Consider the following 57,671-nt stretch of genomic DNA (forward strand, 5'->3'; position numbering starts at 1 on the left):
TTTCGCCATAAGAAAATCCCCTCCGGCAGTTCAGTGCTTTTGTCCATCTTACCAGATGGACTTTTTTCACTGTCTACCGTATGGGGATAATACCAGAGTAACCGGTCTTTTTATAGTGCGGGTCATGGGCGCTTTCTTGACGAATAAGGATGTACCCTGTGCTGTTGGTCAGCCATAAATGGCGTTGGAACCGTATATTGTTCCTATGTTCAGAAGATAATTAGAGGATTTCCAGTACGATTTGAGCTATCAGCTCGGTGGAAAATTTCCGTCGAGTACCCTGACTTAACTTAGCAACTTGTCCGGTTTTCGTAGACCATTATATTGAGCAGAAAGAGCTGTAAGTCAACGTCGCATAGCGACGTTATTTGTTAAGCCAGATATCACTCTTAGCGAGTGGATATCTCTTTCATTGTTAGTTTAAAATCAATCTCTAAGTCGCTTACTATGGCTTTTAATAATTGATTTCTTGCAATTACCAATCGCCTTTTAGAATCAACAGTTGAATTATTCTGTTCTAACACTTCCGGGTTTGTAAACTCAATGTATAAATCGGAGACTCTTTTTATTTCATTAAATGTTCTATCTGGAATAAATAAGCCATTCATTCGAACTTCATTTTTTAATTTCTCAAATTTATTTTCTGCCTTTTCTTTAATTTCTTCACAATCTCCTTTATCAAATATGAATATCGATGATGAATCAAGCATATATTCCCGTTCCTTCAGTTCATCATCATAATATTTTATCATAATATCCAACAGTTCATCCGCCTCTTTTTTTACACATAAGGTCGCTTCCAATGTTTTTTTGTATACTTCATGCCTGTACATTTGAACACGATTCTTTTTATTGATCCTTAAGTTTATAATTATAGTTATAAATCCAATTGTCATCGTTATTATTGTAGAATACTGACTCCAATTAAATGTATTCAACCAAATTTCCAATTGCCATAAACACCAAGACATTCCTTCAATAGAGTACGAAAACAAAAAATGCAAATTTCCTATTGCTCTCGATATCAATTCCATCCAATTTATCTTTTTGCTTAAAAAAATAAGGCTCATGCATTCGGCTATTGTGATGCAGGTTATAAAAAAGAATATTATTAAGCCTAATCTCTCCCATTGTGATAAATATAAATTACTTTTTTTATGAAATCCCTTTTTAGAGATTCTCAGCGATAAGAAAGACCAGAATATCGCAATCAAAACAATAGGAAATAATAAAACCTGAATAAGTATAGAATTCCATGTTAGATCAAAATATGAAGAAACAATGATTAAACATAGAAGAAATAGCACGCATATGATAGAATAATACAAAGAATAATACATCTTTTTCAAAATAACTCCACCTCGGGTGATCAAAATGAAAAGATTAATCAAAATGACCTCAAATGAACTTAAAGAGCTTTTCAGGAGAGCTAAATTAGGCCCAATCTTGCTGCCACTTTATAAAGACGAAGTTTTCTTGATAACAATTTTTTATTTATTAGTTTATGTATTACACAAAAATAAGCTCTTACCCCCTGAGGTGCCTTTTGTTGTAACTTTTTTCGCCATACCTATATTAATACCTCTAACTTTATGTAGGATTGAAATTGACCATTTGCCATTGTACCGAAAATTAAGATCAGAATTATATGGGCTGATAAAGGCTCGGGAATGGTTGCGAATAGGTCCTATATTCGTGCCTATGGGCAAGGGTATATCAGTTGTAAGCGTAATAAAAGTCATACAATGGTCTCGTTTAAAAGAAGGCCCTCTTCGGAAGTTGAAGTTATTAGAAACCCTTTGTGAAAAGGAACGAACACGAAAAAGAATCAAGATGCAAAAACAAGCCCAAGAAATGATAAATAACCTAATTAAGCATAAACACGACCAACAGGAACAGGATATAAATTCTTCTCTTTAATGTTGAATATAACATAGTGTTTGTCCGTACAGAAGTTATTCCCAAAACATAAGACAAAAAATGTGCCGAAACTTCGGGATGAAAATGTATGATCCGCTGACGGGGGGTTTTTCACACCTGGTCTTTGTTTACGACCATACATACCGACTGGGAAGGAGAAAAGAGGAATGCATATGGTGATTGCACCGGATTCCTTCAAGGGTTCCATGAGCAGCCGGGAAGCGGCGGAGCGGATTCAGGCGGGTCTGGCCCAGGTGTTTCCCGATTGGGAGATGACGGTAGTTCCGATGGCCGACGGGGGGGAGGGGACGGTGGAGGCGATCTTGACGTGGACTGGGGGGAGAAAGCAGACAGCCAGTGTGAAGGATCCCCTCGGCAGGAGCATCGAGGCGGTATGGGGGTATTGTGAAAACAGAGGTCTAGCTGTGATTGAGACGGCAGCGGCTTCGGGATTGGCTCTGTTAGAGGAACCGGATCCCGCCCGAGCTTCTACTTATGGCACGGGGCAGTTATGTAAGGAAGCTTTGGACCACGGTGCGAAGGAAGTGGTGATCGGTCTCGGAGGTAGTGCCACAGTGGATGCAGGAATCGGCTTTTTTGCCGCTCTGGGGGTTCGTTTTTACGATCAACAGAGGGAGTTGTTGGAACCGGTCGGGGGGAATTTGGGGAAGATCGCTCATATCGATAGATCCGGACTGGATCCCCGGTTGCAAAAAGTTAAGATCACCATTGCTTCGGATGTGACGCATCCCTTGTTGGGAACGGAGGGGGCCATCCAGGTCTTCGGTCCACAAAAAGGGATTCCACCGGAAGAACTGGACCGGTTTGAGGAGGGAATGCATCGGTTTGCGGAGTGCCTGGTGCGGGTGACTGGGAGGGATCACCGGTGGACTCCAGGTAGCGGAGCTGCCGGGGGCTTCGGTTTTTCTCTGCTTTCGTTACTCCATGTTGAATGGAAGAGCGGACTGGAATGGATTGCCGCTTGGGGGGATCTGGAGGAGAAGATTCGACAGGCGGATTTGGTGATTACTGGGGAAGGACGGATGGATCGACAGTCCCTGTATGGCAAGGTCCCTGTGGGTATCGCTCGAATCGCCGCTCGGCACCAGGTACCCGTGGTCGCTTTTGCCGGACAGATACAAGGGGACTGGAGTGAAGCGGAAGAAACCGGAATTTCGGTCCTGCTTCCCATCACAGAGGGACCGATCTTGCTGGAGGATGCGATCCGCCAGGGGCCGGATCTCCTGGAGAGAGGGGCTGTTCGTTTGGCTCAGGTCTGGCAGTTGGGGGCACGGCGAGGGGGTGAATAGGAAAACGGCCCGAACCTCTGGGGGTTGGAGCCGTTTTATTGTGAAAAGGCAGGCGTGAGTCATCCCTAATTTCAAATTGTAGTGCCTATGGCGCATCCCTAATTTCAAATTGTAGTGCCCGTGATACAAAGGTCGCTTTGCACCCATAGGGCACAAGTCTCGCCAGGGTCGCTTCCGCTCCTAGGTCTCACTATGGCTGCACAAAACACCCTTCCGCTGCCTATTTTCTGGTTAATCAACAGCCCTGGTGATGGTGAAAAGGTTTTATCCAGGTGTGTCTTTGGCTCATCAGAATTTGGAACCCTCTACTAACCCACCCTACGCTCGGGCCAAGAAGAGATAGTCTGGGGAGCCGCTGAAATGGGGAAGGGTCATCCTCTCCACCTGGAAGAAAGACTCCAGTCGATTCTTAAATGCTTCCGCAGGGGAGGCACTCCAAAAGGTTATGATGCCGTCGGGGGCCAGTAGCCGCTTCAAGTTCTGAAGCCCTTCCACCGTATACAGCCCTTGGTTGGAGTCCACCACGGTCCAATCCGGACCGTTGTCAATATCGAGGCCGATAACATCAAAGCGTTCCTCCGCTTGGCGGATCCATTCTACCAGGTCCGCCTCGATCAGACGCGTCCGGGGATCTTCCAATGCATGGCAGGAGTGTTTGTAGAAGTATTCCTGATACCAACGGATGATCAGCGGTTCGATCTCCACCACTGTCACTTGTTCCACCTGGGGCTCGAGGAGGGCTTCAGCCAAAGAGAAGCCGACCCCCAGTCCGCCGATCAACACCCTGCGCGGTGAGGAATGGTTCTGCAGGGCTGAGCGGATCAGCTCCCGTTCCGAGTCTCCGTTGTAAGTAGCCATGAGAAATGTCCCGTTGCTGATCAATTCAAGATGATGCCCCCGGCGTTGAAGTTGCAATTCGCCCCGCGGGGTCTGCTGTCGTTCGATCACTTCCGGTAGCTCAGTCAATAATATTTCTCCCTTCTTTCATTCTGCAAAATAGGGATTCATGCAGGTGTGTGGATGATCCCTGTTTTAGGCAGGAAATAGGGTTGGGATGTTGTAACGATGAAGAGCCTTTACGCTCTTTGCAAGAGATCGGAGCCGTCCCACCATCCCCGTCTCTAGAAGCATATTTGACGATGTGGGGAAGAGAAAGAGACTGTTGCTTCTATCACCCATTTATCAGTTAGGAAACAGCCTTGAGATTCATAATCTGCCAAATCCTTTTTGGAGTGGACGGAGGAGGGGTGGGTTTCCCATGGAGCGTCTTTGACTGTGGAATGTGAAACCCTATCCCGACCGTCTGCAATGCAGGGTATGCACAACGCCTCTAGAATGAGGCTTCTTGCCGCCAGTGTTCCACATCCCATACTTGATCGGCCCAGCCTTCATGGAAATCGGATTCGTGAGATACGAGGAGAACGGTGCCGGGGTAAGTTCGCAGAGCTTCCCGTAGCACCTCTTTGGCAGCGGCGTCCAGATGGTTGGTAGGCTCATCCAGCACCAGCCAATTGGCCGGGGTGAGCATTAGCTTGCAGAGACGGACCCGGCTTTGTTCTCCTCCGCTCAAGGAGGCGAGGGGCTGGATGAGATGTTCCCCCCGGATTCCGCAACGGGCCAGCGCTTGGCGGATTTCTTTGCGGGTTTGATTCGGGAAAGCGGCCCAAACCTCATCCATCGCGGTATGGAGAGGTGGGGCATGCTCTTCCTGGACAAAGAAAGCGGGTTGGACCCGGTCTCCCAACCGGATTTGTCCGGATAGAGGATGTATTTGCCCAAGCAGCGTGCGCAGGGTGGTCGTTTTGCCCACACCGTTGCGGCCGACCAGGGCCACCTTTTCGCCACGCTTGATTTGCAAATCGACGGCGGTATATAAGGGCTTGCTGTATCCGACGGACAATCCTTTCGCTTCCACCACCGTCGTCACCGGCTCGATGGCGACGGAAAAGGAAAACTTAGGCGGAGGGGAGGAGTGTGGCGGATCAATCCGTTCCATCCGTTCCAGCCGCTTTTCCCGACTTTTCGCTTGCCGGGCTGTAGATGCCCGGGCTTTGTTGCGCCGGATGTAATCCTCCAACCGCTTGACTTCCTCTTGCTGTCGCTGGTATGCCTGATGCACCTGCTGTTTCCGGAGTTCATAGGCGGCCAGAAACTGTGTGTAATCTCCGGGGTAGCGGGTGATTTGACGATGTTCCAGATGAAAGATAATCTCTGCAGTCCGGTTCATAAATTCCTGGTCATGAGAAATGAGTAGAAATGCCCCCGGAGAGTTCTTCAGGGTCTCAGCAAGCCAGTCAATATGAGCCGGATCCAGGTAATTGGTCGGCTCATCTAACAGTAACAAGTCGGGTTGTTGCAACAGTAATTTGGCGAGGAGCAATTTGGTCCGTTGTCCCCCGGATAACCGGCTGACGTCGGTTTCCAACCCGAGGGAGGTCAGCCCCAGACCGGCGGCGGTCTCTTCCACCCGGGAGTCGATCGTGTAAAAATCTCCTTGTTCCATCTGTTCCAATAGCTGGGTGTACCGTTTGCACAGTCGGTCCAACTCTTCTCCTGCGGCTTGCCCCATCTGATGTGTGACCTTCTCCAACTCTGTCTCGGCTTTGTAAAGGTCGGCAAAAGCGGTCTGTAGAAAAGAGCGGATGCTTGCGCCTGGTTTCAGATGCAAATGTTGATCCAAGATCCCCACACGCATTCGCGGGAGACGGTGGATCCGGCCTTCGTCTGGCAACAAGGTTCCCGCCAGAATCTGCAAAAAGGTGGTTTTTCCCACTCCGTTGGGTCCCACCAGCCCGGCATGCTCCCCTGGCAGCAACCGGAATCCCACCCCGTCGAGAAGGGTCCGGTCCCCAAAGCGGTGGGTGAGGTTTTCCACGTGAATTAAGCTCATCTTTGTTCCTCCTTGTAAACCAGCTCACCGGCCGAACCATCTGCCCAAGGTGCAGACTCCCTCCATATAAAAAAGGATCGCGAATCGTCGCGATCCCTTCATGCTCCGGGATGGTGCCGGATGGGTTTGCGACGCTCTGCAAATGGTTGGCCGTATACCTGAAAATGGGCAGACTGCTCCCGTATTAGCCAAAAACCCTTTGCAGAACGGTGGACAAACGCATCAGACTCCTATCCCTCCTTCTTCTTTTACTTTTAACAGTGTATCACATCCTTTCTCCTCTATACAAAAATGACCTTCAGTCCCAAGCAGCCCCTGGGATGTTTGCTCTCACTCGGCGGTCTCCCTGCAAATCCAGACCGGAGTGGACAGAGCCATTTCAGTTCTCTTATAGTGAAGTAAAAGATCTAGCCAACGGATGCGCCAATTCAGGTACCGTGAGTATGGAGAGGCGAATGCCGACTGTACGCATCCTTGGAGAGGGGTTTTTACAGGCGTGTTGATCAGCCATATTTTGGGTGGGGAGATCGTGTTCACCCACGCGACCGTTGCCATCCGGCAAGGAAGTGAAAACTGGCCGCTCCAAATCTGACCATCGGGCAGGGGCAAAGCCTTACGGAAGCAACACAGGGAAGAGGTTGCCCCTAAACGCCCTCCCTCCAGATTCTCCGCTGGGTAGGATGGCAACCCTTATTCTAGAGCTTCAGCTCCTTTAGATTGTAGTGCCTGTGGTGCTACCTTTATTCCAGGGCTTCAGCCCATCGAGATTGTAGTGCCTGTGGCGCAAAGGTCGCTTTGCACCCACAGGGCACAAGTCTCGCCAGGGTCGCTTCCGCTCCCAGGTCTCGCTTTGGCAGCACACGACTCCCTTCCGCCGCCCATTTTCTGGTTAATCAACAGCCCTGGGGTTTTTATTTTATCGGGAAACCCGGCGTTTCCCGTTGAGGGGGGAGAAAGATGGATGTAGATCCGCCACGGATTGTGATTGCTGGTACGGGGAGCGGTGTAGGCAAAACTACGATCACCCTGGGCCTGTTGTCTGCACTGACACGTCGGGGGATTCGGGTTCACCCTTTCAAAACCGGACCGGATTATCTGGATCCGGAGTTGCACCGGTTGGCGACGGGACGTCTCTCTCGTAATTTGGATACCTGGATGCTGGGTACCGATGGGATGCGAGAAGTATTTTGTAAAGGAGCCCAGGGGGCAGATCTCTGTCTAATCGAGGGAATGATGGGTCTTTTTGATGGCGAGGACTCCCGCAGTAATCAAGGAAGCACCGCAGAAATCGCAGTGGAGTTGAAAGCCCCGGTGGTGTTGGTGGTGGATGCAGGGGCCGCCGCCCGGAGTGTGGCGGCGATGGTCCGGGGTTTTCAAGTGTTTGATCCCGCCGTCTCTGTGGGCGGAGTGATTCTGAATCGGGTAGGTAGCGAAGGTCACTATCGCATGTTGAAAGCGGCGATTGAAGAGGCCTGTGGCATGCCTGTACTGGGTGGACTTCCACAAGACTCCTCGTATCAACTCTCCGAAGGGAACCTGGGGCTGCTCCCGATGTTGAGCCCCCAGGAATTTCCGAAATGGCTGGAGCAGTTGGCAGATGAGATGGCTGAAATCATCGATCTGAAGGCCTTGCTCGCTTTGGCCCGGGAGACAAAGGACTCGGTGCAACCGCCGGAATTTGCACGGTTCACTCCTTCTTCCCCTCTCACCTCGGGACCGGTGATTGCTGTAGCTCGGGATGAGGCCTTTTTTCTTTATTACCCGGAAAACCTGGAACTGCTTCAATCCGAGGGGGCCCGTCTCCGCTTCTTCAGCCCTCTGGCTGGAGAGAAGCTCCCGGAAGAAGCAATGGGTTTGTATCTCGGGGGCGGGTTTCCAGAGGCGTTTGCAGAGGAGCTCGCCGGAGCCGAAGAAGTGAAGCGCTCGATTCGGGAAGGGATCGAAAGAGGACTCCCCACTTATGCTGAAGGGGGCGGCTTCATGTATCTGAGTCAATTTCTGGAAGATCGCGAGAGGAGGCAATACCCGATGGTGGGGGTGATCCCGGCCCGGATGGAAATGGGATCCCAGCTGTCTGCCTTTGGCTATCGGGAAGTTCGGGCAACGTCGGACACGTTGCTGTTGGCGAAGGGAGAGACGGCAAGAGGGCATGAGTTTCATTATTCGCGTCTATTGGAGTCGCCCACATGGCAGCCGGCCTGGCAGACGGAGGGAGTGTATGGGACCGGTTGGGAAGGGTTTGCTACGGGAAGCCTGTTAGCCACCTATACGCACCTTCATTTTTTGTCCCATCGGGATCTGGCCCGGCGATGGGTACATGCCTGCATGGAATATCGGCGGAAAAGAAATTCCCTTTGAGCGGGAAGGAGAGAGGGGCTGAAGCGAGTGAAGAGATGTGTAATGTTTCAGGGAACCGGTTCCGATGTGGGGAAAAGCGTCCTGGCCACGGCTTTTTGCCGGATTTTTCGGCGGGAGGGATACGCGGTGGCCCCCTTTAAGGCGCAAAATATGGCCCTCAATTCTTATGTGACCCGCGACGGTGGGGAGATCGGACGGGCCCAGGGAGTGCAGGCGGAAGCCTGTGGGGTGGATGCCACGGTGGATATGAATCCTATCCTGCTCAAACCTACCGGCGAGAGACACTCCCAGATTGTTCTTCGGGGTCAGCCCCACTCTCATATGGATGCCTTCACTTTCCGGGGCGAGTTTCATACATATGCCTGGAAAGTCGTGACTCAATCCTATCGTCGCTTGGAACAAGAGGCGGATCTGATCGTGATCGAAGGGGCGGGTAGCCCGGTAGAGATCAATCTGAAAGAGCGGGAAATCGTCAATATGCGGGTGGCCCGATGGCTGAATGCCCCGGTCATCTTGGTGGCAGATATCGACCGGGGTGGAGTCTTCGCTCAGTTGGTGGGGACGATGGAACTGTTGGAGCCTGCGGAGCGGGAGTTGGTGGCGGGTTTTTTGATCAACAAGTTCCGAGGGGACCCCTCCCTGATGGAGACGGGAATCCGCTGGCTGGAAGAGAGGACGGGCAAGCCCGTGTTGGGGTTGATTCCTTGGTTGCCTGATCTTGGCATTGAGGCAGAAGATTCCGTAGCACTTCAACATCGGACACGAAGGGAAAAGGGGGATGGGGAAATTCTCCGGATCGCGGTGATCCGTCATCCCCGCATCGCCAATTTTACTGATGTGGATCCCTTGGAACGGGAACCGGACGTTTATCTCAACTATGTGGAGAGTCCAGACGCTCTTGCCTCTGCTGATGTGATTATTCTGCCGGACAGCCAGAATGTGATGGAAGACTGGCATCATTGGGAGAAAAGAGGGTTATCCACTGAACTCCGGTGCAGGATGAAGCAAGGTGCGCGGGTGGTGGGAATCTGCGGAGGGTATCAGATGTTGGGGCAGTCGCTTGAATCCACCTCTCAGAGGCTTCCGGGTTTAAATCTTTTCCCTGTGAATACTCTGGTCTCTGCGAAAAAAAGAACTGCTAGAGTAAAGGGAGTGGTGACTTCGGAGCGGCTGGCGGGACTACCTGTGGAAGGAGATCAGATCCAGGCGGGGGGGATGCGACGGATCTCCGGCAGTATGAACCATCCTTTCCTCCAGGTGATCGAGGGGGAATCCCTTTATGACGGAGGGCAGATCACCCCCGATGGCCGTCATTGGGGAGTGGACCTCCATGGGATTTTTGCCAACGATTCCTTTCGCAGAGAATGGCTGAACGACATTCGCCGGGAGAAAGGATGGGAGCCGGTGGAAGGGATCATTTATTACCGAAAGTTGAGGGAAGCCGCTTTGGATCGGCTGGCGGATCATGTTAAAACCTATACCGATATGGACCGGTTGTACCGGATTCTGGGTTGAACCCCATGGAAGGACTTGGACTAGTGCCCCCTCAGAGAATATTGTGTGGAAAATCACAGAAAGGTAAGGATGGTGGGGATTTGATTCGCCTTTGCGCTCTTTGCAAGAGATCGGAGCCGCCCCACCATCCTGCCTCCGCCTTGCTGAAAATCAAAATCAAAGTTGCCTTGAGGGGCACCAGCCAGAACTTTGGTGCCGACATGTGGCCCACCTGGCTTTGGATGGATCAGACACTGGAAGTATTCAGAGGGTTGGGATGGGTTTTCACATTCCACTTTCGTTGTTTTTTTACAATATTTCCAGGAGTGGGCAGAAGAGTCATTAGAAGGAGTACAAAAAAGGCATTTCCATGTGGAAATGCCTTTTTTGAGGTGAGAGGAAATCCGATTCCTTTTAGGTTTCAAGAAATGAATCCTTGCGATGGGCAGGAAGACTCTCACGATCGGTTTGGGAAGGGTTTTTCTTTTCCGATTCGCTGAGGACCCCTTTTAATGTTTGTACCTCTTGATGCAGGTCTCTAATTTCCTGTAGCAACAGTTCATTGAATTTTTCCTTTTTCTTCTCCTGTTCCTCTTCTTCCACTTTTTCTACCTTGTTTACAATCACTCCGATAAACAGATTTAGGATGACGAAGGTACCGATCAGGATAAAGGTGACACAATAGATCCAGGCCCAAGGTTCTTCCTTCATGAGAGGGCGCATCACCACACTGGACCACGAATCGAGGGTGACTCCTTGAAACAAGGTTAGCAATGTAACATGGAGAGAGCCGAAATACTCCGGTGACAACTCACGAAATAAAAAGGTCCCGATGACAGCAAATATGTAAAAAAAGATGCCCAACAACAGCATGATGTTTCCCATCGAAGGAATGGTCACCAACAGGGTCTCTACTAGCCTTCTTAGTGATGGAATCACCGATAGGGCACGTAAGACGCGCAATACCCTCAGTACCCGCAGGACCGTGATAAAGTGGGCGTGGATGAAAAATATACTTCCGGAGATCAATAAAAAATCAAATAGATTCCATGGATCACGAAAAAATCCGGAAATAGAACGACTTCCGAGTATACGCAAAATTAATTCCAGAGTAAAGATCCCGAGTAAGATTTGGTCCAATATCAAAAATAAATCTCCGTATTTCAGCGAAACGGATGGATATGCCTCCAATCCCACCATCGCTGCATTCATGAGGATTAGCCCGATGATGATCTTGTGAAACAGAGGATGTTGAACCAGATCTTCCAACCGGCGGCGCCCCCTGGCGATGCTGTCCTTGATGTTCATGAACCGTAAATCTCCTTTCATCATGAAAAAAACCGCCCTTTGGCGACTTTTTGTTTCTTTCATGGTCAGACATCCGGTGGACGGAGATGCCCCTCTCTTTTTCATGGATCACCTCCAGTAAAAATGAAGTATCCACTTGAATAGTGGGAGGATCGTCAGGAGCGTTGATTAACGGAAAAGGTCTGGGAATCGAGGGATAAGTAATGCAACTTGCGCCCACCGGAGCGAATTATGATACTTAAGATTTAACGTATTTCTTTAAACCTAAATCCGTCTAATCAAAAAGCCCGATCTTTTATACAATATCACAGCGGGGTGGATATGGTATAGTTTTTTTGTCAGGGCTGTTAAGTCAGAGGAAATGGGTGACGGGAAGGGAGAGAGTGGGATCTCCGACATCGAAGGAGGGTGGGGTTTCCAAGGAGGAACTGGGGCTCAGGACCGGCCCTGCACTCAAGCATGTCTGACCATTCCATGAAGAGAAGGAACACGATCTCCCCGCCCAAAAGCTAAGCAACATGACTGGGAGGACAACCCTTCACCTTGCTATAGGAGGCTGACCCATTGAAATTCAAGCTGATTCCATGGATCCCAGTTTTGATCATCAGTTTATTGGTTGCATGCAGTGGAGCCCAGACGGAATCCCATAACGAAGAGACCGAGCTTTATCTATTGGCTGCGGCCAGTCTGACAGATGTGGTTCAGGAAGTAAAAAAGGTATACGAACAGGAACACCGTCATGTGAAATTGGTCCCCAGTTTTGCATCCTCGGGTAAACTGCAACAACAGATTGAACAGGGGGCACCAGCAGATCTGTTTATTTCCGCTGGCGAAAAAGAGATGGATGTTTTGATCCAAGAAGGGCAGATCGTATCAGATCATCACCGATCTTTCTTACATAATGAGTTGGTGCTGATTGTGTCTCGAAATGAGGAAAAAATCAAAGGGTTTGAGGATTTGGCCCAGGCGAGTAAGATTGCTGTCGGCGAACCGAAGACGGTGCCTGCGGGGGAGTACTCCAAACAAACTTTACAGTTCATGAAATTGTGGGACTCGTTGCAATCCCGGATGGTGTTTGCTGGGGATGTACGGCAGGTGTTGACTTACGTGGAGACTGGGAATGTGGATGCTGGTTTGGTATATCGGACCGATGCGCAAACATCGGATCGAGTCACTGTGGCGGCAACAGCACCGGCTGGGAGTCATCGTCCGATCGTGTATCCCATGGGTGTAGTGAAAGGCTCTCCAAACCGGGAGGAGGCCGATCGATTCTATGATTGGCTGGATGGAAAAAAAGCGCGAGCGATTTTCCATAAATACGGGTTTCAGGATGCTGCAGAGAAATGATGGAGTCCGGTTTTTGGTTCCCTGTCCGTCTGTCCTTGGAGGTTGCATCGGTATCCAGTGTCATTGTGTTTATGCTGGCTTTAGGAATAGCCGGGTGGATGAAAGGGCGGACTTTTCCGGGGAAACAGGTATGGGAAACCTTGTGCATGTTGCCGCTGGTGTTACCGCCGTCTGTGGTGGGATTTGGACTTTTGATTCTTTTGGGGCGGAACAGTTGGCTGGGGCAAGTGATCGAATGGGTGTTTTCCCAACCGGTGGTGTTCACTTGGTGGGCCGCTGTGATTGCGGCGATCGTGGTTGCTTTTCCCTTGGTATATCAGATGATTAAAACCGGTTTGGAATCCATCGACCCAGACTTGGAGGATGCGGCTCGCTCCATGGGGGCCGGGGAGGTGCAGGTGTTATGGTTTGTCACCCTCCCCCTTGCGTGGCGTTCTCTGCTTACAGCCTATACGCTAGGGTTTGCTCGTGCGCTTGGAGAATTTGGAGCGACGTTGATGTTTGCCGGCAATATTCCGGGGCAGACACAAACCTTGCCCACAGCGATCTACATTGCCGTGGAGTCAGGAGAGATGGGGATGGCCGTTTATTGGGTGGGAATGATTTTGTTGATTTCTTTTGCCTTGTTGAGTGTGGTCCATAGGATTCAGCAGAAGCCAGAGTGAAAATGGCTTCCCATCGGAGACCCAGAGGCGACCTTCCCATCCAGACGGGAGGGTCGCCTCTTTTTGTAAAGCAGTTTTGGGTCCGATGGATCACGTCGGGAGTCAGGTCTATTTCAGGTAGGAAATCAGGTAGGACGATGAAGAGCCTTTGCACCCATAGGGCACAAGTCTCGCCAGGGTCGCTTTCCGCTCCCGGGTCTCGCTATGCTTTCTTTGCAAGAGATCGTAGCCCTCCCACCATCCCCGTCCCCTTAAGCCATACGATGGGGGCAATGGGAAGAGCGAAAGGGTCGTTTCGTTCCCATCATCCACTTTAGGGTTCATCAACAGCCCGGGTCGGGAGTATCTGGAGTGTGTTGTGATCCTCCCCATCCGAAGAGCGGATGATGATTCTCCTTCGTCTTCTATAAACAAGGAAACGGGTTGGAGGAGACAACGCTACTAACCGTAGGCCTGGGCAGCCACTGCATACAGATGAGGGCGGGTGGGGAGAGCGTCTCCGTTTTTCATCATCACCGGCGGTTTTCGGTCGATTCGGAAACCTGACCTTTCCAATTCTACTGTTAGATGGGGGTCAGGGAACAGATCCACCCGCATCCTGCCTTGATGAGAGGATGCGATGTGATGGATCAGCCGCAAGGCGGACAGAGGCCCGGGGGCGACCACAGGTCCGATCACCAGCATGGCGGGGTTCTGAAAGCTGAGAGCATATCCCGTGATTTCGCCACGATTTGTTTCCAGCTTGAATCCGTGGGCTGATCGTTCCATTCTCAGCTTCAGAAAAGAGCCACGGTCTCCCTTGAAAGCATGTTGGTCTAAGGCGAGAATGCGATCTGCATCCTCCGGTATAATCGGGGTGAGAGTATATCCATCGGCAGGGGCTTCATCCCGAAGATAGGATGAGGTCACCAGTTTGTGCAGTTGACTTACCCTTTGAAAACCCAGCTTTTCATAGAGAGGCTTCCCTTCCTCTGTGGCGACGAGCATCACGGGGGTATTTGCTACAACTTTCAGTGCATGGATGGTCATCTGTCGCCCCAGTCCGATCTTGCGGTACCCCGGATGGACCATCACCATTCCGAGGGAGCAGAGACCGGACCAGGGAAAGATCGCGCTGGTGGCGATGATTTTCCCGTCTTCCTTATGAAATCCGAACAACCGGCCGGTATGTAGGGCCAACTCCAACTCTTTAAGAGAGTAGTCCCAGCCCAGTTTGTCGGACAGGGTGACAACCTCCCTCAGATGTTTCCGGGTTAGTGGGATGATACGTCCGGTCATTCTTTCAGCCCTTTTCGATCCGCTTTTCTCATTTGATTCGGATTCACTTCATAGTGAGCCGATCGTTCACGAACCACCACTTCCATCAGTTCCTTGACAGCTCGCAATTCTTTATTGGCCAATGGGATGTACTCCCAATGAAGGTCTTTGCGGGTGAGGAAATTTTTTAGATTTCCATCGGTGCCAGGAGGATCCGAATCTTGGCGCGGATGGGAGAGGAGCGAAGCTCTGTCACTGCGGCCCAGGAGGAAATCAGCAGAAACCCGGAAGAAATCGGCGATTTCCGTCAACAAGTTTAAAGAGGGTTCCCGTTCTCCCCGTTCATACATTCCGACGGCGCTTTTGCTGATTCCGATTTCCCGGGCCAGATCTTCTTGGCGCATCTTTTTCTCCAATCGCAAGGTGCGAAGCCGTAGTCCCAGTATACGCATGTCGTCCGCCCCCCTCCTTCTTTGTTTAATTTAACACATAACGTGTGAATTTCACAATATGTATTCAAAAGGCACGTATTGTTATTTATAATAGAAGTAGCACAAATTGTGTCATAGGTGGTGGCGATGAATAAAGGCAATATGGTGGACAAGTTGATTTCCCTGCGAGGGCATCGAAGTCGGATGGAGGTGGCTGATGAGATCGGAATTAGTGTGAGCGCATTACAGATGTATGAAAATGGGCAACGGGTTCCCCGGGATGACATCAAGGTGAAACTGGCCCGCTACTATGGGGTTTCCGTTGAATATCTCTTCTATAATGGAGATGATTGATATGGAGAACAACCTTGGAAAACAGCGGGAGGAGCCCTGGTTTCAGGGATTGAGTCCTGTCGAACTGGGAAGGTGGATTCGGCAACAACGTAAAGAACGGGGGCTCCGCCTGGAAGATTTGGCGGGAGCGGGTCTTTCTGTCGCCACGATCAGCAATATTGAAAGGGGAGTTCCCCGGGTTCGTCCGAAGAAATTTGTTCTTCTTCTGAACAAGTTGCAGCTGGGAGAAAAGGATTGGAAGGGGAGATTATCTTCCGTTGAGAGTGGATGGGAGGAGCCCCTCTTGATAGCTGAAATTTTTCTGCGTTCGGGTCATCCGGTGGAAGCACTCCGGGAGTTGGAGCGAACCCGAGGAACGGGAGGGCTGAAAAGTTCCAAATATCATCTGTTAAAGGGAGCATGTTTCTTCAGCGTAGGGAACTTAAACCGGGCGGAGCGTTGTTTTCAGTTGGCGATCCGACTCTCCCAAAGAAAACCCTCTGAATCGGAGGAGTCTATCGAAGCAGCCTCCTACTGCGGATTGGGAGAGATTCAGGGAGAGAAGGGAGAGTGGAAACGTGCACTTCTCTTGACCCAAAGCGCTCTGAAAAAAGTGGATTCCGATACAGGAGAGAGTCGACTCCTGTTCAACCTGTGGCGGAATCGAGCACATTATCTTTTGCAAATGGGACGGCAGTGGGAGGCCCTGTCCACTCTGCGGATCGTATGGACGTCAGTGGACAGAAGCTCCTTTTCAGAGGGCGCTCTTTCCCTCTTTGTGCTTCGGGCCCGGATCCATCTCGAATTGCATCAGTACGGTAAGGCCCTTCAGTTTGCCCAGGAGGGATTGAAGCGGGCAGTGGCTGAAAGTCAAGTGGGCAAAATGTACGAACTGGCTGGGGTTCTGGCGGAAGCTTCTCTCATGAGTGGGGATTCCCAGAGGTCCGAAGGGTACCTTCGTTTGTTGGCGCGGATCGGGGATTCGGTTCCCGCGGCGGCACAGATCCAGGGGTGGACGTTACTCGGGCAGTACCACACCAGGAACCGGGAATGGCGGGAGGCTTCCACATCCTTTAAGAGGGCGCGAAATCTTGGACAGGAAGCGAACAGGCCTGATTTGCTGGCCCGGTTGTATTTGGCTTGGGGGGACAGCGAAAGGGAGCGAAAGAACTTTTCCGGAGCGACCCTCCATTATGAAGAAGGATTACGAATCCTCGGTATCGTCAGTGATCCGAATCTGGAACGGGTACTCCGGCTTCGATTGGCAGAATCCTGGGAAGGCAGGGATGAGAAGGAATTCTTATGTTGCTTGCGGAAGATTTATGAATTTGAGTGTGGACGGAGGGGGGTGAAGTCTGATCCCTGTGATCAGGTTCCGCTTCCGGAGGAGGGGATCCTTGCCCGTTGATGAGTCGAAGCTGTCTGCTGTACCGGATTGAATACAGCAATCTGGCCCTGGTGGAGACCAAGGAAGTGATGCGCTGAATCGCGCAATACTTGGATAATCAGGCGGATCTCGATGTGCCCGTCGGGATTCATATGATGGGATGTCCCCATTCGCGGATATCGGTTTGCAAGGGATCAAGAGGAGGAGACGAAACCGAGGTGTTTCGTCTTTTTTTTGTGCCATGATCGCGTCGGGATTTCGGTCAACCCAATCCCCGCCGACCTGGGGTTTATCCGACACCTTCGTTTGAGGTCATCGACTCGTGTGCTTTCTCCCACAGAGAGCTTCTGCTATAATGGGGGATATTCCATGGGTGGTCTGACCACTGCCACCAGAATCGAAGGGGTTGAAGTCTTTGTCTTCTTTGCGAGAAGAAGCTCTAAAGTTGCACCTGGAACAACAAGGGAAATTGACGGTCCATTCTAAAGTGCCTGTCAGCAATTCCAACGATCTCAGTCTTGCCTATTCACCGGGTGTGGCCGAGCCCTGCAAGGAGATCCATACGGATCCGGGCAAAGTGTTTGATTATACGATGAAGGGGAATCTGGTGGCTGTAGTATCAGATGGTACGGCGGTGCTGGGACTGGGGAATATCGGGCCTCACGCGGCGATGCCTGTGATGGAAGGAAAAGCGGTTCTGTTCAAGGCATTTGCCGGAGTAGATGCTTTTCCCCTCTGTGTCGATACCCAAGAGATCGATAAAATCGTGGAAACGGTAAAATTGCTCGCTCCCACATTTGGAGGGGTGAATCTGGAGGATATTGCCGCTCCCAAATGTTTTGTCATCGAAGAGCGATTGAAAAAAGAAGTAGATATTCCTGTCTTTCACGACGATCAACACGGAACGGCGATCGTGACCCTCGCGGGCCTGATCAATGCGTTGAAAATTGTGGACAAGAAAATGGAAGAGATCCGAGTGGTGGCCAACGGAGCAGGCGCCGCTGGCATGGCGATTGTCAAGCTGTTGCTCTCTCTCGGGGTGAAAGATATCATCATGTGTGATAGCAAGGGTACCCTCTATGAGGGAAGAAGCGAAGGCATGAACAGCGTGAAGGAGAAAATCGCGCAAGAGACCAACCCCAGGGGGATTCGTGGCTCTCTGTCTGATGCGATGAATGGAGCCGATGTCTTTATCGGGGTGTCGGTGGCGGGAGCGGTCACTCCAGAAATGGTGCGATCCATGAACCGGGATTCGATTATCTTCGCTATGGCCAATCCTGTTCCCGAGATTATGCCCGAGGAGGCCTATGCGGCAGGAGCCAAAGTGGTGGGTACGGGGCGTTCCGATTTTCCCAATCAGGTAAATAACGTTCTGGCATTCCCTGGGATTTTCCGGGGGGCCTTGGATGTTCGCGCCCGCAACATCAATGAGGAGATGAAGGTGGCAGCGGCCCGGGCGATCGCTGATCGGATCGATGAGGATCAACTCGCCTTTGACCATGTGATTCCCTTTGCTTTTCAACCGGACGTGGCTCCCAATGTGGCAGCAGAGGTGGCACGAGTGGCGATGGAAACAGGCGTGGCCCGTCTGCAAAGGGATCCAAAGGAGATTTATGAACGGACGATGCAATTGATTCATAATTCCTCCAACACCGATTGATTCTGGGAAAAGGATGTCTGTCAAGCGAGGTGTGATCAAAAGACCGTGGTAATAGAAGCTGGTTCGTCCAAATTTCAATCCATTTTGCTCCGCATCCACGAAGTGATCGATGAGAGCAACTTGAAACCCGGGGATCGAATCCCTTCGGAGCGGGAGCTTGTCTCCCGTCTTCAGGTGGGACGGTCTACGGTGAGGGAAGCCCTACGGGCCTTGGAGTTTTTGGGGATTATCACTACACGGCGTGGACTGGGTACATTTTTACAACCTTATCGGTCACATCGTCTGGTGGATCTGCTCGCTTATTACATCCTCCGGGATGGGACCACTCAGAACAATTTGTTGGAGATGAGAATCCTTTTGGAGACAGGGGCCGTCCGGCTGGCGGCTCTCCGAGCCCGTGAAGAGGACCTATCGGCTCTGGAAGGGATCTGGTCTGACATGGAGAAAAAAGTAATGGCAGGGGAAGTGCCGGTGGAAGAGGATTATGAATTTCACCGGCTTATGATGCAGTCCTCCTGTAACCATCTTTTACTTCGGGTTTGGTATCCGTTGATTCAATATGGGCAGACCGTAGGGGAAAACTCTCTCCATCACAGGGGTGGCCTGCAACAAGCCCTCCAAGAACACCGGGATATTTTGGACGCGATCCGGGAAGGGAACCCTCGCAAAGCGGAACGGAGCCTAGAAATGCATCTGTCCGTGGCGGGTTTTTTTCGTGTGGAGGGTCAGAGTTATCAGGATCTGTAGTCGTCGTCCCATAGCGGGCGTCTCATTGCTATCATGTTTTGTTCTGTGCTATGATGACTCCGGTACACGAGGATGAATTTTTGCGCCGCCGGGGAGCCCCGGTCCCCGGGAGGGGAAAGGTTCGGATTTAGACACGGATGAGGTGTTTGAGCGTGTTCAAAGATCTGTTTCGCAAACAGAAACGATATGCAACCATCCCTTCGGAGCAGGCGAAGAAGGAGATTCCGGAGGGAATCATGCAGAAATGTCCCAACTGCGGACATATCATGATTGCCAAAGAACTGGAAAAGAATTTGAAGGTCTGCGGAAACTGTGACCATCACTACTCACTGTCCGTTCCCGAGAGGATTCGGATGATCGTGGATGAAGGCCATTTTTTTGAATATGATACGGATCTGATTTCCGAGGATCCCCTCTCCTTTCCAAATTATGCCGAAAAGTTAGAGGCAGATCGGAAAAAGACTGAGCTGAACGAGGCTGTGGTGACTGGAGAAGGGACGATCGGCGGGTATCCCTCTGTTGTCGGTGTGATGGATTCTCGCTTTCGCATGGGGAGCATGGGTTCTGTCGTGGGAGAGAAAATCGCCCGTGCCGCCGATCAGGCTGCCACGAAAGGGTATCCTTTCATCCTGTTCTCCGCATCCGGTGGCGCCCGCATGCAGGAAGGGGTCCTCTCGCTGATGCAGATGGCCAAAACGAGTGTCGCATTGGAACGGATGCACAGAGAGCGGGTCTTATTCGTCTCGGTCCTGACCCATCCCACCACTGGAGGGGTTTCTGCCAGCTTTTCTTCTTTGGGGGATATCAATCTGGCAGAACCCCGTGCTCTGATCGGATTTGCCGGACGGCGGGTGATCGAGCAGACCGTTCGTCAAAAATTGCCCGAAGACTTCCAGACCTCCGAGTTTCTTTTGAAACATGGGCAACTGGATGAGGTGGTTCACCGGTGGGAGTTGCGGGAGACGCTCATCCGGATTTTGGATTTCCACAGCGGGAGGGATCAAGATGGGAATCACTAACGGACCACTCCCTTTTGAGAAGCCATTGGTGGAACTGAGAGAGAAAATTGAGGAGTTGCAGAAGTTTACGCAAGAGAAATCGATCGATCTCTCCAAAGAAATCTCGACATTGGAAGAGAAGGCCCGTCGGTTGGAAGAGGAAATCTATGGGAATTTGACGACCTGGCAGAAGGTGCAGATTGCTCGCCATCCTTCCCGCCCGACAACCACCGATTATATCCGTTTCATCTTCACCGATTTTATGGAGCTTCACGGAGACCGGCTCTATGGGGACGATCCTGCGATCATCGGGGGGATCGCCAAGCTGGATGGGCGACCGGTGACGGTGATCGGTCATGAGCGGGGCAAAGATACCAAAGATAAAATCGCCCGCAATTTTGGACTTCCTCATCCAGAAGGTTATCGCAAGGCCCTTCGTCTGATGCAACAGGCGGATAAATTTGGACGTCCCATTATCACTTTTGTCGATACTCAAGGGGCCCACCCTGGGGTGGAGGCAGAAGAGCGAGGACAAAGTGAAGCGATTGCAAGAAATCTCAGGGAGATGGCGGGTTTCCGTGTTCCTATCCTCTGTGTAGTCACCGGAGAGGGCGGCAGTGGTGGAGCCTTGGCGATCAGCGTGGGCAACCGTCTGCTGATGCTGGAGCATGCCTATTATTCGGTGATCTCACCTGAAGGGGCGGCGGCGATCCTGTGGAGGGATGCGGCCAAGGCACAGGAAGCGGCAGCTGCCCTCAAAATCACTGCTCAAGATTTGGAGAAACTGGGTGTGGTTGAAAGGGTGATCCCGGAACCCAAGGGAGGCGCCCATAAAGATCCTGCCAACCAAGCCAGACAAATTAAAGAAGCGTTGCTGGAATCTTTGTATCCCTTGCTCGAAATGGATGAGGATCAGCTGGTTTTGGATCGGCACCGGAAATTTGAGAAAATTGGTGTATACCGTACCGTGGATTAATGCGCTTGCCACGGTTTCTCTTTTGTCTCGCTGGGACTCATGTTGTCCCGGAGGGGTGGGAGAAGAATTGAAAAACGAGGTGAACAGGGATGAAACGCATCGCGGTTCTTACCAGTGGGGGAGACTCCCCAGGAATGAATGCAGCCATTCGTGCCGTCGTACGTAAAGGTCATCACCACGGCTTGGAAGTGGTGGGAGTCCAACGTGGTTACGCCGGCTTGATTCAAGGAGATTTTAAATCGATGAATCTGGGCTCCGTTGGGGATATTATTCACCGAGGAGGCACGATTCTGCACACGGCCCGGAGTGAAGAGTTCAAAACTCCGGAGGGACAGGCCCAAGCTCTGGAGAACCTGAGCAAACAAGGGGTGGAAGGCCTAGTGGTGATCGGCGGGGATGGAAGCTTCCGGGGAGCTCAGCAATTGGCTGCCAAAGGGTTGACGACGGTGGGAGTTCCGGGAACTATCGACAACGACATTCCAGGGACCGATTTTACCATTGGCTTTGATACAGCCATTAATACAGTGATCCAGTGTATTGACCGCATCCGGGATACCGCCACTTCCCATGAACGGACCTATGTGGTGGAAGTGATGGGACGCAATGCTGGGGATATCGCTGTGTGGGCGGGATTAGCCGACGGGGCGGAATCGATTCTGATCCCGGAGGCCGAGTTCAATCTGGATGAGATTGTGGAGCGGTTGGAGCGGGGAAACCGACGGGGCAAGCGACACAGCATCATTATCGTCGCTGAAGGAGTGGGCAGTGGGGTGGACATCGGGCACCAAATCAAGGAGAAGACCGGACGTGAAACCCGTGTCACCGTGCTGGGCCATATTCAACGAGGGGGTTCTCCGACCGCCTCGGACCGTGTCTTGGCGAGCCGGATGGGTGCCAAAGCGGTGGATCTTTTGCTGGAAGGCACGAGCCATCATATGGTGGCGATGCAGAATAATCGGGTGGTGGGACTCGATTTTCAAGAGGTTTTTGCCATGAAGCACAAACCAGATGTGTCTATTTACGAGTTAGCGGGGATTTTGGCTATATAGAAAGGGAGGCTTTGGATGCGCAGGACGAAGATCGTATGTACTATCGGACCGGCCAGTGAACAACCGGAGACACTTCGAAAATTGGTTCAAGCCGGAATGAATGTGGCCCGGCTCAATTTTTCCCACGGAAATCATGAGGAACACCTCCGTCGGATTGAACGGATTCGCCAAGTGGAGAAGGAGCTGGGTCAAACTGTTGCCATTCTCCTCGATACCAAGGGACCGGAGATTCGCACCGGTGTCCTCAGAGAGGAACAGGTGGAACTGAAGACCGGGGAGCAGATCATCCTGACCACGGAGGAGGTAGAGGGGGATGCTTCCCGGGTGTCGATCTCCTATAAGAGGATGACAGAGGATGTTCAACCCGGCTCCATCATATTGGTAGATGATGGCTTGATCAGCCTTCAGGTGGAGAAGGTGGAAGGAACCGAAATCACCTGCCGTATTGAGAACGGAGGTCCACTCAAGGATCGAAAAGGAGTCAACCTGCCCGGGGTTTCCCTTCAATTGCCGGGAATCACCGAGAAAGATGCGGAGGATATTCGGTTCGGGGTCCAACACGGGGTAGATTTCATTGCGGCTTCCTTTGTTCGAAAACCCAACGATGTGCTGGAGATCCGAGAAATCCTGGAGGAACACAATGCCGATATCCATATTATCTCTAAGATCGAAAATGAGGAAGGCGTCAACAATCTGGATGGGATCTTGAATGTCTCCGATGGAATCATGGTGGCCCGGGGGGATCTGGGAGTGGAGATTCCCGCAGAGGAAGTTCCAGTGCTACAAAAAGAGATGATCTGCAAATGCAATCACCAGGGAAAACCGGTGATCACTGCCACCCAAATGCTGGACTCCATGCAGCGTAACCCGCGCCCGACCCGAGCAGAAGCCAGCGATGTGGCTAACGCCATTTTTGACGGAACCGATGCGGTGATGCTCTCCGGGGAGACCGCCAGTGGGAAATATCCGGTAGAAGCGGTGGAGACCATGGCGATCATCTCTTCCCGGGCGGAGGAGTCTCTTCAATACGCGGATTTGTTCCAAGAGCGGATTCGGGCACTGGACATGAGCATACCCGATTCGATCAGCCAAGCTGTGGTACATACAGCTGACACTCTGAAAGCATCGGCGATTATCACATCCACTGAAAGTGGAAAAACCGCCCGCATGGTCTCTAAGTATCGTCCCCGGGCTCCGATCGTAGCTGTTACCCGGAATCAGCAGGTGATGCGACACCTGGCTTTGGTCTGGGGGATTGTCTCCGTCGAAGGGGAGAAGGTGGAAACCACAGATGAGATGTTGGGGACAGCGATTCAATCCACGATTCAGTCCGGCTATGTTCACCATGGGGAACTTGTAGTCATTACGGCGGGGGTTCCTGTGGCAAAATCAGGTACTACCAATCTGATGAAAGTCCATGTGGTCGGTGATATCCTGGCCAAAGGGCAAGGAATCGGAAAAAAGGTGCTCACCGGTGAAGTGGTTTCCGGTGTGACTGCCCAAGAGTTGCGTTCCAAGATGAAGGACGATGCCATTTTAGTCACCCGGAACACAGATAAGGATATGATGGACTCCTTTAAGCGGGCGGCGGCCGTCATTGTGGAACAGGGAGGCCTTACCTCTCATGCGGCGGTGGTGGGTCTCAGTCTGGGCATTCCGGTGGTGGTGGGAGTCTCAGGTGCTACCGGATTATTTGAAGACGGAATGGAAATCACGGTGGATGCAGAGCGAGGGCATATTTATTCGGGTCGGGCCAATGTCCTCTAACCGCAAAAAGCGCTGGATTTCCAGCGCTTTTTGGCTCACAAACGGTATCCCTTTGAATGAAGGAGGACGGTTTCAACTTGTACGCAGACGGGGATAAATCCACCAACGAAGCTTTTTGCGCCGCTTCTTGCGCCGTCGCAGTTTCACTTCAGATCCCCCCTTTCCCCATGTCGGCCATACTTCCTCATCGGTTTGTCTATGATTATTCTATATAGAACCAACGGGTTTGGTTATTCACATTATGTGTTTTCAGGTGCGAATTTATGTAATGCCCATGAAATCGGAGGTGTAACGAAAACGTAATGAAACCCCGTCGGGATCAAAGTCAATTTCGTGTACGCTATCAGGAGACGGATCAGATGGGAGTGGCTCACCACAGCAATTACGCGACTTGGTTTGAGGTGGGCCGTACCGATTGGATTCGGAAAGTGGGTCTCTCATACGGCGAATTAGAAAAGCGGGGATTGCTGTTGCCGGTTGTCGATCTCCACTGCCGGTATATCTCCCCTGCACAGTATGATGACACTTTGTCTATACGGACGTGGGTCGGGGAGATGCGGGGACCGAAGATCACATTTTGTTACGAAGTGTACCGGATGGATGATGAGCTCTTGCTGGCCCGGGGAGAGACTATCCATTTTTGGACGGATCGGAACTTGAAGCGGTTGAATCTGGAGAGGAAGGAGCCCCAGCTGTTCCGGTTATTGTCCGAACGTATTTCCGGGCAAACGGAGGAATGACCTGTGTTTCGTATGTTGATTTTGTTCATGATTATCGTGCCTGCTGTGGAGATTTGGGGCTTGGTCACTGCAGGCAAGTGGATCGGGGCGACCCCGACAGTTCTCTTGGTCATCGCCACGGGCTTGGCTGGTTGGTACTTTGCCCGCAGGCAGGGTCTGCAGACTTTGCGGCTGGCTCAGATTCAGCTTTCCCAGAATGAATTGCCAGGGGATGCCCTGTTAGATGGCATCTGTATCCTGGCGGGAGGCTTGCTTCTTGTTGTGCCAGGATTTTTCACCGATATTCTGGGGATTTTGCTCTTGATCCCTTATGTCCGGGGAATGGTCAAGCTGTTGCTCCAACGAAAACTGATGCAATGGATGAACGAAGGACGCATCCGTTGGTACCTTCGTCGTTAGAATGAAGGATGGGTTCCTACCCACTTCCTTCTGAGGTGATTTTATTGCAGCATATTTAGTGTTTCCTGCGGCCACATGGCCGCATTTTTTTTGAGTTGGATATTGAACAAATACAAGCGTTCGATCTCTCTGTGAAGATGTTGATAGGAGTTTTTTTCGACAAAGAGAATACAACATATAGGGTAAACTTTGTATTTCACAAACAATTATAAGAACGAATTGACAGGGGAGTGAGTTTTTTGATCGAGATGTTCCTGAGAAAAGGGTTCGTATCTATAATTGCCAGCTTATTGACGATGCTCGGTTATTACCTTTTTACTGAAGCGCATTGGGCCATGGTGCTATCGATATTTATAGTGTTCTATTTTTGCGGGTCTGTTGTTCTGTGATCGCAGAGAAAATCACTCATAGAAAATTTTGGCCCTATCTCCTGTTCCACCTTTTTGGGGGGATTTCATTACCTTTTTTATATGCTTGGATAAATGCAACTTATTTATCTACTACGTTAAGATTTGAAGATTACAGTGGGTCACTATTTCTTGGCCTCAAATGCTCATTTTTATTCTGGGTGATTGACATTATCGTTTTGAAAATATTAAAGACCCGGAGCCGTGGTTATTACCTTTAATAGGATTCAGGCTGATGTCTATTTTCTGTTATCAACAGCTTCACTGAGATGGGGCCGTGTCATCACGAGTCTGTTTTTATAGTAGACTTCACCTCCCCCCATGCTGATGTATGTTCCATTTCCCATTTGTTTTTTATTGTTCGGTCTCACTTCCAGGTGTGGATAGTTTGGATTTACCATGGACGATATAGTTCCAAAGGTCGTGGAATACACCGACGCGATAGAGGACAAGCAGGAGAACGGTGATGACAGGACCCAGTATCAGGCCGAATACCCCGAACAGCTTCAAACCGATAAACAGGGCTACCAGTGTGAGGAGTGGACTGATACCTATATTGGTGGCGACCAATTTGGGTTCCAGCGTTTGGCGAACGACCAGGATGACCACATACAAGACGGCGATGCCCAAACCGAGGCGAAAGTTGCCGGTCAGCATCAGATAGGCGACCCAGGGTACCATCACGGTGCCCACCCCGAGGTAGGGGAGGAGGTCGAGAGCACCGGTGATCAAGGCCAGGGTGAGGGCATACTCCACTCCCAGCAAACTGAGTCCGATCCAGACGATAACCCCGGTGATGCTGATCAGTGTCAATTGAGCACGAAGGAACCCAAACAGGGCTTTTTTGAGATCCCGGATCACCAAGTGACCCGTCTGGCTGACCCGTCCAGGGATCAGGGGGAGAAATCTTCCCTTGAGACGAGGCCAATCGATCCCGATGAAGAAGGCGGCGAGAATAATGAAGATAAGAACCGTCGCATAATAAGGGAGATTTCCTAGAAAGGATCCGATCCCTGCCAGGATATCTGTGATGAACTGAGTTCCTTTATTGGCGACCAAGCTCAGATTTTCCCGAATACTGGTCAGGATTTCCGAACTTTGCTGGGGGTTGTTCTCCATATAATTTTGAATGGTGTGGATCATTTCAATCAGTTCACCGTTGTCCCGGATGAAGGTATCTAACAAATACTGATTCATCTGGTTGAAAAACTGGGGAAGATATTCCGCCAAGTTTGTTAATTCCATCACAATCCTGGAAACGAGGTAGATCAGCAAACTGAGGGACCCGCCCACCAGTATAATCAAGGACAGGGTGACTCCTGCCCACCGAGGGAACCGGGCCCGGTTCTCCAGCCAGCGAACCGCCGGTTCCACAGTCATGGCGATCAGCCCACCGATCAGAAACGGATATGTAAGCGGGAAGACCAGTACACATAAGTAATATGCGGAGACCATCGCCGCAATTGCCAACAATGTTCGCAGCAGGATGCCTGTCACCGCTTCGCGGTTCAAATCGATCCCCTCCATTGCTCGATTTCCCTTCTATTGTATTCATATTACCCTTTAGGAAAGGGGCCTAAGCCACGCTTACAATGAATACTAATTATAACAGATACATGGGAAATGAGACTCTGGTTTCAGGTTGGATCGATGGATTCCTTTGGGAGTCTGTGGGGCCTTTATCATGTTTTATGCAGGTGGACTGTGATGATAACGTATTTTTTTTATGGTAAACTGAAGGAGGCGTATCAGGGCACCGAAGGCAGAAAACCATTTGGGTAGATGAACCGGTCGGCCCATATAGATCGGGCGGTTCTTTGTTTTTTCATGGGGAAAAGTGCTATGTTTTATCTTTGTGGTGATAAAAGTAGGAAATCCCTTGCCCTGCGAGGGGGGTTCAGCCTAGTGAGGTGCCCGAAGCACCATTTTCAGCAAAGGAGCGAAATGCCATGTCGGTTGCAAAAGGATTGGAGGGTGTCGTAGCCCTCACATCCGGAATCAGCTCAATTGTGGACGGTGTACTAACCTACCGCGGGATCAACATCGACGATTTGGCGGAGAAAGCCAATTACGAAGAAGTGATTTTCCTGCTGTGGAAGGGACATCTGCCCAATCAGGAGGAATTGACTGGCCTGGGCAAACAATTGAAAGCAGAAGCGGCTTTGCCGGAAACGGTTTTAGAACAGTTGAAAGCATATCCGAAGGAGACCCATCCGATGGCTGCCCTGCGGACGGCGGTATCCGCTCTCGGTATGTATGACCCCGAGGCGAATGACAACGGTCAGGAAGCTAACGAGCGGAAAGCGATCCGTCTGGCGGCCAAGATGCCGACGATTGTGGCGGCTCTGTTCCGGATCGGTCAAGGTCTGGAACCAGTAGCCCCAGATCCGTCCTATGGCTATGCCGAAAACTTCGTGTACATGCTCCACGGAGAAAAACCGGAAGCGACGGCGGTGGAGGCGATTGAGAAGGCACTCATTCTGCATGCCGACCATGAACTGAACGCTTCCACCTTTGCGGCTCGGGTGACGACAGCGACACTCTCAGACATGTATTCCGCGATCACTTCGGCCATTGGAACCTTGAAAGGACCCCTCCACGGGGGCGCCAATGAACGGGTGATGGCGATGCTAGAGGAGATCGGGTCTCCTGACCAGGTGGAAACTGCGATCCGGACCAAATTGGATAACAAAGAGAAGATTATGGGCTTTGGTCACAGGGTATACAAAGATGGGGATCCCCGGGCCAAACATCTGCGAGAGATGTCCCGGCAACTGAGTGAGTTGACAGGTGATAAAAAATGGTACGAGATGTCATTAAAGATCGATGAGTTGGTAGTGAGGGAAAAAGGGTTGAAACCCAACGTGGATTTCTATTCCGCTTCCACTTATCATTATTTAGGCATCCCTCGGAATCTGTTCACTCCGATTTTTGCCATCAGCCGCGTTTCCGGTTGGACGGCTCATGTGCTGGAGCAGTATGCGGACAATCGTCTGATTCGTCCTCGTGCTGAATATACGGGACCGGTCCATCAGTCTTATATCCCCCTGGAGAACAGATAAAGGGTTCTATACCCATAAAAGCAGGAAAAGGAGTGTTTGTATGGCACGGTACGAGGCTCCACAAACCGGAGATAAGATTACTCTCGAAAACGGGGAACTTCGTGTTCCAGATCATCCGATTATCCCTTTTATCGAAGGAGACGGTACCGGCCCGGACATCTGGGCGGCGGCCCGACGTGTCTTGGACGCGGCGGTAGAAAAATCTTACGGATCCAAACGAAAAATCGAATGGTTCGAGATTTATGCAGGTGAGAAGGCATACAATCAATTTGGTGAGTGGTTACCGGAAGAGACATTAAAGGCCATCCGAGAGTATACTGTGGCGATCAAAGGTCCTCTGACCACGCCGGTGGGCGGCGGGATCCGTTCCCTCAATGTGGCTTTGCGCCAGGAATTGGATCTGTTCGTCTGCCTGCGTCCGGTCCGTTATTTCAGTGGAGTACCGTCACCGGTGAAAAAACCGGAACAGGTGGACATGGTGATCTTCCGGGAAAACTCTGAGGATATCTATGCCGGGATCGAGTGGGAAGCCGAGTCTGAAGAAGCACAAAAAGTGATCCGTTTCTTCCGCGAAGAGATGGGAGTCAAAAAGATTCGTTTCCCTGAGACTTCCGGGATCGGGATTAAGCCGGTTTCCCGGGAGGGAACGGAGCGCTTGGTGCGGGCGGCGATCGACTATGCCCTCGAACACGGTCGCAAGAGTCTCACCCTCGTCCACAAGGGAAATATCATGAAGTTCACCGAAGGGGCATTCAAAAGCTGGGGCTATGAGTTGGCGGAACGGGAATACGGTGACAAGGTATTCACCTGGTCTCAGTATGATCGAATCAAAGAAGAGAAAGGTCTGGATGCGGCGAACCAAGCCCAATCCGAGGCGGAAGCTGCTGGCAAGCTGATTGTGAAAGATTCCATTGCGGATGCCTTCTTGCAACAGATCCTGACCCGTCCAGCAGAATACGATGTGATCGCCACTCTGAACCTGAATGGGGATTACATTTCTGACGCCCTAGCCGCCCAAGTGGGGGGCATCGGGATTGCACCGGGAGCCAATATCAACTTTGAATCAGGCCATGCCATCTTTGAAGCGACTCACGGTACCGCTCCCAAATATGCCGGCATGGACAAAGTGAATCCCGGGTCTCTCCTTCTCTCCGGGGTCCTGATGTTGGAACACATGGGTTGGCAGGAAGCAGCAGATCGGATCTACCGTGCCATGGATCAGACGATCACCCAGAAAACCGTCACTTACGATTTCGCCCGCCTGATGGAGGGTGCAACGGAACTGAAGTGTTCGGAATTTGCCACCCAACTGATCGAGAACTTATAAAGACTCTGAAACGGAGGAAATGTCATGACCATCCGCAGAAACAAAATTTCCGTCATCGGCAGCGGATTCACCGGGGCGACGACGGCTCTGATGCTGGCCCAGAAAGAACTTGGTGATGTAGTATTGGTGGATATCCCCAATGCGGAGGAGCCGACCAAAGGAAAAGCACTGGATATGTTGGAATCCACCCCGGTGCAAGGGGTGGATGCTCGCATCACCGGGACTGCCGACTATGCTGAAACCCAGGATTCAGATGTGGTCATCATTACCGCCGGGGTTGCTCGCAAACCGGGTATGAGCCGTGACGACTTGGTGAATACCAATGCCAAAGTGATGCGTTCGGTTACGGAGCAAGTGGTGAAATATTCGCCGAACTGCATCATCCTCGTGTTGACCAATCCGGTGGATGCCATGACCTATGAAGTGTACCGCACCTCTGGTTTTCCGAAAAACCGGGTGATCGGACAATCCGGCGTCCTGGACACCGCTCGTTTCCGCACTTTTATCGCTCAGGAACTGAACGTTTCCGTGGAAGATGTGACTGGCTTTGTATTGGGCGGACACGGGGATGACATGGTTCCCTTGGTTCGCTACTCCTATGCAGGTGGCGTTCCTCTGGAAAAATGGCTGCCCAAGGATCGGCTGGAGGCCATTGTGGAACGAACCCGCAAAGGGGGCGGTGAGATCGTCGGTCTTCTCGGCAACGGTAGCGCATACTATGCTCCGGCCGCCTCCCTCGTTCAAATGGCGGAGGCGATTCTCAAGGACAAACGGCGCATCCTGCCGGCTATCGCCTATCTGGAGGGCGAATACGGCTATCAAGACCTGTATCTGGGCGTTCCGGTGATTCTCGGTGCCAATGGCTTGGAGAAAATTATTGAATTGGATCTTACTGAGGAAGAAAAACAAGCGCTGGATCAGTCCGTCGATTCCGTGCAGAAAGTGATGAAGGTATTGAACTGAATACTGTAAGGAGCCCGGGATTCCTTTCCCGGGCTTTTTCTTATGGAAGAATTCGGGTGCTTTCCTTATGCATCCGGCCCTTTACTCCCGTGACGGATTGTGTACGATGGACTTGAATGGAGCCATGACAGTGAGAGAGAATATTAAAGACCCTTATTCCTTTTTGCAGATCGTCCAAGTATGGGAGAATTGATGAAGCGGAGGCTAGATGATGAGCAAACAAAAAGTGCTGGTGGTTGACGATGAACCCTCCATCGTGAAATTGGTTCAATTCAACCTAGAAAAGGAAGGGTTTGCCGTGGAGGTGGCTTCCGATGGACCCTCCGCCTTGGCGAAGGTGGTAGAAGGATTATTCGACCTGATCGTGCTGGATCTGATGCTTCCCCAAATGGATGGATTGGAAGTTTGCAAGGAAATCCGCAAGAAAAATAGCCATCTTCCGATTCTGATGTTGACTGCCAAGAATGAAGAATTTGATAAAGTACTCGGACTGGAACTGGGAGCTGATGATTATATGACCAAACCTTTCAGCCCCCGGGAACTGGTAGCACGGGTGAAAGCGATCCTCCGTCGTATGGGAGCCTTGCGGGAACAGGGAATCCAGGAGGATCGAAAGTACCTGCGAGTGGGGGAGCTGGAAATGGACACGGAAGGGTATGAAGTACGGAAAAACGGAGATCCCGTGGATCTGACCCCCAAGGAATTTGAGTTGTTGATCCATCTAGCTTCTCACCGTGGAAAAGTATTATCCAGGGATCAGTTGTTGAATGCGGTTTGGGATTATGACTATATCGGAGACACCCGAATTGTGGATGTTCATGTGAGTCATCTGCGAGAAAAAGTGGAGGAGGATTCGCGTAACCCGATCTATATCAAGACGGTGCGTGGGATCGGATATAAATTTGAGGGACCGAAGGAGTCATGAAATCCCTCCACAACCGCTTGACGGTCATGTTCCTATCCATGATCGGAATTTCGGTGCTGGGCACCGGTATTTTTGTGGCGCTTCTCCTGAAGGCATCCACCATCGATTCGTTGAAGGAACGTCTCGAAAAGGAAGGACAGTTGCTGGCAGAGGCGGCCAATCAGGAGGAGTTATGGGAAGAGCCGGCTGAGCTCCAGCGACAGGCAGATCGATTCGCTGATTCTCTGGATACCCAAGTGACATGGATCGATAAAAAGGGGGAGGTGCTGGGCGATTCGGCCCGATCGCCCCAGAAAACCGAGAATATGAAAGAACATCCAGAAGTGTCCCGTGCCCTCCGCCTAGATTCCAAGGGGAAGGCCCAGAGCAGCCGGGAAGATGAACACCTCCAGGTGTTCCTTCCCGTGGTCGGTAGCAAAGGAGGCGAAGAGGTGTTGGGGGTGGTCCGGTTGTCGATGGATCTAGAGGCGATCGACCAACGCCTCAGCCAGGTCTGGGTCTCACTTGCGGGAGGGCTGCTGTTCTCCATTGTGCTGGCTTCGATGATCAGCTCCCGGCTGGCCCGCAAGATCACCCGGCCCATCGAAGAGATGACTCAGGTGGCCGTGGATATCGCCCGCAATAAATACCATCGCCGGATTCCGGTGACCAAGCGGGATGAGATCGGTCGCCTCGCTACCGCCATCAATCGGATGGCGGCAGGATTGCGGTATCAGTTGGAGACGATCCGCAAAAGTGAGCGCCGATTGACTGGAGTGATCGAGACGATGGACAGCGGTCTGATCATGGTGGATTCCAAGAAAAAAATCACACTGGCGAATCGGGCCTTCCATCGGTTCTTCAACCTGAAACCACGGCAACTGCTACATAAGTCACTCCCGGAAGGGGCGCTTTTTCATGATCTGCACCGATTGATTCGGAAATGTATGGAATCTGGGGAAAGAGTTCAGGATGAGGTACATCTCTATTTTCCCGAAGAGCGCATCCTGGAAATCCGTCTGACTCCCATCTGGGAGGAAAGAGGGGGAACGGGTGTGATGGCGGTGATTCACGAGATTACCGCCATCCGGAGACTAGAGAAGATGCGGACCGAATTTGTTGCCAATGTCTCCCATGAGTTGAAAACCCCGGTCACTTCCTTGCGGGGATTTGCAGAAACCTTGTTGGATGGGGCTGCCGAGGACCCCGAAATGCGCAAGGAATTTTTGGAGATCATCCAGGCGGAGAGTCTCCGTTTGGAAAGACTGATCGCAGACCTTTTGGATTTGTCCAAAATCGAATCCCGCAATATGCCCTTGAACATTGAGACGATCGGTATTGGCGAACTGTTCCGCTCCACGGCGAAAACCGTGGAGGAACAGATGCGGAAGCGGCAACTTACATTCCAGGTGAAGATGGAAGAGGAATTTCCAGTACCGGTGGATCCGGACCGATTTCAGCAGATTTTGCTCAACCTGTTGTCCAACGCCATGGCTTATACTCCTGCCGGAGGCGAAGTGACCCTGTCAGCGGGAAGAGGGGAAACCGACTGGTGGATCCAGGTGACAGATACGGGGATCGGGATCCCTGAGGAGGATCTGCCACGGATCTTTGAGCGCTTTTATCGGGTGGACAAAGCCCGTTCCCGGGAATCCGGGGGAACCGGCTTGGGCTTGGCGATCGTCAAACACCTGGTGGAAGCCCATCGGGGAGAGATCGAAGTGATGAGCCAGGCAGGAAAAGGGACGGAAATCACTTTAACCTTTCCTCACCAGCTACATCGGGGTGGACAGGGGGCTTAGAAGATTTTTATCGGCTTCCAGCCTCGCGATGGGTTTTGGAGAGGTAGCCATGGATGAAGGGAAAGAGGCCACTCATTCGGTGTCCTCTTTCCCCTTATCCGTTTTACGGAGTTTTTTTTCGTTCAGCATGGAACGCAGTTCCTGAATATCCTCTTCAGTTAAGGAATCTTCCTGGATAAACTGAACCAACATCGATTTTAACGTGCCACCATAAATTCGCTTCAGAAAAGATTCTGCCTCGGCGTGCTGACAATCTTTTTGTGAGTATAGCGGATAAAAAGTATAGACTTTTTGCTCCCGATTGACTCCCACCACATTTTTTTGCACCAGACGATCCAATAGAGTGCGGATGGTTTTAGGTTTCCAATCGGAGTGCTCCTGCAAGGAGCGGATCACTTCACTGGCAGTTTGTGGGGATTGATCCCAGAGTATATTCATAACTTCCCATTCTGCTTCTGAGATACTGGGTACTTTTTTAGCCAATTTTGTCCTCCTTCCATACCTGGACCAAGCCGGTCGGGATGTAGCTTAGAATGGACCTGCCACACTCGCAAGGGACCTTGACGAGACTTATGCTCCCTAGATACAAAGAAGAGGCAAGTCCCACTCTTCCGCTCGGGGGCCAGTCGGACCTAATATATGCCCTTCCCCTTCAAAATCGATAAGGTGATCTTGGCTGCGCGACTTCCCTGGGCATGGTCGTCATCTCGAATATTTGTTGCGAAGAAATAAGTGTTCTCGCCGGTCTCTACATAGCCAATGAACCAACCGTTGATATTTTTGTGATTTACCGCTCCTGTACCTGTTTTCCCAGAAAGCTGTTTGCCAGCCTTCTCTTCTAAGCGGATAGTATCTTTGACGGTCTGAATATTCTTCTCGCTAAATCCGAATTGGTTGGTATAAAAAGCTTGGAGCAATTGCACCTGTTCTACAGGGGATATTTTCAATGAAGAGGATTCCAGCCAATACTGGCCGTTTCCCCCGGAAAAATCGGTATTGCCGTAGCGGATCTGTTTTAGAAAGGCTTGCAGATCCTTTCGTTGGCTTTTTTTATCTAAATCCTCAAAGTACCAGTTTACTGAATTACTCATAGCTGTGTATAAATCCTGATCCTGGTTCCAAGCTTGATAAGGGTACGTTTTTCCGTTCCATTTCAGGGTGGAATTTTCTTGTGTGATGATCTTGGATTCCAATGCATACAATGCGCTGAAAATCTTGTAAGTTGAATCCGGGGAAACTCTCAGGGTGCTGTGATTTTCGTTGTATATATGATACCGATCCGCCTGCATATCATATAAGACGAAGCCTCCATCCAGCCCTGTAAAGTATTTGCTTAAATCCTCGTGAACCGTCCGCTCATTTTTAAAATCGTAACGAGTATGATCCTTAGCCATCGCGGAAATGAAGGGAATCTGGCTGGCAACGAAGATCCCCACCAGCATAAAAATAGCGAAGCTCTTGCGTTTTAACAACTTGGATTCTGCTGTGAAGTTTGCGATCTTTTCAATCCGTTTTTTGAGTTGCTTCTTGGAGCCGTTCAGCTGATTGGCCAAAACGAAATTCTCAGGCTGTGATACTTTGTCTGCCACATGGATCATCGTATTTCCATATTCAACATAATCCTGGGGGACCAATGTATTTAAAACCGCATGATCACAGGCTATTTCCCGATCCAATCTCATCTCCCTGAAAGCGATCCAAACCAGCGGATTGAACCAGTATAAGATTTGAAAAATAGCAAGCAGATCGTTCGTCAAAATATCTTTGTTTTTATAGTGATGGAGTTCATGCAAAAAAATGTACTTGAGCTCTTTCATGGACAGCCAGTCTTCAAAATGAGTCGGTAGCACCACATAGGTCTTAAAAAGTCCAAATGTCATGGCCGATTTGACAAGGGGAGATTTCCCTACATAAATATTTCTCGATAGGTTTAAATCCAGCTTACACTGTTCAAATAAGAGTAGAACCTCTTCATTTTTGATCTTAGAAGTACTCTTGCGAATCTTCCTGATCTTGAGACAAGCTTTGACTGTCAGGACAGACACCACTACGATTCCTGCCATCCATATGCCAGCGATCACAATATGCAGGAAGTCCGGTAGGAGAGGGTTGACAGAGATCGTAAAATCCTGCGACCAATCCTTCTGGCCCCCATGATCTCCAGTAGTGTTAGCAGGCAGTTCCCATGGATTGCCTTGATTTCTCTCGAAGAAGGGAAGATGATTTCCAAAATTTAATAAATGGCTGGGTAGCAAAGGCAACGACAGTGCAATCAACAAGAAGAACCAGAGATGATATTGCCATTTGGCCGATAGTTGCTTTTGGAACACTTTTTTGATCAGTAGGATCACAGCAATGGTTAGAGAAGAGATGATCCAACCGATTACCAAGCGAGTTATGATGACGTGACTTATCTCCATCACTCCACCCTTTCTATGCAATCGGGTACAGATCGATTGTACATCAGAATATGAAGAAAGCCTCTGTTTTAGAGGCTTTTGGCTTGAGTTTACACCGGTCTCCCGTGTCATTCAAGACATGGGAAGATCTGTACAAGACTGTTTGCAAACAAAAACAGGGAATCGCCTGAAAATCATAAAAGCGCAAGAGGATGTTTGTGATTTTTAGCTTACTTTAGGGCATCGATTGCGATTTTAGTCGCTTGCTCGATCAGTTGATCATCATATTCGGCATCCTTCTGGTCCTTGCTGGAAAGTACTGCGAGGACAATCGGATCGCCTTTCGATGGCCAAATGATGGCGATATCGTTTCGCGTTCCGTAGAGTCCGGCCCCACTTTTATCTGCCACTTCCCAATCCTTAGGTACACCAGCACGAATGAGTGTATCGCCTGTGGTGCTTCGCTTCATCCAGTCCATTAACTGTTCACTTTTTTCCACAGGAAGTACGTCATTTCCCAGTGTGAAAGCCTGGAGGCTGGTGACAAGTGCCTTAGGTGTGCTCGTATCCCGAGTGTCGCCGGGTTTTACATCGTTCAGCTCGGGTTCGATCCGCGCCGGTTGGGTCACATCATCTCCGATCTTGCGGAGCGCTTTTTTAAATCCACTGGGTCCGCCGATCTGTTCCAGTATGAGATTTCCCGCAGTGTTGTCACTGTATCGAAGGGAAGCATCGGCAAGCTCTTTCAAGGTCATTCCGGTATCTACATGCTTCTCTGTGATCGGATTGTAGTTTACGAGGTCCTCACGGGTGTATTTGATTTTTTGGTCCAGGTCTTTGATGGACTTTTTTTGTAACAAGGCGCCTACAGCCAAAGCTTTGTGAGTTGATGTATAAGCAAAGCGTTGATCCGCTTGATAACTTACGGTCTGTTTAGTGCCGGTATCCAGTGCATAGACGCCCAGTTTGGCATCAAATTGATCCTCCAGTTTAGCAAAAGCATCTTTCGTTGTGGTTTCCTGCTTTTCTGGTTGGGGTTGGGCGGCTTGATTTTCAGCACAACCCATCAGCGCTACAGATGTGAACAGGAATACAGGAACCATTTTGCTGATCATCGGTTTCCAAGATTTCATGAGAGTTGAACCCCTTTTCTTGGGTAGGTTTTTAAAAATTATTCGTGCTTTCGATATGGGGAAAATTCCTCCTTTTTAACCAGATTACATCCGTAATACTATCCTACACATGTAATCCGTAAGTGTCAATCTCTAAGATCGAATCAGTAGGTGCCGTACTAAAAGGATGGATTTCGGCTAAAGATCGGTTTTCCAACCAGGATAGGGGCAGGTCTGGGTGAGAATTCACATAGCGGAACCTAAGTTCTGAGAAGCCAAAGTCACTCCATGTGAAACCCACTCTCCCTGTGAAGGGTTGTTTCACAACGTTTTTAGGGGGTATCCTCTTGAATGGTTGCCGTTGGTGACTGGAATGTGGGCAACACGACCGACCCACCTGAAATATGGCGACACAGGCGTGTTGATTAACCATATTTTAGAAAGGAAATAAGGTCGGGATGGTGAAGCGCCTTTGCACCCATAGGGCACAAGTCTCGCCAGGGTCGCTTTCCGCTCCCGGGTCTCGCTATGCGTTCTTTGCACGAGATCGAAGCCGTCCCACCATTCCCGTCCCCTCAAGCAATAAACGATAGGGTAATGTAAGGATCGTTTCGTTCCCATCATCCACTTTAGGGTTCATCAACAGGCCTGATGGGGACAATAACACGCTTGCCAGGTGGGGTGAGGCTGGAAGGGGAAATCCATTTCCCTCTCCAGCTTTTTTTATGCCTGTTTTTCAATCAGTCTGCTCCTCTTAACAAAACCTTTACAATGGGTTCATTTAAGACTAAAAGTCTATCTTTATAGTTAGCGGTGAGGAAAGCAATGAAGCGACCACTCATTAGGGGGTACCAGCTTATGTTCAAGAAATCTATCGTTCTTGGCAGTGCCTTTGCACTTGCATTCGGGGTTATCGGATGCAGTCAAAGCAACAGTGGTAGCGCGGATCAGGAGAGTCAATTAAAAGGTTCCTTGACCGCTGTCGGTTCCACCGCCATGCAACCTTTGGTAGAGGAGGCGGCTAACCAATTCACCGCCAAAAACCCCGGCGTCCAAGTGAACGTCCAGGGGGGCGGGAGCGGTACCGGGCTGAGTTCGGCCGTGGATGGTTCCGCTGATATTGGAAACTCCGATGTCTTTGCCGAAGAGAAAGATGGCATCGACGCTGCCAAGATCGAAGACCATAAAGTGTTCGTCGTCGGGATGGGACCGGTCGTTAACCCGAAAACCGGGGTGGAGGATCTGACCCAAAAACAGCTGATCGACATCTTCACTGGCAAGGTGAAGAACTGGAAGGAAGTCGGCGGTAAGGATCAGGAGATTGTGCTGGTCAATCGGCCGGAGAGCTCCGGCACTCGTTCTACTTTTCAAACCTTCGCTCTCAATGGGCAGGATGAACATCGGGCCAAGGGAGGAATTGAGGAAGACTCCTCCGGCACAGTGAAGAAAATCGTCAGTGAAACCCCTGGCGCTATCGGCTACCTGGCCTTCTCTTACTTTGATGATTCTGTGAAGCCCGTGAAGCTGGAGGGTGTGGAACCCAAGAACGAGAACGTCCACACCGGCAAATGGAAAGTTTGGGCGTATCAACACATGTATACCCCCAAGGAAAGTGAAAACCAAGAGCTAGCCAAGGCGTTCATCGACTATATCTTGTCCGATGAAATCCAAAACGATTTGATCCCGCAATTGGGATATATCCCAGTGACTCAGATGAAGGTAGAACGGGATGCTTCTGGCAAAGTAACCGAGAAATAAAGGACCGCTTGAAACATATAATCACCGGCAGTTCAGGGGGAAGATACCTGTGTATCGTTCCCCTGATTGCCGTCGGGAAAGGGGCGAGATCATGGAAACCACAGAAAGGATTCCTCCGATCAATGGGGAGGGCGTTTCCAAACCCGGCAGCTTGGGGGACCGTCTGAGGCAACCCGCCCGGAAACAGCTCCGGATCGAGAGGCGGGGACGCCTTCTCACCTGGTTCAGTGCTACGGTGATGATGGGGATCCTGCTGGCACTCCTCTTTTTCATCACTTCCAAGGGGCTTTCCACCTTTATCAAAGACGGGGTGAGCTTGTCCAGTTTTTTTTCCAACCAATGGGCTCCCTCTGAGGGACAATTCGGCGCACTTCCTTTTATTACTGGTTCCTTCGCGGTGACGGTGCTGGCAGCTCTGATCAGTGCGCCCCTGGGGATTGGGGCAGCGGTCTTCATGACGGAGATCGCTCCCGCTTGGGGACGAAAAGTGTTGCAGCCGGTTATTGAATTGTTGGTCGGCATCCCCTCTGTGGTGTATGGATTTATCGGTCTGACTCTGTTAGTTCCTTATATCCGCAATATCCACGGGGGATCGGGTTTCAGTCTGTTGGCAGGGGTGATTGTGCTTTCGATCATGATCCTGCCCACGATCACTTCGATTGCGGTGGACACCTTACAAAATGTTCCCCGCAAGATTCGGGAAGCTTCCTATGCCTTGGGAGCCACCCGCTGGCAAACGATTCGTCGGGTGTTGCTCCGCACTTCCCTCTCTGGATTGATGACAGGGGTGGTGCTGGGGATGGCCCGGGCTTTTGGTGAGGCTCTCGCTGTTCAGATGGTGATCGGCAACTCAGGCCAGATTCCAACGGGTCTTTTCGATCCGATCAGCACGCTGACCAGTGTGATTACCCTGCACATGGGCAACACCGTTCAAGGTTCCGCCTATAACGACGCATTGTGGTCGATGGCGTTGATTCTACTCCTGATGACGCTTTTCTTCATTGTCGTCATCCGCCTGATCACGAGAAGGAGGGAGTCCTGATGAAGGCCAAAGTGACCGATCGCATCGCCACCGTCGTTTTTTATCTGATTGCCTTTGCCATTATCGGGGTGTTGGCGGGTTTACTCGGATGGATCTTGGTCCGAGGTGTCCAGGTGATCGATGGCTCATTTTTGACTACGCCCCCCTCCACGGTGATAGCCGGTGGCGGGATTGCTCCCCAACTGTTTAATTCTTTCTACCTCTTGTTCCTCACGATGTTGATTACCCTTCCCCTCGGTTTAGGGGGTGGGATCTACATGGCGGAATATGCTAAGCCTGGTCGGTGGACTCGTTTCATCCGGCTCAGCATCGAGGTCTTGTCCTCTTTGCCTTCCATCGTGGTCGGATTGTTCGGGATGCTTCTCTTTGTTCAGTACACCGGCTGGGGTTTTTCCCTCGCCGCCGGTGCACTGGCGTTGACGGTATTTAACCTGCCGTTGATGGTGCGGGTGGTGGAACAGGCGATCACTTCCGTGCCTTTGGAACAGAAAGAGGCCAGCCTCGCCCTGGGGGTGACCCATTGGCAAACCATCACCCAAGTGATCCTCCCGGCGGCGCTACCTGGCATCTTGACGGGGACGATCCTGGCTGCCGGCCGGGTGTTTGGCGAGGCGGCGGCCCTGATGTTTACTGCGGGTATGAGTTCGCCGCCGCTGGACTTTGGCAACTGGGATCCCACCTCACCCACCTCTCCTCTTCATCCTTTCCGTCCAGCCTCCACACTGGCTGTGCACATCTGGAAAATCAACTCCGAGGGGATCATCCCCGATGCCGGGGAAGTGGCGGCGGGTGCGTCAGCAGTGTTAGTGATTGCCGTTCTCCTTTTCAATCTGTCTGCCCGCTGGGTGGGGCGATGGATCCACCGGAAAATGACATCCAGCTGAAATGGAGATGATCGATCGTGAATAGGCTTCTCTTGCAAACAGAACTCCCTTCCGTGGAAGAGATGGAGATCGGTCTGGGAAAGACTCTGCTACAAACCGAAGCACTCCATGTTCACTACGGAGACAACCCTGCAGTGAAGAATATTGATCTGCCCCTGTATCAGCAGACAGTGACAGCCCTGATCGGTCCTTCCGGCTGTGGGAAGTCCACTTTTCTCCGCTGCCTCAATCGAATGAACGATACGATTCCCACCGCACGGGTGACCGGGAAGATTTGGGTGGATGGGGTGGATATCAATCACCCCCAAGTTAATGCGGTTCAGGTACGCAAACAGATCGGAATGGTTTTCCAAAAGCCCAATCCCTTTCAGAAGTCCATCTTTGACAATGTGGCCTACGGACCGAAATTGGACGGAGCCAACAAACGGGAACAATCAGAGATTGTGGAACGGAGCCTGCGGCAAGTGGGGTTGTGGGAGGAAGTGAAGGACCGCCTGAAAAAATCTGCCTGGGATCTCTCTGGCGGACAGCAGCAACGACTCTGCATCGCCCGCACCATTGCGATGAATCCCGAGATCATTCTGCTAGACGAGCCGACTTCCGCCCTGGACCCCATCTCCACAGCAAAAATTGAAGAACTGATTTCCGAACTGAAACAGAACTACACCATCGCCATCGTCACCCACAATATGCAGCAGGCCGCCCGGATTTCAGATCGGACCGCCTTTTTCCTGATGGGGGATCTGATCGAATTTGATGCGACGGGAAAATTGTTTACCCGTCCAGAGAAAAAGGAGACGGAAGATTATCTGACGGGACGGTTCGGCTGAACAAAGGAGTCGGTGATCATGAAGGCAGACAAAATTGATGTACAGGATTTTCAGCTGTTTTATGGATCTCATCAGGCGCTCAACCGGATCCATCTCCAAATCCCGGAACGGGAGGTGACAGCTCTGATCGGTCCTTCAGGGTGTGGGAAGTCCACCTTTCTCCGGAGTCTCAACCGGATGAACGACTTGATCCCTGGGGTCCGGACGGAAGGGAGGATTCAAATCGACGGAGACGAGGTGTATGGGGCCTCCCAGGATGTGGTGGAACTGCGCAAAAAGGTGGGGATGGTGTTTCAACAACCCAATCCCTTTCCCCTGTCCATTTACGATAACCTCACCTACGGGCCGAAGATCCATGGGATCAAGAAGAGAAAGCGGTTGAATGAGATTGTGGAACGCACCCTTCGCCAAGCCAATCTGTGGGAGGAAGTGAAGGATCGGTTGCACCAGTCGGCGATGGGACTCTCCGGAGGTCAACAACAACGGCTGGTGCTGGCTCGAGTGCTGGCAGTGGAACCGGAGATTATCCTGATGGATGAGCCGGCCTCTGCCCTGGATCCGATCTCCACCGAGCGGCTGGAGGAGCTGATCGGGCAGCTGAAGGAGGAGTACACCATCGTCATCGTCACTCACAATATGCAACAAGCAGCACGAGTTTCCGGCCGCACCGCCTTCTTCCTCAACGGCGAAATCGTCGAATACGACGGAACGGAAAAGATTTTCACCCACCCCGCAGATCCCCGCACTGAGGACTATATCTCCGGCCGCTTCGGTTGAACCATGGAGAATGGTGGTCTGAGACGAATATGGGGAGGAAAGAGGTTGCTCCGTTCATTTGGTGGCAGGAAAGGGGAGATGGTATGTTAAGGCAATTTGATGAATCCCTTCATGAATTGAAAACCCTCCTCCTCGACATGGGAGAGAAGCTGGAGATCGCCATCGACAAGTCCGTCAAATCCCTGGCCCGGATGGATGTGGACTTGGCCCATGAGGTGCTGGAGAACGATGGGGCCATCGATGGGCTGGAGGATCAGGTAGACGAAAAAGTGGCAACCCTGATCGCCACTCAGCAGCCGGTGGCCAAGGATCTGCGCAAACTGATCGCTGCCCTCCAGATCGCCTCGGACACGGAGCGGATGGCGGATCTCGCCTGCAACATCGCTGAAGTAACCCTCCATTTGGCCAAAAACGATCTGACACTGTTCAAAGAGCTGGAAGACATCCCAGAGATGGCTCGCATCACCCAGAGGATGGTGCACGACGGGATCAACAGCTACATCGACGGTAATGTACAAATGGCCCAAGCGATGGCGGAGACCGACGACCAGGTGGATCAGATGTATGAAGATATCATCAAGGAACATTTGCGCGATATGATCCAGCAACCCGACTGCACTGAAGTCGCCCTTCGCCTCAGCTTTGTGGCCCGCTACCTGGAACGCATCGCCGACCACGCCACCAACATCGCCGAAAGCATTGTCTACATCGAGACGGGAAAACGGGAGGATTTGAACTGAATCTTCATGTATGGAACCGCTGGGCAACCTGATCGGGGTTGCCCGTAATTTTTTGAGAATCAAGGAGATGTAGGAGTTTAGGGCTGAGGCGGCGGAAGGGAGTCTGTGCTACCCAAGCGATCTGATGCGCCCAAACCCCGGCACCCTTTAAAGGGTGCCGGGGTTTTTGGGCTTCTTCGATTTCATTTATTTAGACAGGGTAGAGGGGGAAGGATCTACCCACTTGACGATCTTCGGTGCTTGATACTTTTCAAAGCGTTGCAATAAGGGTTCTGGGCTGGATTCGGAAGGGATGATGGCTCGGTAATCTTCTTTCATAAATCCTTCTCTGATGGTGTGGTCGATGAATTGGAGCAAGGGTGTGTAGTAGTCGTTCAGATTGAGTAGGCCGCAAGGCTTCTGATGGTGGCCGAGTTGGGCCCAGGTGAAGACCTCGAAGAACTCTTCCAGCGTGCCACTTCCGCCAGGCAGGGCGATAAATCCGTCAGCCAAGTCTGCCATCAATGCTTTTCGTTCGTGCATAGAGTCCACGATGTGAAGGTGGGTCAAGCCGGTGTGGGCGATTTCCCGATCCACCAGGGATTTGGGGATGACGCCAATCGCTTGGCCTCCATGGTCCAAAACCGTATCGGCAACGGCCCCCATCAGACCGACACGGGCTCCCCCGTAGACCAGGGTAATGTCGGACTCCGCCAAGGCGATGCCCAACTGTTTGGCCCCCTCAATGTAGACGGGGTTGGAGCCGGGACTGGATCCGCAAAATACACAGATGTTTTTCATCGATGATCACTCCTGTAAGAATGAGTACCCCATTTTGAATTCTGACTTTATTGTAACAAAGGTGTGAACACGGGGGAATAAATTCATTACAATATTCATTTGAATATTGTAATGTAACTGGTTGATGTTTTATCTTATATTCAAATGGATTTTAGAATATAAGGGGGGTTCCCGTTGGTATCCCAACCTCGTTCCCAAGTGGAGACTTGCGAGATTTTCTCCAGCGATGAAGAAAAAGTGATGCGGCTGAAGGAAAAGATGAAAGAGACAAATCCGATGAATGCAGCCCGATGGTTCAAGGGTCTCGGGGATGAAACTCGGTTTCGGATCGCTTATGCATTATCCTTGGAGGCGGAGCTCTGTGTCTGCGATGTTTCCAGCATTCTGGGGACTTCGGTGGCGACGGCTTCTCACCATCTGCGGTTGATGAAAAATCTGGGTCTGACCCAAAGCCGCAAGGAAGGGAAAATGGTCTACTATTCGTTGGATGATGATCATGTCCGCTTGTTGGTGAAACTGGCGATCGAACACGCGGAGGAGGGTTTTCGGAAAGGAGGAGAAAAACCGTGAGTGAGGGAGAAGCAGGGGTTCAGTCAGAGGTAGCAGTGGTTTACCGGTTGACGGGTCTTACCTGTGCGGACTGTGCCGCCAAGTTTGAGCAAGAGGTGAAAAAGGCTCCAGGTGTCAGCGATGCGCGGGTCAACTTCGGAGCCTCTAAACTGACGATCTGGGGCGAAGAGCTATCCCGGGAGCATGTCAACCGACTGGGTGCTTTTGATGGGATTCGGGTGAAAGAAGAGCCTGGGGAAGACGGCCAAGTCCTCCCGTGGTATCGGGAACGGCAAGTCCTATTTACGGGAGGATCCCTTCTGTTGATCCTGTTCGCTCTGGGAGCGAAGGGAGTGGATGCCCCGCAACCCCTGGTCACCGGATTGTTTTTGGCTGCGGTAATTACGGGAGGGTGGGAGACGGCCCGCAAAGGGTTACCGGGCTTAATTCGTCTCCGTTTCGATATGAATGCTTTGATGACAGTAGCTGTGGCTGGTGCCATTGGCATCGGTTATTGGGACGAGGCGGCAGTGGTGGCCTTTTTGTTCGGTGTTAGCGAAACCTTGCAGATCTACACCAGCGGCAAAGCTCGCAGTTCGCTGAGGGCTCTTCTCGATCTGGCTCCCCGGAAAGCTAGGATCCGCCGCCAGGGTGAGGCGTTGATTCTGCCTGTGGAGGAGGTGGAGGTGGGGGACATCCTGCTGCTCCGTCCCGGTGAAAAGTTGGCCATGGACGGTCGGATCACAGTCGGAGTGAGTAGCATCAACCAGGCGGCAATCACCGGAGAATCGGTGCCAGTGCCCAAGGAGACCGGGGATGAGGTGTTTGCCGGTACCCTTAACGGAGAAGGCTTTCTGGAAGTGGAAGTGACGAAGCGAGCAGAGGAGACCACACTCTCCAAAATTATCTCCATGGTGGAGGAAGCTCAGGAGAAGCGAGCCCCTGTCCAGGCCTTTGTGGATCGCTTTGCCAAGATTTATACACCGGTGATTTTACTCTTCTCTCTGTCTGTTTTTCTGATCAAACCCCTGGTGTTCGGAGTTGCTTGGACAGGCGCTCTATATGACGCGCTGGCACTGCTGATTGTTGCCTGCCCCTGCGCATTGGTGGTTTCCACCCCGATGGCGATGGTGTCCGCCATCGGAAACGCTGCTCGAAACGGCGTCTTGATCAAAGGGGGGATCCATCTAGAGACTGTTGGCGCTTTGGATGTGGTCGCCTTTGATAAGACGGGAACACTGACCCGTGGAGAGCCAGTGGTTAAAGAAGTGGTCCCCTTTCATGGGGCAGACCGGAACCAGGTGTTGGCCATTGCTGCCGGCATGGAATCGATGTCGGAACATCCCTTGGCCCAGGCTGTGGTCCATATGGCAGAAGCAGAGGGCATCGTCCCTGCTGATGTGAAGGAATTTCAAGCCCAACCCGGTCGGGGAGCAGAGGCTGTCGTCGACGGAAGGCTTCACCGAATTGGAAGTCCCCGCTGGATATTGCCAGAGGATATTTCCGGGGAAATTCGGGAACGAATGGAGTCGTTGGAAGATCGGGGTTACACAGTGGTTTGTCTAGATGCGCCGGATCGTCTTCTGGCGGTGTTTGCCTTGGCTGACGAAGTGCGTGACACCAGCCGGGAGGCTGTGCAGGTACTGAAACAGGCGGGGATGCATCCGGTGATGCTTACTGGTGATCACCATCGCACGGCTCGGGCCATCGCAGCAGAGGTGGGAATTGATGACTACCGGGGGGAGTTGCTACCCCAGGACAAATTGGAGGCTGTTCAAGAGCTGAAATCATCCCGCGGTCGGATCGCCATGGTGGGTGACGGGATCAATGACGCTCCAGCGATGGCCGCCGCTGACACCGGGATCGCCATGGGCGGGGCGGGAACGGATACCGCATTAGAAACCTCAGATATTGTGTTGATGGCCGATGACCTGGCTAAACTCCCCTTCACCATCCGGCTTAGCCGAGCGGCTCGGGGCATCATCCGGCAGAATATCACCCTTTCACTACTTGCTAAGTTTTTGGCTGTCTTCTTTGTATTTCCAGGCTGGCTCACCCTGTGGTTGGCGATCTTTGCTGACATGGGAGCTACGATCTTGGTAACGCTGAACAGCATTCGGCTCTTGAAGATAAATCCTTGAAGTGATTGTAACGTGATGAATCCCTCGTATCGGACAAGAGGGAGGATTAGAGCCGCGGTTGAAACCGTGGCAGATAAGCTGAGGGCATAGGATTTGGCTTTTCGTGGTTCATGGAAAGACTGACGGAGTAGAATCATGGGGAGAGAAGAGAGGGGATTTCATTGGATCTCAAGAGTTATCTGGAAAGGATCGAAGCCATCCGGCCTGAGAAACCGGATTTTGCCGGTCTGGAGTACCTTCAGCGGCAGCATCTGTTGACGGTGCCCTTTGAAAACTTGGATATCCTGCGGAAGGTTCCGATACAACTGGATGAATCACAAATCTACGATAAAGTGGTTCATCGCCACCGCGGCGGATTTTGTTACGAGTTGAACGGACTCTTTTATCGGTTGTTGGAGTCATTGGGCTATCAGACCCGGCTGGTGGCGGGAACTGTGAAGAAAGAGGAGGGTTGGGCCTTGGCCGACAGCCACGCGACCCTGCTGGTGGAGTTGGATGGATGGTGGTTAGTAGATGTGGGCTTTGGGGACTCTGCCCGGCTTCCTCTTCCCTTGACAGGAGAGGAGCGGACTGATGTGAGTGGGAGGTATCGGGTGGTTCCCGTGGCGGAGCAGGAAGGAGTGTATGATCTTCAGAGGAAGCGGGCAAGTGAATCCTGGTTGACCCGTCTTCGATTTTCGACTACGCCCAAAAAGTTGTGGGAATTTGCTCCCCAGTGTCAGTTCAACCAGACTTCCCCCGACTCTCCCTTTACAGGAAAATCCGTTGTCACCCTCCCCACGACGGAAGGGCGGATCACCCTGTCAGGGAACACTCTGGTGGTAACCCAGGGGGATACAAAGCAAAAAGAAGAGATCCCCTCTTCATCCTTGCCCCAGCTGCTTCGAGAGCGGTTTGGTATTATATTATAGATTTTACAGATCCGATACATCTTCATTTGAACACAGAAGTGATCCCCGTTTTTCCGGTATGGAACGGGGTTTTTTCATGCCTGTAGACCGACTTTAAAGCGAAAAACTACGCTGGAGGGGAGGGAGTCTATCTCAAGTAAAGATTTGCAGGATACTGGAAAAGATATATGGATGAAGGTGTTTTAATTATCCATATTTAGGACGGGGCAATGGGAAAAGAGAAGGATATGTTTTGTTTCTGTTACTCACGCTTTGGTTAATCGGCAGCTCTGAAATGACATGGACGTTCCGACGCGGCAGGATATCGGAGGACTTGGAGGGGGAAGGTTTATGGATCTGACGGATGTATGGGAGATTGTGTTGATCGGAATTGTCGTGATCGTGGTGTTGGTTCCAGTGGTTACACTCCTGTGGCTGTATTTCCGGGATATCAATCAGGACAAGCACTCGGTGTTGCGCAACTTCCCCGTCCTCGGGAAAATGAGGTATATCCTGGAGAAGATAGGTCCGGAGCTACGGCAGTATTTGTTCCTCAACGATAATGAAGGAAAACCCTTCACCCGGAGGCAGTTCGAAGATGTCGTCATCTCCGCCAAGTATAAGCACCGTCTGCTCGGGTTTGGAACAGAGCGAAATTATGAGGAGGAAGGTTATTATATCCGGAATTCCCTTTTTCCCAAACTGGAACAGGAGATGAGGGTGGACAATGAACAAAAGATCCAAACTAACGTCTACTCCATCGACGATGAGAGCCTGTTTCGCCGGAAGGAACACCGGGAAGCGGCGGAGGTGAATCCCTTTTACCTGCTGGAGGAAAATGCGGTCATCCTGGGAAAGGCCACCTGCAGGCACCCCTTTAAAATCAAGGGGTTGATCGGTCAGTCTGCCATGAGTTACGGGTCTTTGGGAGAGCGGGCGATTACGGCGTTATCGATGGGGCTGGGGTTGGCAGGCGGAACTTGGATGAATACCGGGGAAGGGGGTCTATCCAAATACCATCTGGCTGGTGGCGCCGATATCATGCTACAGATCGGGCCGGGTTTATTTGGAGTCCGGACACCGGAGGGGGATTTTTCATGGGAGGAGTTCCAAAAGAAGAGTGAGATTGAGCAAGTGAAAGCCTTTGAGGTCAAGCTGGCTCAGGGGGCGAAAACGAGGGGCGGTCATCTGGACGGGGCCAAAGTGACTCCCGAGATCGCGGAGATCCGAGGCGTGGAAGCCTATCAGTCCATCGACAGTCCTAACCGATTTAAGGAATTTGGGGATCCGATCTCGATGCTCCATTTTATCGAAAAGTTGCGGGAAGTGAGCGGAAAACCAGTAGGGATCAAACTGGTTGTGGGAGATGTAGACCTAGAGCAGCTGGCAAAAGCCATGGCGGAGACGGGAATGGCCCCTGATTTTATCACTGTGGACGGAGGGGAAGGAGGGACCGGGGCCTCGTACAAGGAGTTAGCGGATGCGGTCGGGTTCCCGATCCATGCGGCACTTCCCATTGCCGATGACCTGCTCAAAAAATACGGTGTTCGGGACCGAGTCAAATTGATCGCCTCCGGCAAATTGCTCTCACCGGACCGCATTGCCGTGGCCCTAGCCATGGGTGCGGATCTGGTCCACATCGCTCGCGGATTTATGATGTCTGTCGGTTGTATTCAGGCCACGGTTTGTCATACCAATCGTTGTCCCGTCGGCGTGGCGACGACAGATCCATCGTTGCAAAAAGCGCTGGTCGTTGAGGAAAAATCTTATCGTGTCTGCAATTACCTTCTCTCCTTGCGAGAAGGTTTGTACAATGTGGCCGCCGCTGCTGGGATCGATTCTCCCGCCAAGTTTGAACGGCGGCATCTGGTGTACAAAGACCGCTATGGGAAAGTGTATGAGTTAAACTCCAGATCGCGGTGAGCAGGAAGGTTCGGGGGAGTGTATACGGAAAAGGTTTCGGATCGAAAGCCCTGTTGGGCATGGGGGTTGTTCATGGGGATGTTTTTGTTGGCATCACAGGTTCCCACACAAGCTATAATAGGGACAGGGAAAGGGGTGGTGAAACCCGTGGAGCTGGGAAGTTCGGAACTGGATCTGATGGAGAAAGCGGATGAGGGAACTGGTGAAACCCATGAAGAGAAAAAAAGCCACCACTCCAACGGAGTGAAGAGTGATCTCACTTCTCGGTTGAATCAGATTGAGGGTCAGATCCAAGATGTGCGTAGGTTGATTGAGAACAATATTTATTGTGATGATGTCTTGACTGAGATCGCCGCTGTGCAGTCGGCTCTAAACAGTGTCAGTCGGATCCTTCTCGAAGGTCACATGAAGAGTTGCGTGGTGGAACGGATCTGTGCGGGGGAGGATGAAGTGATTGATGAACTGATGATTACAGTTCGTAGGATGATGAAAAAATGACAGATGGGGAATTCTCTTTCGCTGCCGTAGGTTCTTTCGATGGCATGACGGATCTCCTTCGAGGAGTATCCGTCTTTTTTCGTGGATATTGATTTTTCCTGATCGCTTTTTCTTACGCATATATATGGGACAGGTGGTTCGGAGGTGAAAAAGATGTGGATGTTGGCGACTTGGGGGTGGGGGGTGACCGGGTGCGCTTTGCTGTTGTGGCTGATTCGACTGTCCTGGATTCATCCGTTGAGCCCCCAACGCGACGGAATGGTCTGTTCCATGTCGGTGGGGACGGCGGTGGGAACGGAAGTCGGAGTCTATGCTCCCTTGGCGATGGGATTGACCTTTCTTCCTTCTGCCCTGATCGCTTATGGGGTAGGATGTTTGGCCGGTTGGGCCATGGGTTGGCGTAGCGGGGTTCGGGGAGTGCTGGAGGGAACGGTAGCCGGATGGATGGGCGGAACCATGGGGGCAATGATCGCGGTGATGAGCCCTTCAGAGGCAGCTGGGGTTCTGTTCCGTTTGACAGGAGTGCTGGTGGTGGGGATTCAATTCATGGTGTTTCTCACCCTGTCTCCTCAGGGAGGGGCCGACAAAATGACCGACCTCTTACACAATCCCTGGGCTTTCTTTGTGCTGACAGCGTGTTTCCTCCTGAGCGTCCATTTCCATCCGCTGGTGGCCGGGGAAGGATCCGTTCACGGTGGACACTGAAGATATTGGGCTGAAAGGAGAAAAAGTTGGTTTTCAAGCATAAATCGATCCATCCAGTCCAAGATAAGATCATGGAAAACATTTTGGCTACCATCAGGAGGTATATTATGAGTGTAATGAGTGAAAATCCAGTCGATGAACCCATGCACTACGGAGAAGTGTTTGCAGCCTGGAGTTATCTCAGTGCCACCAAAGGGAAGATTGCCGGATACCAAACCATGCTGAATCATACGGGAGATGAAGAACTTCGTGATTTTATTGAAGATATGATCAAAACCGGAAGACGGGAAGAGGAACAAATTGAACGGCTTCTTAAGGAGAATGGTGTCGTTCTTCCTCCCACACCGCCGGAACGGCCTGTGGCCAATTTGGAGAGTATCCCGGTTGGGGCCCGTTTCAATGACCCTGAAATAGCAGTATCCATTGCCCGGGATCTGACCATGGGGATGGTTGCCTGCAGTCAAGCTATGGGAGAATCCATCCGTGAAGATATTGGGATGATGTTTGGTCAATTTCATATGAAGAAAACTCAGGCGGGAACGACTCTTTTACGCATGCAAAAGGAAAAAGGATGGCTGGTTCCCCCGCCCCTGCACCTTCAGGAACCGGTTGGAACTTTATGAGCCAAGGACTCTTCCACCGGTAACTCAATCAACTCAGTTAAGAAAAAAGCACCCGATGGGGTGCTTTTTTGTCTGTGGAAAATCGGGGGTTCAAAAGAATTCTCCTGATGGACGGATGAAAAGGACGTGCCCTGCGGTTTCCCGCGCCGATCAATGCCGCCAGCTCCGTTCTCCGAAAAGGGGATACGCGCCCGATGGGCCCTTACTGGAAGTGGGTGCCTGTGGCATGATAGAATAAATGGAGTTGAAGCCTGAAAAAAGGCCGGTTTTAAAAGGGAGGATGGGTAGATCCAGGCATGTTGATTATTCATATTTAGGCAGTAAATAAGGTCGGGATGGTGGGACGGTGAAGAGCCTTTGCACCCATAGGGCACAAGTCTCGCCAGGGTCGCTTTCCGCTCCCGGGTCTCGCTATGCGTTCTTTGCAAGAGATCGGAGCCGTCCCACCCTCCCCCTCCCCTCAAGCGATATTTTACAATAGAGGCAAGGGAAAGAGCGAAAGGGTCGTTTCCTTCCCATCATCCACTTTATGGTTAATCAACAGCCCTGGGGTAGATCCTCTTGATCGTGATAAAAGAATGTATGGCCTAATTCCAGACCCGTCAAATCCTGGGTATTCCGCTTGCCGTGAAGGGTTGGCGGCTTATTCGTCACTGACAAGAAAGATGGAACGTAGAAATCCAAACAATGGAGGTCCAGGATGGACAAACTGGTGTTGATCGACGGAAACAGTATCGCTTATCGAGCTTTTTTTGCTTTGCCGTTGCTTAAAAACCGACGGGGAACCTATACCAATGCCGTTTACGGCTTTACCATGATGCTGATGAAAGTGCTGGAAGAGGAGAAGCCCAGTCACGTCATGGTGGCTTTTGATGCAGGAAAGTTTACCTTTCGCCACCAGGATTACAAACAATACAAAGGGAAGCGAGACAAAACTCCGGGGGAGCTTTCCGAACAGATCCCTCTGATCAAAAAGCTTCTGGACGCCTTTGGCATTCATCATTTTGAGCTGGATCAGTATGAAGCGGATGATATCATCGGAACCCTCAGCCGACAGGCGGAGCAGAAGGAGCTTGCAGTTACTATCGTTACGGGAGACAAGGATCTTCTGCAACTGGTGTCGGATCGGGTGCACTTGTTGATGACCAAAAAAGGGGTGACCGATGCGGACCGGTATGATCTTCACCAGGTGGATGCGAGGTACGGTTTGAAGCCGGAACAGATTATCGATTTAAAAGGTCTGATGGGGGATGCATCGGACAATATCCCTGGGATTCCCGGTGTCGGAGAAAAGACCGCCCTGAAACTTCTCCACCAATTCGGGAGTGTGGAAAATATTCTGGATCACATTGACGACCTCCCAGGGAAAAAGCTGAAAGAACGGGTGGCTGAAAATCGGCGGGATGCGTTGTTGAGCAAGGACTTGGCCACGATCTTTTGCGAGGTGCCTCTGGATTTCGGCCTCGATGATCTGAAGTTTCAGGGATACGACCCAAACCGAGTGACCCCGCTTCTCAAAGAGCTGGAATTTAAAACCCTCCTGGCGCGGTTCGGGGGATCCGAGGCAAAGGAAAAGCCGCAGGAGATGGAAGAGGTTACCGTGGAAACCGTCGGTCCGGCAGAGACGGAGAACTGGGATGAGTGGCTGGATCAGGAGGGTCTCGCCCTGTTTCTGGAGATGAGCGGGGAGAACTACCATCGGTCCGATGTGCTGGCAGTGGCCTTGTCTGACGGGGAACAACAACTCTTTCTGGAGTGGAAGACAGCCCAAGAGTGGCCGGGTTTTTGCCGTTGGCTTCAAGACGCGGAGCGAACAAAGATTTGTTATGATGTCAAGGCTACAGAGGTTGCCTTGAAACATCAGGGATTGGAGACGGATGGCTTCAAGTGGGATATCTTATTGCCTTCCTATCTCATCAACGCGTCGGAATCAGGGCATGAACTTTCGGAGATTGTGGATCGCAAATGGGGAGGTGGACTTCCCGACGATGATGCTGTCTACGGAAAAGGAGTGAAACGCCGTCGCCCGGAAGGAAAAGAGTTGGCGGAACACTTGGCCCGCAAGGCCCGAGCCATCCACCGGTTGCGACCTCTGCTGGAAGAGGAATTGAAGGAGAACGGCTTCGATTCCCTTTACTTCGATCTGGAGATGCCTTTGGCCCAGGTCCTGGCGAAGATGGAATGGCAGGGAGTTCAGGTGGACCGGGAGGGGCTGCAATCCTTGGGAAAGGAATTGAAGCTCCGGCTGGATGAGTTGACGGAGAAGATATTCGAGCTGGCGGGAACAGAGTTTAATATCAATTCCCCTAAACAGTTGGGGGAGATCCTGTTTGACAAACTGGGGCTGCCTGTTTTGAAGAAGACTAAAACAGGATATTCCACCAGCGCCGATGTGCTGGAAAAGCTGGCACCACAACATGAGATTGTGGAAGAGATCCTGCATTACCGCCAAGTGGGCAAACTGATCTCCACCTATGTGGAAGGTTTGCTCAAGGAGATCGACGAGGAGACGGGGAAGATCCACACCCGGTTCAACCAGGCGATCACCGCCACTGGACGCCTCTCCAGCACCGATCCCAACCTGCAGAACATTCCCATCCGTTTGGAGGAAGGGCGGCGGATCCGGCAGGTGTTTGTCCCTTCGGAAGAGGAGTGGTTGATGCTGTCGGCGGATTACTCCCAGATTGAGCTGAGGGTGCTGGCCCATTTGTCGGGGGATGAGAATCTGATCGAGGCCTTTCAAAAGGAACTGGACGTCCATACCAAAACGGCGATGGATGTGTTCGGGGTATCCGTCGACGAGGTGACTCCGCTGATGCGCCGTCATGCCAAAGCGGTCAACTTTGGGATTGTTTATGGTATCAGTGATTACGGTCTGTCGCAAAACCTGAATATCCCCCGCAAGGAGGCGGCGGAATTTATTCAGCGTTACTTTGATAGCTATCCCAAGGTGAAGCTCTACATGGAGGAGATCGTCCGTCAAGCGAAAAAGGACGGTTATGTAACCACCATGCTCCATCGGCGCCGCGAGTTGCCGGAAATCAATTCCCGCAATTTCAACCGGCGCAGTTTTGCCGAACGGACGGCGATGAATACACCAATCCAAGGGACGGCGGCGGATATTATCAAAAAGGCGATGGTGGAGATGGACGCCTTGTTGGAGAAAGAGGGGTTCCAGGCTCGGCTCCTTTTGCAGGTGCATGATGAATTGATCTTTGAATCGCCTTTGCAGGAAATGGAGGCTTTAGAACATCGGGTGCGCCAGGTGATGGAGAATGCGATGAAATTGGATGTGCCCCTCCAAGTGGACATTAACACCGGAAAGACCTGGTATGAAGCAAAATAATGGGGAGAGAATGAACAGTGCCGGAGTTACCAGAGGTTGAGACGGTGAAGCGGACGTTGCAGAAGCTGATCATGGGAAAAACGGTGGAAGAGGTGAAAGTAACCCTGCCCCGGATCCTCCAGGAGCCCCCGGATCCAGAATTATTCCAAGAGATGTTGAAGGGGCGAAAAGTGACGGGAGTGGAGCGTCGGGGGAAATTTTTGCGAATCTTTTTCGACCCGTGGGTCTTGGTTTCCCATCTGCGCATGGAAGGGCGTTACAGTCTGGAATCTGTGGAGACACCTGTGATCAAACATACTCATGTGATTTTTCGCTTTACAGACGGAACGGAGCTGCGATATCGGGATGTGCGTCAATTTGGCACGATGCATCTGTGGCCGAAAGGGGAAGAACTGAACCTCCCTCCCCTGCGCAAACTGGGTCCGGAGCCCTTGTCAGAGGCCTTCACTTTGGAGGGTTTTGCAGCGGGATTAGCCAAGCGAAAAACCAACATCAAATCTTTGCTACTCAATCAGGAATTCCTGTGTGGGCTTGGCAATATTTATGTGGATGAGGCCCTTTTTACTGCGGGAATTCATCCGGAACGGCGGGTGCAGTCCCTGGATTCCAGAGAGGTGAAACAGCTGTACAAAAGTATTCGTTCCACTTTGATGAAGGCAGTTGAAGCGGGGGGATCTTCTGTCCGCAGCTATGTGGATGGGAATGGGGAAATGGGGATGTTCCAGTTACAAATTCAGGTGTATGGAAAAAAAGGAGAGCCCTGCCCTCAATGTGGCCGTCCGATTGAACGCCGAGTGGTAGCTGGGCGGGGCACTCATTTTTGCCCCGATTGTCAGCAATAACGAGTGATTGAAGGGGATTGTGGATTTTGCCGGAGGGGAGGGGTTGTGTTGAAGGTGGGTTTGACTGGTGGGATCGCTACCGGAAAAAGTACGGTCTCTGAGTGGTTTCGCCAAAAGGGAGCGAAAATCGTAGATGCGGATCAAGTGGCTAGACAAGTGGTGGAGCCTGGAACCGAAGGAAGCAGGCAGATACGGGATCGGTTTGGTGACAGGGTGTTTAGAGCGACAGGGGAACTGGATCGAAAAGCCCTCCGGGAGTGGGTGTTTCGGGATGCAACAGCTCTAAAAGATCTCAACCAACTCCTTCATCCCCTCATCATTCGTCAAATGCAGGCCGAGGTACAGGAGGCACTGGAAGAGTCCCCGGACCTTCCAGTCATCTTGGACGTTCCTTTGTTGATTGAAGAAAGGCTGACTGATCTGGTGGATACGGTCGTACTAGTTTATATTCCTGCAGAATTGCAACTGAAGCGATTGATGGAGAGGGAAGGCATTTCGGAAGAAGAAGCGGGAAGGATGATCCAAGCCCAGATGCCGATCGAAGAGAAAAAAAAGTTCGCCGATGTGCTGATCGATAACTCCGGCACCCGTGCGGACACGGAAGGACAGGTTGATGTTTTATGGGAAACTTTGCTCTCCAAAAGTGGATCCAACCGGTTATAGCCGCCCTTCCGTCCAGGCGTAAGTTGGGACTGGCCTTCATACTGCTCCTGATCTTCTTGATTGTTGCCACCCCTCTTTTCAATGGATGGATGTATCCTTTGGACTACGAAGAACAGATATTGTACAGTTCGGATGCGACAGGTGCGGATCCTTTTCTCGTGATGGCAGTCATCCGGGTGGAAAGTAAGTTTGACCCCGATGTAGAGTCCCATGCTGGTGCCGAGGGATTGATGCAGCTGACTCCCAACACAGTGGATTGGGTCGTGGAGAAAGGACGGTTTTCTCCGGCGTTCAAAGATTCCGTTCGAGATCCGGCGATCAATATCCACATGGGAAGTTGGTATCTGTCCGGATTGATGAAAGAATTTCATGGAAACCAAGTGGCCACGATCGCTGCCTATAATGCAGGTCCCGGTAATGTGCAGAAATGGTTGAAAGAAGGGCGGTGGGACGGGACTCGTCACAACTTGAAGCAGATTCCCTACGGGGAAACGCGTCATTATGTGCAACGGGTGATGTTTTTCCATGACAAGTACCGTTCGCTATACGCCCATTTGGTAAAACAAAGGGAAACTTATACGCTTCCTCAATAAAAGACCCAATTTAGTGGAGGCACATTGCAATATGTGTTATACAGATTATAATGATAAGGGGAACTTGTATGTAACAATGGGTGAAGGAAGGGGAAAATATGCCTCTGCGAATAGCGATCAATGGCTTTGGCCGAATCGGCAGGATGGTTTTCCGAAAAGCGATCCACGAAGGGGATCTGGAGGTAGTGGCAGTCAATGCCAGCTATCCGGCGGAGACACTGGCCCATCTGGTGAAGTATGACACCATTCACGGTACAGTGGAGGATGAGATCCGGGGAGATGAGGATCGGCTGATCGTCAACGGTAAGGAAGTAAAGCTGGTTTCCGACCGTGATCCCGCCCGTCTCCCTTGGGAGGATCTCGATATCGACCTGGTGGTGGAGGCCACCGGAAAGTTTCGCGACCGGGAAGGTGCAGGGCGCCATTTGCAGGCCGGGGCCAAAAAAGTGGTGATCACCGCTCCCGGGAAAAATGAGGATGCCATGATTGTGATGGGGGTTAATGAGAGCGCTTACGACCCGGAAGCGCACCAGATTATTTCCAATGCCAGCTGTACCACGAACTGTCTGGCGCCGGTGGTGCAGGTGTTGCAGGAGACATTCGGGATTGAACAAGGGTTGATGACCACGGTTCATTCCTATACCAATGACCAAAAAAATCTGGACAATCCTCACAAGGATCTGAGACGGGCCCGTGCTTGTGCCCAGTCGATCATTCCGACGAAGACGGGTGCTGCCTCCGCGATCGGGAAAATCCTTCCTGAGCTAGAGGGACGATTAAACGGGCTGGCTCTTCGGGTTCCCACTCCCAACGTTTCAGTAGTGGATTTAGTGGTGGACCTGAACCGCCCCACCGATGTCGAAGAAGTGAACGCCGCGTTGAAGGAGGCTTCTGAAACCCATCTGAGTGGGATTCTTCAGTATTGTGAGGTCCCCTTGGTTTCCACCGATTTTATTGGAAATCCTCATTCCGCTATTGTAGATGCACCTTCTACGATGTCTATCGGTGACCGACAGGTGAAGGTGATCGCTTGGTATGACAATGAGTGGGGATACTCCTGCCGTGTAGTCGACCT

General features: G+C 51.4%; 50 protein-coding genes and 1 pseudogene (1 of these 51 running past the window's edge). 40 read left to right on the forward strand and 11 right to left on the reverse strand.

All coding sequences use genetic code 11. The features are described from left to right. Positions 1-389: 389 nt before the first annotated feature. Positions 390-950: a hypothetical protein gene (locus tag JOD24_RS08295; RefSeq protein WP_429246729.1), complete on the reverse strand. Its 561-nt coding sequence runs from the start codon at positions 948-950 to the stop codon at positions 390-392. Positions 951-1,374: 424 nt separating this feature from the next. Between JOD24_RS08295 and JOD24_RS08300 the strand changes: the two genes are divergently transcribed. Together JOD24_RS08300 and JOD24_RS08305 are read left to right on the forward strand one after the other, a co-directional pair. Next, entirely contained in the window at positions 1,375-1,920 is a 546-nt protein-coding gene (locus JOD24_RS08300) for a hypothetical protein (RefSeq protein WP_429246730.1), read from the forward strand. A 167-nt stretch (positions 1,921-2,087) separates the two neighbouring features. Then, positions 2,088-3,230: a glycerate kinase gene (locus JOD24_RS08305; RefSeq protein WP_429246731.1), complete on the forward strand. Its 1,143-nt coding sequence runs from the start codon at positions 2,088-2,090 to the stop codon at positions 3,228-3,230. A 318-nt stretch (positions 3,231-3,548) separates the two neighbouring features. Here JOD24_RS08305 and JOD24_RS08310 read toward each other — a convergent pair whose 3' ends face one another. After that, a complete protein-coding gene (locus tag JOD24_RS08310; protein WP_380162993.1) occupies positions 3,549-4,196 on the reverse strand; it encodes a spermine/spermidine synthase domain-containing protein in 648 nt (215 codons plus the stop codon). 364 nt (positions 4,197-4,560) lie between these two features. Next, positions 4,561-6,120: an ABC-F family ATP-binding cassette domain-containing protein gene (locus JOD24_RS08315; RefSeq protein ID WP_380162994.1), complete on the reverse strand. Its 1,560-nt coding sequence runs from the start codon at positions 6,118-6,120 to the stop codon at positions 4,561-4,563. A 957-nt stretch (positions 6,121-7,077) separates the two neighbouring features. Between JOD24_RS08315 and JOD24_RS08320 the strand changes: the two genes are divergently transcribed. Continuing rightward, positions 7,078-8,478 (forward strand): cobyrinic acid a,c-diamide synthase CobB, encoded by a 1,401-nt coding sequence (locus JOD24_RS08320; RefSeq protein ID WP_380162995.1) that lies wholly within the window; start codon positions 7,078-7,080, stop codon positions 8,476-8,478. A 27-nt stretch (positions 8,479-8,505) separates the two neighbouring features. Then, complete coding sequence (locus JOD24_RS08325; RefSeq protein WP_380162996.1) at positions 8,506-9,993, forward strand: cobyric acid synthase; 1,488 nt, start codon at positions 8,506-8,508, stop codon at positions 9,991-9,993. A gap of 393 nt (positions 9,994-10,386) precedes the next feature. On the opposite strand, the gene JOD24_RS08330 is transcribed toward JOD24_RS08325, so the two are convergent. Further along, on the reverse strand, positions 10,387-11,280 hold the full coding sequence (locus JOD24_RS08330; protein ID WP_380162997.1) for an ion transporter: 894 nt from the start codon (positions 11,278-11,280) through the stop codon (positions 10,387-10,389). Positions 11,281-11,844: 564 nt separating this feature from the next. On the opposite strand from JOD24_RS08330, the gene modA reads away from it, so the two are divergent. Beyond that, positions 11,845-12,627, forward strand: a complete 783-nt coding sequence (gene modA / locus JOD24_RS08335; protein ID WP_380162998.1) for a molybdate ABC transporter substrate-binding protein — start codon at positions 11,845-11,847, stop codon at positions 12,625-12,627. Next, entirely contained in the window at positions 12,624-13,292 is a 669-nt protein-coding gene (gene modB / locus JOD24_RS08340; protein ID WP_429246732.1) for a molybdate ABC transporter permease subunit, read from the forward strand. The genes modA and modB overlap by 4 nt, the downstream gene beginning before the upstream one ends. A 441-nt stretch (positions 13,293-13,733) precedes the next feature. Here modB and JOD24_RS08345 read toward each other — a convergent pair whose 3' ends face one another. Continuing rightward, entirely contained in the window at positions 13,734-14,570 is an 837-nt protein-coding gene (locus tag JOD24_RS08345) for a GNAT family N-acetyltransferase (protein ID WP_380163000.1), read from the reverse strand. After that, positions 14,567-15,001, reverse strand: a complete 435-nt coding sequence (locus JOD24_RS08350; protein ID WP_380163001.1) for a helix-turn-helix domain-containing protein — start codon at positions 14,999-15,001, stop codon at positions 14,567-14,569. The genes JOD24_RS08345 and JOD24_RS08350 overlap by 4 nt, the downstream gene beginning before the upstream one ends. 126 nt (positions 15,002-15,127) lie before the next feature. Here JOD24_RS08350 and JOD24_RS08355 point away from each other — a divergent pair, with 126 nt between their 5' ends. From JOD24_RS08355 to JOD24_RS08405, 11 genes and pseudogenes are all read left to right on the forward strand, one after another. Then, positions 15,128-15,334, forward strand: coding sequence for a helix-turn-helix domain-containing protein (locus JOD24_RS08355; protein ID WP_380163002.1), 207 nt, complete (start codon positions 15,128-15,130; stop codon positions 15,332-15,334). 1 nt (position 15,335) lies between these two features. Next, the gene (locus tag JOD24_RS08360; protein WP_380163003.1) at positions 15,336-16,721 is read left to right on the forward strand and encodes a helix-turn-helix domain-containing protein; all 1,386 of its coding nucleotides are present in this window, start codon (positions 15,336-15,338) and stop codon (positions 16,719-16,721) included. Between the two features lie 26 nt (positions 16,722-16,747). Then, a pseudogene (locus JOD24_RS08365) lies at positions 16,748-16,935 on the forward strand (nitrite/sulfite reductase); the annotation flags it as partial. A 180-nt stretch (positions 16,936-17,115) separates the two neighbouring features. Beyond that, entirely contained in the window at positions 17,116-18,360 is a 1,245-nt protein-coding gene (gene ystJ, locus JOD24_RS08370; RefSeq protein ID WP_380163004.1) for an NADP-dependent malic enzyme, read from the forward strand. A gap of 45 nt (positions 18,361-18,405) precedes the next feature. Further along, on the forward strand, positions 18,406-19,107 hold the full coding sequence (locus JOD24_RS08375; protein ID WP_380163005.1) for a FadR/GntR family transcriptional regulator: 702 nt from the start codon (positions 18,406-18,408) through the stop codon (positions 19,105-19,107). A 152-nt stretch (positions 19,108-19,259) separates the two neighbouring features. Beyond that, complete coding sequence (gene accD / locus JOD24_RS08380) at positions 19,260-20,126, forward strand: acetyl-CoA carboxylase, carboxyltransferase subunit beta (protein ID WP_380163006.1); 867 nt, start codon at positions 19,260-19,262, stop codon at positions 20,124-20,126. Further along, a complete protein-coding gene (locus tag JOD24_RS08385) occupies positions 20,113-21,081 on the forward strand; it encodes an acetyl-CoA carboxylase carboxyltransferase subunit alpha (RefSeq protein ID WP_380163007.1) in 969 nt (322 codons plus the stop codon). The genes accD and JOD24_RS08385 overlap by 14 nt, the downstream gene beginning before the upstream one ends. 89 nt (positions 21,082-21,170) lie before the next feature. Beyond that, a complete protein-coding gene (gene pfkA, locus JOD24_RS08390; RefSeq protein ID WP_380163008.1) occupies positions 21,171-22,130 on the forward strand; it encodes a 6-phosphofructokinase in 960 nt (319 codons plus the stop codon). Between the two features lie 15 nt (positions 22,131-22,145). Further along, the gene (gene pyk, locus JOD24_RS08395) at positions 22,146-23,897 is read left to right on the forward strand and encodes a pyruvate kinase (RefSeq protein WP_380163009.1); all 1,752 of its coding nucleotides are present in this window, start codon (positions 22,146-22,148) and stop codon (positions 23,895-23,897) included. Between the two features lie 302 nt (positions 23,898-24,199). After that, on the forward strand, positions 24,200-24,637 hold the full coding sequence (locus tag JOD24_RS08400) for an acyl-CoA thioesterase (protein ID WP_380163010.1): 438 nt from the start codon (positions 24,200-24,202) through the stop codon (positions 24,635-24,637). A gap of 12 nt (positions 24,638-24,649) precedes the next feature. Then, positions 24,650-25,036, forward strand: a complete 387-nt coding sequence (locus JOD24_RS08405; RefSeq protein WP_380163094.1) for an FxsA family protein — start codon at positions 24,650-24,652, stop codon at positions 25,034-25,036. A gap of 761 nt (positions 25,037-25,797) precedes the next feature. On the opposite strand, the gene ytvI is transcribed toward JOD24_RS08405, so the two are convergent. Then, a complete protein-coding gene (gene ytvI, locus JOD24_RS08410; RefSeq protein ID WP_380163011.1) occupies positions 25,798-26,955 on the reverse strand; it encodes a sporulation integral membrane protein YtvI in 1,158 nt (385 codons plus the stop codon). A gap of 437 nt (positions 26,956-27,392) precedes the next feature. Here ytvI and JOD24_RS08415 point away from each other — a divergent pair, with 437 nt between their 5' ends. The 5 genes from JOD24_RS08415 to pnpS all read left to right on the forward strand — a co-directional run bounded on the left by JOD24_RS08415 (position 27,393) and on the right by pnpS (position 33,501). Further along, positions 27,393-28,505: a citrate/2-methylcitrate synthase gene (locus tag JOD24_RS08415; RefSeq protein ID WP_380163012.1), complete on the forward strand. Its 1,113-nt coding sequence runs from the start codon at positions 27,393-27,395 to the stop codon at positions 28,503-28,505. 40 nt (positions 28,506-28,545) lie between these two features. After that, entirely contained in the window at positions 28,546-29,832 is a 1,287-nt protein-coding gene (icd, locus tag JOD24_RS08420; protein WP_380163013.1) for an NADP-dependent isocitrate dehydrogenase, read from the forward strand. 24 nt (positions 29,833-29,856) lie between these two features. Then, positions 29,857-30,795 (forward strand): malate dehydrogenase, encoded by a 939-nt coding sequence (gene mdh, locus JOD24_RS08425; protein WP_380163014.1) that lies wholly within the window; start codon positions 29,857-29,859, stop codon positions 30,793-30,795. 211 nt (positions 30,796-31,006) lie between these two features. After that, positions 31,007-31,720: a response regulator gene (locus JOD24_RS08430; RefSeq protein WP_429246733.1), complete on the forward strand. Its 714-nt coding sequence runs from the start codon at positions 31,007-31,009 to the stop codon at positions 31,718-31,720. Continuing rightward, positions 31,717-33,501, forward strand: a complete 1,785-nt coding sequence (gene pnpS / locus JOD24_RS08435; protein ID WP_429246734.1) for a two-component system histidine kinase PnpS — start codon at positions 31,717-31,719, stop codon at positions 33,499-33,501. The genes JOD24_RS08430 and pnpS overlap by 4 nt, the downstream gene beginning before the upstream one ends. A gap of 72 nt (positions 33,502-33,573) precedes the next feature. Here the strand turns inward: pnpS and blaI are convergent, their stop codons facing one another. From blaI to bla, 3 genes are all read right to left on the reverse strand, one after another. Then, complete coding sequence (blaI, locus tag JOD24_RS08440) at positions 33,574-33,984, reverse strand: penicillinase repressor BlaI (RefSeq protein ID WP_429246735.1); 411 nt, start codon at positions 33,982-33,984, stop codon at positions 33,574-33,576. A gap of 149 nt (positions 33,985-34,133) precedes the next feature. Then, the gene (locus JOD24_RS08445; RefSeq protein WP_429246736.1) at positions 34,134-35,921 is read right to left on the reverse strand and encodes a BlaR1 family beta-lactam sensor/signal transducer; all 1,788 of its coding nucleotides are present in this window, start codon (positions 35,919-35,921) and stop codon (positions 34,134-34,136) included. Between the two features lie 209 nt (positions 35,922-36,130). Then, entirely contained in the window at positions 36,131-37,033 is a 903-nt protein-coding gene (bla, locus tag JOD24_RS08450; RefSeq protein WP_429246737.1) for a class A beta-lactamase, read from the reverse strand. A gap of 837 nt (positions 37,034-37,870) precedes the next feature. Between bla and JOD24_RS08455 the strand changes: the two genes are divergently transcribed. The 6 genes from JOD24_RS08455 (at position 37,871) to phoU (ending at position 43,043) form a co-directional block, all read left to right on the forward strand. Then, complete coding sequence (locus JOD24_RS08455) at positions 37,871-38,770, forward strand: phosphate ABC transporter substrate-binding protein PstS family protein (protein ID WP_429246738.1); 900 nt, start codon at positions 37,871-37,873, stop codon at positions 38,768-38,770. A 91-nt stretch (positions 38,771-38,861) separates the two neighbouring features. Beyond that, the gene (pstC, locus tag JOD24_RS08460; RefSeq protein ID WP_380163021.1) at positions 38,862-39,812 is read left to right on the forward strand and encodes a phosphate ABC transporter permease subunit PstC; all 951 of its coding nucleotides are present in this window, start codon (positions 38,862-38,864) and stop codon (positions 39,810-39,812) included. Further along, on the forward strand, positions 39,812-40,696 hold the full coding sequence (pstA, locus tag JOD24_RS08465; RefSeq protein ID WP_380163022.1) for a phosphate ABC transporter permease PstA: 885 nt from the start codon (positions 39,812-39,814) through the stop codon (positions 40,694-40,696). The genes pstC and pstA overlap by 1 nt, the downstream gene beginning before the upstream one ends. A 62-nt stretch (positions 40,697-40,758) precedes the next feature. Then, complete coding sequence (pstB, locus tag JOD24_RS08470) at positions 40,759-41,526, forward strand: phosphate ABC transporter ATP-binding protein PstB (RefSeq protein WP_380163095.1); 768 nt, start codon at positions 40,759-40,761, stop codon at positions 41,524-41,526. An 18-nt stretch (positions 41,527-41,544) separates the two neighbouring features. Next, complete coding sequence (gene pstB / locus JOD24_RS08475; RefSeq protein WP_380163023.1) at positions 41,545-42,303, forward strand: phosphate ABC transporter ATP-binding protein PstB; 759 nt, start codon at positions 41,545-41,547, stop codon at positions 42,301-42,303. Positions 42,304-42,386: 83 nt separating this feature from the next. Beyond that, the gene (gene phoU, locus JOD24_RS08480; RefSeq protein ID WP_380163024.1) at positions 42,387-43,043 is read left to right on the forward strand and encodes a phosphate signaling complex protein PhoU; all 657 of its coding nucleotides are present in this window, start codon (positions 42,387-42,389) and stop codon (positions 43,041-43,043) included. 186 nt (positions 43,044-43,229) lie between these two features. Here phoU and JOD24_RS08485 read toward each other — a convergent pair whose 3' ends face one another. Beyond that, a complete protein-coding gene (locus JOD24_RS08485; protein ID WP_380163025.1) occupies positions 43,230-43,823 on the reverse strand; it encodes an LOG family protein in 594 nt (197 codons plus the stop codon). A 174-nt stretch (positions 43,824-43,997) separates the two neighbouring features. Between JOD24_RS08485 and JOD24_RS08490 the strand changes: the two genes are divergently transcribed. The 12 genes from JOD24_RS08490 to JOD24_RS08545 form a co-directional block, all read left to right on the forward strand. Beyond that, complete coding sequence (locus JOD24_RS08490; protein ID WP_429246739.1) at positions 43,998-44,393, forward strand: ArsR/SmtB family transcription factor; 396 nt, start codon at positions 43,998-44,000, stop codon at positions 44,391-44,393. Continuing rightward, the gene (locus JOD24_RS08495) at positions 44,390-46,513 is read left to right on the forward strand and encodes a heavy metal translocating P-type ATPase (protein ID WP_429246740.1); all 2,124 of its coding nucleotides are present in this window, start codon (positions 44,390-44,392) and stop codon (positions 46,511-46,513) included. Before JOD24_RS08490 ends, JOD24_RS08495 begins: the two co-directional genes overlap by 4 nt. 161 nt (positions 46,514-46,674) lie before the next feature. Then, positions 46,675-47,424 (forward strand): arylamine N-acetyltransferase family protein, encoded by a 750-nt coding sequence (locus JOD24_RS08500; RefSeq protein ID WP_380163028.1) that lies wholly within the window; start codon positions 46,675-46,677, stop codon positions 47,422-47,424. A gap of 330 nt (positions 47,425-47,754) precedes the next feature. Further along, positions 47,755-49,326 carry an FMN-binding glutamate synthase family protein gene (locus JOD24_RS08505; protein ID WP_429246741.1) on the forward strand — a complete coding sequence of 524 codons (1,572 nt, stop codon included), beginning with the start codon at positions 47,755-47,757 and terminating at the stop codon, positions 49,324-49,326. 177 nt (positions 49,327-49,503) lie between these two features. Continuing rightward, the gene (locus JOD24_RS08510; protein ID WP_429246755.1) at positions 49,504-49,824 is read left to right on the forward strand and encodes a metal-sensitive transcriptional regulator; all 321 of its coding nucleotides are present in this window, start codon (positions 49,504-49,506) and stop codon (positions 49,822-49,824) included. 144 nt (positions 49,825-49,968) lie between these two features. Continuing rightward, positions 49,969-50,529: a hypothetical protein gene (locus JOD24_RS08515; protein ID WP_429246742.1), complete on the forward strand. Its 561-nt coding sequence runs from the start codon at positions 49,969-49,971 to the stop codon at positions 50,527-50,529. A 107-nt stretch (positions 50,530-50,636) separates the two neighbouring features. Then, on the forward strand, positions 50,637-51,152 hold the full coding sequence (locus JOD24_RS08520) for a DUF3231 family protein (RefSeq protein WP_429246743.1): 516 nt from the start codon (positions 50,637-50,639) through the stop codon (positions 51,150-51,152). Between the two features lie 700 nt (positions 51,153-51,852). Then, the gene (gene polA / locus JOD24_RS08525; RefSeq protein WP_429246744.1) at positions 51,853-54,498 is read left to right on the forward strand and encodes a DNA polymerase I; all 2,646 of its coding nucleotides are present in this window, start codon (positions 51,853-51,855) and stop codon (positions 54,496-54,498) included. Positions 54,499-54,515: 17 nt separating this feature from the next. After that, positions 54,516-55,340: a DNA-formamidopyrimidine glycosylase gene (mutM, locus tag JOD24_RS08530; RefSeq protein WP_380163032.1), complete on the forward strand. Its 825-nt coding sequence runs from the start codon at positions 54,516-54,518 to the stop codon at positions 55,338-55,340. A gap of 45 nt (positions 55,341-55,385) precedes the next feature. After that, complete coding sequence (coaE, locus tag JOD24_RS08535; protein ID WP_380163033.1) at positions 55,386-56,003, forward strand: dephospho-CoA kinase; 618 nt, start codon at positions 55,386-55,388, stop codon at positions 56,001-56,003. Next, positions 55,961-56,596: a lytic transglycosylase domain-containing protein gene (locus JOD24_RS08540; protein WP_380163034.1), complete on the forward strand. Its 636-nt coding sequence runs from the start codon at positions 55,961-55,963 to the stop codon at positions 56,594-56,596. The genes coaE and JOD24_RS08540 overlap by 43 nt, the downstream gene beginning before the upstream one ends. A gap of 98 nt (positions 56,597-56,694) precedes the next feature. Continuing rightward, on the forward strand, positions 56,695-57,671 hold the 5' portion of the coding sequence (locus tag JOD24_RS08545; RefSeq protein WP_429246745.1) for a glyceraldehyde-3-phosphate dehydrogenase. It continues 70 nt past the right edge of the window; only the first 977 of its 1,047 coding nucleotides appear in the window; the start codon lies at positions 56,695-56,697; the stop codon falls past the right edge of the window.

This window comes from Kroppenstedtia sanguinis (genome assembly GCF_050433445.1).
Lineage (GTDB): Bacteria > Bacillota > Bacilli > Thermoactinomycetales > DSM-45169 > Kroppenstedtia > Kroppenstedtia sanguinis.

Bases quoted from the DNA above. Each gene is read 5' to 3' on its own strand.
- polA (WP_429246744.1), top strand. From the start codon at position 51,853: ATGGACAAACTGGTGTTGATCGACGGAAACAGTATCGCTTATCGAGCT.
- JOD24_RS08345 (WP_380163000.1), bottom strand. From the start codon at position 14,570: ATGACCGGACGTATCATCCCACTAACCCGGAAACATCTGAGGGAGGTT.
- JOD24_RS08520 (WP_429246743.1), top strand. From the start codon at position 50,637: ATGAGTGTAATGAGTGAAAATCCAGTCGATGAACCCATGCACTACGGA.
- JOD24_RS08330 (WP_380162997.1), bottom strand. From the start codon at position 11,280: ATGAACATCAAGGACAGCATCGCCAGGGGGCGCCGCCGGTTGGAAGAT.
- JOD24_RS08315 (WP_380162994.1), bottom strand. From the start codon at position 6,120: ATGAGCTTAATTCACGTGGAAAACCTCACCCACCGCTTTGGGGACCGG.
- JOD24_RS08355 (WP_380163002.1), top strand. From the start codon at position 15,128: ATGAATAAAGGCAATATGGTGGACAAGTTGATTTCCCTGCGAGGGCAT.
- JOD24_RS08415 (WP_380163012.1), top strand. From the start codon at position 27,393: ATGTCGGTTGCAAAAGGATTGGAGGGTGTCGTAGCCCTCACATCCGGA.
- pfkA (WP_380163008.1), top strand. From the start codon at position 21,171: ATGAAACGCATCGCGGTTCTTACCAGTGGGGGAGACTCCCCAGGAATG.
- JOD24_RS08510 (WP_429246755.1), top strand. From the start codon at position 49,504: ATGGAGAAAGCGGATGAGGGAACTGGTGAAACCCATGAAGAGAAAAAA.
- JOD24_RS08350 (WP_380163001.1), bottom strand. From the start codon at position 15,001: ATGCGTATACTGGGACTACGGCTTCGCACCTTGCGATTGGAGAAAAAG.
- JOD24_RS08540 (WP_380163034.1), top strand. From the start codon at position 55,961: ATGGGAAACTTTGCTCTCCAAAAGTGGATCCAACCGGTTATAGCCGCC.
- JOD24_RS08485 (WP_380163025.1), bottom strand. From the start codon at position 43,823: ATGAAAAACATCTGTGTATTTTGCGGATCCAGTCCCGGCTCCAACCCC.
- pstB (WP_380163095.1), top strand. From the start codon at position 40,759: ATGGAGATCGGTCTGGGAAAGACTCTGCTACAAACCGAAGCACTCCAT.
- JOD24_RS08300 (WP_429246730.1), top strand. From the start codon at position 1,375: ATGAAAAGATTAATCAAAATGACCTCAAATGAACTTAAAGAGCTTTTC.
- JOD24_RS08445 (WP_429246736.1), bottom strand. From the start codon at position 35,921: ATGGAGATAAGTCACGTCATCATAACTCGCTTGGTAATCGGTTGGATC.
- JOD24_RS08385 (WP_380163007.1), top strand. From the start codon at position 20,113: ATGGGAATCACTAACGGACCACTCCCTTTTGAGAAGCCATTGGTGGAA.
- phoU (WP_380163024.1), top strand. From the start codon at position 42,387: ATGTTAAGGCAATTTGATGAATCCCTTCATGAATTGAAAACCCTCCTC.
- JOD24_RS08400 (WP_380163010.1), top strand. From the start codon at position 24,200: ATGAAACCCCGTCGGGATCAAAGTCAATTTCGTGTACGCTATCAGGAG.
- pstB (WP_380163023.1), top strand. From the start codon at position 41,545: ATGAAGGCAGACAAAATTGATGTACAGGATTTTCAGCTGTTTTATGGA.
- JOD24_RS08455 (WP_429246738.1), top strand. From the start codon at position 37,871: ATGTTCAAGAAATCTATCGTTCTTGGCAGTGCCTTTGCACTTGCATTC.
- JOD24_RS08405 (WP_380163094.1), top strand. From the start codon at position 24,650: ATGTTGATTTTGTTCATGATTATCGTGCCTGCTGTGGAGATTTGGGGC.
- pstC (WP_380163021.1), top strand. From the start codon at position 38,862: ATGGAAACCACAGAAAGGATTCCTCCGATCAATGGGGAGGGCGTTTCC.
- JOD24_RS08505 (WP_429246741.1), top strand. From the start codon at position 47,755: ATGGATCTGACGGATGTATGGGAGATTGTGTTGATCGGAATTGTCGTG.
- mdh (WP_380163014.1), top strand. From the start codon at position 29,857: ATGACCATCCGCAGAAACAAAATTTCCGTCATCGGCAGCGGATTCACC.
- pyk (WP_380163009.1), top strand. From the start codon at position 22,146: ATGCGCAGGACGAAGATCGTATGTACTATCGGACCGGCCAGTGAACAA.
- modB (WP_429246732.1), top strand. From the start codon at position 12,624: ATGATGGAGTCCGGTTTTTGGTTCCCTGTCCGTCTGTCCTTGGAGGTT.
- JOD24_RS08360 (WP_380163003.1), top strand. From the start codon at position 15,336: ATGGAGAACAACCTTGGAAAACAGCGGGAGGAGCCCTGGTTTCAGGGA.
- JOD24_RS08305 (WP_429246731.1), top strand. From the start codon at position 2,088: ATGCATATGGTGATTGCACCGGATTCCTTCAAGGGTTCCATGAGCAGC.
- pnpS (WP_429246734.1), top strand. From the start codon at position 31,717: ATGAAATCCCTCCACAACCGCTTGACGGTCATGTTCCTATCCATGATC.
- bla (WP_429246737.1), bottom strand. From the start codon at position 37,033: ATGAAATCTTGGAAACCGATGATCAGCAAAATGGTTCCTGTATTCCTG.
- JOD24_RS08430 (WP_429246733.1), top strand. From the start codon at position 31,007: ATGAGCAAACAAAAAGTGCTGGTGGTTGACGATGAACCCTCCATCGTG.
- icd (WP_380163013.1), top strand. From the start codon at position 28,546: ATGGCACGGTACGAGGCTCCACAAACCGGAGATAAGATTACTCTCGAA.
- JOD24_RS08320 (WP_380162995.1), top strand. From the start codon at position 7,078: ATGGATGTAGATCCGCCACGGATTGTGATTGCTGGTACGGGGAGCGGT.
- pstA (WP_380163022.1), top strand. From the start codon at position 39,812: ATGAAGGCCAAAGTGACCGATCGCATCGCCACCGTCGTTTTTTATCTG.